The sequence below is a fragment of the Camelimonas fluminis genome, assembly GCF_014656355.1.
Classification (GTDB): domain Bacteria; phylum Pseudomonadota; class Alphaproteobacteria; order Rhizobiales; family Beijerinckiaceae; genus Camelimonas; species Camelimonas fluminis.
Map to the genome: position 1 here is coordinate 1 of NZ_BNCG01000001.1, position 55,141 is coordinate 55,141.

Here is a 55,141-nt window from a genome sequence, read left to right on the forward strand (position 1 = left end):
CGTGGAATCCATGCCCACGATCGCGTGGAATCGATGCCCATCATCCGTGGAATCCGCACTTGCCGACCACGAAGCCAATCAGCCCGAGGACGACTGCCTGTTGCAAGATCATGGCCGCGATGGTTCGATTGCGCGTGCCAATCAGCTTCAGCACCGCGATCTCGCGTATCTTATCCATTGTGAGCGTGTAGATGATGAAGGCGACGATGGCGGCGCTGACGATTGCCAGGATAGCGAGGAACATGCCGATCTGTTTCGCGGATGTCGCAATGAGTTTGCCGACTAGAATCTCTTCCATCTGGGGCCGCGTATATACCGTCAGCCGCTTCCACCTCGCTATATCAGTTGCAATGCGTTCCGGGTCATAGCCAGGTTTGATTCGGACCAAGACCGCGTTCACGTAAGGGTTGCTGTTTTGTAAGGCGATCACTGCATCCAGCAAACCAGGCACCCACGGCCGGTTAAACTCTGGATTTTCGCTGGTACGCCGACGCTGACGGACAATGGAGTCGTTGTCCTTGAGGAACTGTGCTTCCTGCGCGTCCTTCAGCGGGATGAAGACCATAGGATCGCCACCCGACGATACCGTCCGCCGAGTGAGGCCCACAACCGTATAGTGGTTTCGTCGGATAACGATCGTATCCCCCAGGGAAAATCCCGTAGCGACATCGGCCACCGCCTCATAGTGGCTGCGCGTGATCTGCCGCCCCGCGACAAGAAACGGTGGCCGACCGGGCGTCGCCATGTCTCCCGGCGCAGTCCCGACCACCATAGCCCGGACGTCTGCGTTTCCTTTTCGAACTTGCATCGTCAGATAGGTTACGTTGGCGACCCGCTCGACGCCGGGGATCGCGAGGATCACGCGATAGATGTCGTCATTGATGCTCGAGGATTCCGCGTACGGGCCAAGTGTGTTCTGTTGGACGACCCACATGTCGGCGCCGCTGTTGTCGAGCAGCACCTTGCCATCGTCGACCATTCCTCGATAGACGCCAGCCATGGTGAAGGTTACACCGATGAGCAGACCAAGCCCGACCCCCGTGAAGACGAACTTGCCCCATGAATGCAGAATATCACGTCCAGCGAGGCTGATCATTTGAGTAGCTCCGCAAGATTGTCGGCTACCCGAATGCGGCTCGTACTGGCTAATCTCGATGCGCTGTAAACAACAATCCGATCGCCGACCGTCAGGCCTTTTGTGATCTGCACGAGCCCTTCTAGGTCTGCGGCGCCGAGTTGGACGACAGTAAAACGGATTTTGCCGTCTTCGATTTTCCAGACACCCAATCTGCCGCCGACATTCTGGACCGCAGCGTTTGGGATTGCCGGCAACGGAGTTAGCTCAGGCAAGGCGACAGATACTTCGGCCAATTCTCCAATCGGAGGTAGCGGCTCGGGAAGCGTGTCGAACACCACCTTGGCCAGATTTTCTTCCGTTACAGCGTCAGCGAGGACTTCCACGCGGGCAATTCGTCCCGGTACGCCTTTGCCGGCGCGTGAACGCAATGCAATCGAGGCAGGCAGATCCTGCCGGAGGCCCGTTGCTGCAATTTGATCGAACCGAGCATTGATCCAGAGATTCGTCGGGTCGATCATTTCTATAACTGCCTGGCCAGCAACCATAGTCGTTCCCGGTTCTGCCTTGCGTGCTGCAATCATACCTTCGACCGGTGCAATCAGAACTAGATTCTCCCGCTGCTTAATCAGGCCGTCGCGATCAGCGCGATTGCGTTGAAGATCCTGTTGCGCTGCAAGGAGATTCGACCGAGCGGCCGAGAGAGCAGCATCAGCCACCTGGCTTTCCTGCCGCTTGGTTTCCACAGCGACCTGGCTGACGGCGCGGGTCTGCCAGAGTTCTTCATAGCGTCTCGCCTGGGCAAGCGCGTATTCCTTGCGCGCCAGTGCATCGTCCACCTGCGCTTCCGCGATCCTTACGGATGCTTCTGCACGGCCGATCGCCGCATCGAGTGCTGCAACGCGAGCATCGAGGTCCACCGGGTCCATTTCAGCCAGAACCTGACCGGCGCGCACCTGTTCGCCCACATCAACATTTATCCTGGCGACGCGGCCTGCGATTGTGGGGCCGATCTTGTACGAGAAACGGGCTTCAACCGTGCCGATACCGAATAATGCGGGCGAGATTGAGCGGGCCTCGACGGCAGCGGTCGCAACTGCGACAGGCGCCAACGGTCCAGAGCGCAACACCACGTAGCCGAACAAGACGACGGTCACAGCCCCAACGCCTATGAGCATCAGCGTGCGACGCTGTAACGAAGGCAATTTCACTGGTTTGCCTCCACATGTGCGAGATATGGTGCCTCGATCCTAAGCCTGCGCGCGGAATTGTTCGTCCTGTCGAGCGCACCGAGCGACATGCTTCGGATATTCGAATGACTCGGAGATGTGACGGCCGAGAAATAGGGATGATTCATCTCGCCGCCTCGACAGCGCGGCGGTACAATGCGAACGTTCCTGGTGCGCTGGCGCGGATGCGCTCGACGTCGCCGGCGATGAGGGACTGCATGACAAGGCCCTGAATTGTGCCGATGAAGAGTGTGACGGCGGCCTTGTCGTCCAGCGTCATAGCCAACTCGCCACGTTCCTTGCCCTCCTCAACGAGCCGTTCGAGGCGCTCGCCGTAACGCTGGATCAAGGTGTGCGCCATACGCTTGGCTACGGTCTGCTCGGCACGTTGCAGCTCTCCAAACAGCATCCGAGGCACGCCTGGGTGCTCGCAGATGAATTCGATATGCGCGGTAAATGCTGCCTCTAGCGCGTTAAGCGGAGATCCCGCCTCGGAGATCGCGTTCTCGATACGCATCAACAAGCGATCTGAGACCCATTCCATCACGGCCTGGAGAATGGCGTCCTTGGAGGGGAAATGCCTGAACAAGGCCCCTTGGGTCACCCCCATCCGCTTGGCGATCGCACCGGTCGTAATGTCTGCCGGGTTTTGCTCCGCAGCGAGATTGATGACGGTTTCAACCGTCACCTCACGTCGCTCATCCGCTGAAAGATAGGCTGGGCGTAAAGCCACCACACACCTCCAATAGATAGTAATCAATTACTATCTATCATCCGATGGTGCGCGGTTCAAGCGCCGGATGCGGGGTTCCGGCGCTATTACCTCAGTCGTCGTTCGATTGACGATCGTTGACGGGCTTCATCCGTGACTGCCGGGACCTGAAGTCCGTCATTGGCGGGAAGGCCGACGTTTTTGCCCCGCCCCGGCAAAGGTTCGTTACCAAACAGCAGGCCAACCGGCTGTGACCGCACCTCTTTTCCTTCGCGCAGGAGAAACAGCGCATCGAGGCGCAGACGCCGCGCAAGTACAAGTCCAGCTTCCGGACCAAGAACCATCAGCGCGGTCGCCCATGCGTCGGCCTCGGCGCAGGTGCGCGCTACGACGGTGACGGAGGCGGGAGACGAGACGAGCGGCGCGCCACGGCGCGGGTCCATCGTGTGCGAAAGGCGATGATTTCCGACGACCACCCAGTGCCGGTAGTCGCCCGACGTGGCCACCGCGGCGTCCTGCAAGGCGAGGATCGAATGCGGAGCGCGGCGAGCACGGTCAGGCTCCTCGACCGCTATGGTCCAGGGCTCGCCGTCGGGGCGCAGGCCAAGCGCCCGCATCTCGCCGTCGATACCGACCAGGCCGGAAGCGATGCCGAAGCCACGTAGCGTTTCGGCCAGCCGATCGACGCCGTAGCCTTTGGCGATGCCGTTGAGGTCGAGAACGACAGGAGCGCTCTTTCGGACCCTTTGGCCGTTGGGGTCCAGCTCAAGCACCTCGTGTGCAGGCCGGCGCGGAGCGGCGAGTGCCTCTTGGATGAGGCTCTGGTCGGCCGCCGCCGGGCCGAAACCCCAGGCATTCACCGCGTCGCCCACGCCGATGTCGAAGGCACCGCCGGAGGCGCGGCCGATGTCGAGCGACAGGCGCAGCACCTCCGTCAGCAGCTGCGGCACAGTCATCCATTCGCCGACCGGACATGCGTTGAGGCGCATCAAGTCGCTGTCCGGCTTCCATGTGGACATCTGCGCGTCCACCTCGTCCACCGCAGCCTGAAGCGCATCCCGAACCGGCCGAGGGTCGAAGGATCCGGACCTGTAGAACAGGGCCGACCAGCGCGTGCCCATGGTGGCCCCGTTCAGCGCATGCCGCCTGGGATCAATAGACATCTTCGACATAGCGCCCTTCCGCCTTGAGCAGCGCTGGCGACAGACCTGCGGGTGCCAGGATGTCCGCAAGCGCCTCCGAAACCCCCGCCGCCATGCCGCGTCCGCCGCAGACCATGATTTTCGCGCCTTTACAGACCAGCTTTGCGATTTCAGCGGCTTCCTCGCGCAAGGTGTCCTGCACATACCGGGGCATTCGTCCGCGAGAACAGGCTGTCGCAAGTAGCCGGAGACGGCCTTCTCGCTGCCAAGCCGCCAATTCCTCGGCGTAGAGAAAGTCGCTGTCGGGGTGACGCATGCCGAAAAACAGGTGGATCGGGCGATGCGGCGCATTGGAGCGCACGAAACCGGCCAATGGCCCGATCCCCGTCCCGGCACCGATCAGGACCAGCGGTGCGTGGCTGCGGCCGGCGTGGAAGCCGGGATTGGCGCGCAGAAAGCCGCTCACGGTGTCGCCGACTTCCAACCCGAGGAGTTGGCTGGAGCACAGACCGGCCGGATATTTCCTCACGACGATCTCGATGAAGCCATCGCACCGTCCCGAGGCCAGCGAATAGAATCTTGGCACGGCCGAACCGTCAGGCAGGATGCCGAGCAGATCTCCCGCCGAGAAGCCACCGAAGCCACGGCCGGTGAGCCGCTGCCATAGCGGAACCTTCGGCAACGCGAAACGCAGGATGGCGGTCGGGGCCTGCACCTCCGCTCCGTAATTGCGGCGGGAAACAAGCGTCAGGGGACGGACGGCAGGCAGAACCGTCTCATGGACGAGTTCCAGGTCGACGCCCATCGCCGCGCCGAGCACCCGCCCCCAGCGGGCGAAGTCCTGCGTCGACTGGCGGTCGATCGTGTCGAACGGCACCAGTATGCGCCAGCCCTTGGCCTCCGCCGTTTCGGCAACCGTCTGCGCGAAGGCGCAATAGGCGGGAAAGCTGCGGTCGCCAAAGCCGAGGACTGCCAGGGAGGCTGCGGGCGCAGCAGGCAGGGATTGCAATCGGTTGATGAATCCTTTTGCCGAAGCGGGTGCATCGCCGTCGCCATAGGTAGCGGCCAGAACCAAGATGCGTTGCGCCTGTGCGTAACGCGCGGGTTCGAAGGAGGACATCGCTGCGGCATGAACGGTCTGCCCCGCATTCGTCAGTGCGGCATGCAGCGTTGCGGCGAAGCTCCATGTGCTGCCGCCTTCGCTGCCCACCAGCAGGATCGTCTCGGCGTGCCCGGCGGTGGCGTTGCCGCGAATGCGTGGCCTTGCGCGCCAACCTGCAAACCAGAGGATGAAGCCCGTCACCGTCATGACCGGCACGCCAAGCGCCGTCAGCCCGAGAATGAGCCCGAGCCCGGCGGCGCCTTGTCCGGTGTGAAGCATGTAGATGGTTTCGGAGACACGTTGCCACCCGGTTAGATCGCTCCAGGTCAGCAGCGCGCCGGTGCCCTGATCGAGAGTGCCGGCGCCGCGGTCGGTCTTGATAGTGAAGACGTCGGCCATGTCGCCGGATGCGGGAAACGCCAGGCTGCGCAATTCAGCGACCGGCGTCTCCTTCAGAATATTTATCGCGGCGAGCGGTATGCCGACGCGGCCGCTCGGACTAGTTTGCATTGCCGATGATGTCGGCCCGTCCGGTAGCAGTTCAAAGGTCGAGGCGGTCATCCATAGGGCAGTCGCGGAGGATAGCAGCAGACCGGCAACGGCCACGCGGGCGATTTCGACATGCAGCCGTCCCGATAGCGGCCCGCGTAGCGGTGTGAACCAGAGCCGCCAGCCGCCAGCCCTGCGTGCGATAAGCGCGGCGCCAGACAAGGCGAGCACCAGCATGGCAGTGGCTCCCGCAGCCGCTGCGATGCGGCCGCCATCACCGAGAAAGAGCGATCGATGCAGGTTGGTCAGCCACCGTTCCAGCGGGTTCGGATCGGCGGAAGCGATACCCTTCCCGGTGACCGGATCGATGACCGCCGCCTGCGGCGTGCCGCCCTCGAACCAATAGGCGGTGATCTGGCCTGATGGTGCCCGCCGAATCTGCTCCACTTGGGGATGGGCGATCTGGACGCGCTCCGCCAGATCGGCAATGGAAAGCGAAGCTGTGGCCTGCGGTGAGGACAGGCGCTCGGCAGTTGGAAATATCGAGAGGGCTGCGCCACTCAGACTGAGCACAAGCAACACAAGCGCAGCCAGCAGGCCTGGCCAGCGGTGAAATCCGCGGATCATGACGCTCTCCGGCTACATCGAGTAGGCGAAGCTGGCGATGTATCGCCGTCCACGTACCGGGGTTTTTGCACCATTCGTCGTCAGCGGAACCGCGACCTCATTGGGGCTGTCGCGCATGTCCTCGACGGCAGCATCGATGTGCATTGTATAGCCAGCGTCAAACAAGGCATCGGCTAAGTCGAGTGTAATTTCCAGCGTCCGTCCCGCGCCGACGCTGGCGCCCGTAATGCCGTTGATCTCAGAAAGCCTGCCACCGGCCGCACGATACCAGCCCGTCAGATGCTCGTAATATTTCGATTTTCTGCCAGCCATCCACAGGCTGCCGACATACGCGCCCGTCGCATCAGTGACATAAAGCGCGAGGTAGGCGCCGTCGCCACCGTAATTGCTTAGCGTTGTGGTGAACGTAACAGGCCGCGCCACGGCGAGGCTCGGCAATGTGAGTGCCGTGGTCAAGGCAAGCGCTGTAAGGATGGTCTTCATGGTGGCCTCTGCCTGTTTAACTGTGGCCGCAAACGAAAATGTCGGGCCGATTTAACGAGGCCGGACCAGTTGGAGGACGCCGAACCAATCCGGTGAAAGCAACCTGAAGCAAGCAACTGAGCCTTTCCTGACGGCACGTTGTTTTCTGCTTCAGCTTGCTGTCAGGAAGACGTCGAGCAGATCATGGCGCTGCGCGATCACAAGTTGACCAAAAGGCTCGGCCCTGCGCCGCCTCGCATCGTTTCGATCCGGGACGGCGCAGGGCCGGACGAAAGAAGGTTATCGTTGCTCAGCGTAGGCTCATGCGCTGCAAGGTTCCGTCGCGTAGGACAAACTGGTGCCACACGGCCATCAGGGCATGCAGACCGGCAAGGATGAGGATGAAGGTTCCCGCATTCTCATGAAGCTCGGCGATCAAACCGGGACGACCCTGCACCTTCGACGCGATCGCCGGAAGCTCCACGCTGAGGAATGATACCGGCACGCCCATGCGTGATGCCGCATACCAGCCGGTGATCGGCAATCCTATCAGCAGCAGATAGAGCAAGCCGTGGCCAGCCTTTGCCCCGATTGCAAGCCATCCGTGCTGCGTATCGGTGGCGGGCGCTCCGTCGACCAGTCGCAGGATCAATCGCGGCACGATGAGCACTAGCACCGCCAACCCCAATGCGAAATGCAACAAGGGCGGATCCTGAACCACCTTGCGCCCCCCTTCAGCGGTTAACCAGGCGCCAACCACCAATAAGGCGGTCAGCCAGTGAATGATGATCATGGTTTTTGAATAGCGGGGGGAATTGCGGGACATCATCTGCTTCCTGCATGTGGGACGAAATGGGGGGATTCGCCGCGCGATCGGCTATTTCACAACAGTCTTTGGTAGCTCACCTGACTGGAACAGTTTGCTTGAGGGCAGAGCGCCGGAGGCGTCGATCATTTCCGATCCGGTCGATTGTCGTCTGCCGCTCGCATGGTCGTCATCATGCCGATCTGTGCGTTTCATCTTGACGATCGAGAGGGTCGCCGGGTCGATCTTGGCCTTGAACGGCCGCCCGTTTTCATCAATGCCTCTGATCTGATAGCAGCCGTCGTCAATCCTGATCCGGTTCACCTGCCATCCGCGTGCTTCTGCCATCTTTTGTACTGCCTCGCGCGGCTGCCACTGGCTCAGCGGAACATGGCAATCGTCGTCAGCTATCGCTGGACTGACACCGGTCAAGGCAAGAAGAAGAGAGATCATCGCAATGTGCTTCATCATGTCGTTTGTCCTGCATCAGCGTTCATTTGCAGGAAAGGTGGCACTCAATCCTGACGAATAGCTGACGCCGGCAAGGCCGGTCCGTCAGCCGGCTGACAGGTTTTGCAGATAATGATGCGGAACAAGCAGGACGATGCGCTCATGAGAATCCTTCTGGTCGAAGACGACACGATCCTCGGCGCGGCGGTGCGCGACCACATCATCGCCGACAACCATTCGGTTGACTGGGTGACCCGGCTCGACGCGGCCGGCGATCACCTTGACAGCGCCGCCTACGATCTCGTCCTTCTCGATCTCATGCTTCCCGACGGACAGGGCATAGCCTTCCTGCGCGAGCAGCGCCGCAGGGGCAGCGTCACGCCGGTCATCATCCTGACGGCGCTGGATCAGATCTCCGACCGGATTGCCGGGCTGAATGCAGGGGCCGACGATTATATGACCAAGCCCTTCGATCTTTCCGAATTGTCGGCGCGGCTCAGCGCAGTGGCGCGCCGCTACAGCGGCAACCCCAACCCGCTCATCACCATCGGCGATCTCCAAATCGATCTGGCTGCAAGAAGCGTCCTGTGCAATGGCCGGCCTGTCGATCTGACCGGACGCGAATGGGCATTGTTCGAGGCTTTCGTCCAGCATCCCGGCCAAGTTTTATCGAAGACGCAACTGGAGGAACGACTCTACGCCTTCGGCGCGGAAGTGGAGAGCAACGCGATCGAGGTCCATGTCAGCCGTCTGCGCAAAAAACTGGGGCATGCCGTCGTCGAGACGGTGCGCGGCATCGGCTATCGGCTCGGGGACGCGCGGTGATCGCGCCGCGAAGTCTGCAATGGCGGCTGTCGCTCTGGCTAGGGCTCGGCATCACCTTGCTCTGGGCATTCGCTGCGGTAGTCACCGCGCAAAAGCTGCGCCACGAGATGAACGAGGTGTTTGACAGCGCGCTTGAAGAAACTGGCCAGCGCCTGCTGCCGCTTGCTGTCCGCGATGTGGTCGGCCGCGACAGCGACGACGATGCCAACCAGAGCGTCGCGACGATGCGCGAGCATAACGAATATTTCACCTATGTGGTGCGGGACGGCGAAGGGCGGGTGCTGCTGCGCTCCCACAAGGCGGACCTGTCCGTCTTCCCGCCGTTCACCGGCATGGGTTTTGCGGATACTCCGACGCACCGCATCTATTCCGACGCCGCCCTTCAGGGCACGATCACCATTTCAGTCGCCGAACCACTTTCCCGCCGCCACGCGGTGGCGCGCGAGGCACTGCTCGGCCTGGCGCTACCGCTTGGCTTGATCGTCCCTGCCAGCCTGATAGGCGTGTGGGCGGTGGTGCGTCTGTCGATGGCGCCACTTCGGCGCTTCCGCTCGCAAATCGAAGCGCGGGGCGCAGGGGATTTGACACCCATTTCTGCGACAGACCTGCCTTCCGAGGTCCAGCCGAACGCGCAGGCGGTAAACCACTTACTGGAGCGTCTCAGGCGCACATTGGAAGCAGAACGCAGCTTTACCGCCAATTCCGCGCATGAACTGCGCACACCAGTGGCCGCCGCGCTCGCACAGACGCAAAGGCTGATCATCGAAACGTCGGACGAGGCTGCGCGTGAACGCGCACGGGATATCGAGACGGCGTTGCGACGGCTGTTCAGGCTCTCGGAAAAGCTCATGCAACTCGCAAGGGCTGAGGGCGGACGTCTGCAAGCGGCCGAGCCGACCGATGTCGCGACTATCCTACGTGTGCTCGTTGGCGAAATGACGGAAGGCGCCGATGCTGCCGGGCGGATCGAGCTGACACTCCCCGATGCCCCGGTGCTCTCGCACATCGATGCCGATGCCTTCGCCATCCTGGCGCGTAACCTGATCGAAAATGCGCTGAAGCATGGCGCCCGCCAGGAGCCGGTCCGCGTGGCGTTGTCGGCGGGCGGTGTGCTGCGCGTCGCCAATGCTGGACCCGCCGTGCCGCCCGATCTGCTCGCCCGCCTGTCCGAACCGTTCGAACGGGGACAGGCGCAGGCCAGCGGCACCGGCCTGGGTCTTGCCATCGCCAAGGCGATCGCCGCTGGCACGGGCGGTAGGATCGAGCTGCTATCGCCGCGGGAGGGGCGCGAAGACGGCTTCGAGGCGAGTTTCCGGATGAGCGGATCGGCCTAACGCGGGCAGCAATTGCTTGCGTAGCGGCCAACCATCGATCACAATTTAGAATTATTCTAATTCTAAATTGTATGACAGGAGCGGACCATCGGTCGCTTGCGGGAGAGCTATGTTGTCACGGTTTTCGTCGAATATTTCCATCGTCCTGACTACCGCGACAGTGACCGGGCTTCTGATCGCTTTGGCAGGCGCCTGGCTTCTCAATGGTCAGCTAGCCCTGCAAGTCACCTCGACGGGTACGGCGCTTGCCTATCTCGCCGGGGGCGTGCCGACCGGCTGGCGGGCGTTGAAGGTGCTGTGGAATGAGCACATCCCGGACATCGATCTGTTGATGATCGTTGCCGCGATCGCCGCAGCGATCGTCGGCGCGGCTATTGAAGGAGCTGTGCTGCTCACCCTGTTCAGCATGTCGACGACGCTCGAGGAAAGGGCAATGGGACGCGCGCGGCGCGCCATCGAGGCGCTGATGGCGTTGCGGCCGGAAACAGCGTTGCGCAAAGCGCCCGACGGTACGACCGAAGACGTGCCGGCCGCCGATCTTGGCATCGACGACGTGGTGGTCCTTCGCCCCGGCGCACGGGTTCCAGCCGATGGCGTAATCGTCGCTGGTCAGGGCTCGCTGGACGAGTCGACAATCACCGGTGAATCCATGCCGGTCCGCAAGGAACCTGGCCAGCAGGTTTTTGAGGCCACGGTGAACCTCAACGGCATCCTTGAGGTACGCGTCGCCAGAACTCTAGAGCAGAGCACGGTCGCTCGCATGATTGCGCTCGTCACCGAAGCTCAGTCAGCCAAGGCGCCTTCAGAGCGCTTCAGCGCATGGTTCGGGCAGCGTTACACTATCGCTGTCCTGTTAGGCTCCGCCCTCGCACTCGCTGTCTTCCTTTGGCTTGGAAACGGCTGGGAGACGGCTCTTTACCGGGCCGCGACCATTCTGGTGGCGGCAAGCCCCTGCGCCATCGTCATCTCAGTCCCGGCCGCAATCCTGTCAGCCCTTTCGGCAGCGGCACGCGGTGGCGTATTATTTAAGGGTGGCGCAGCACTGGAAACACTCGCGGATATCGAGGTTTTCGCCTTCGACAAGACAGGCACGCTGACGGCCGGGCGCGCTGCCGTGACGGGCGTCGTCGCTCTGGATGGAAACGAGGACGCCTTGCTGTCGACACTGGCCAGTTTGGAGGCGCACTCTGAGCATCATGTCGCTGACGCTTTGCGGCGTGAAGCCGCTCACCGCAGCCTGCCCACTCGTGAGATGCATAACGTCATGGCGTTACCCAGCGCTGGTATTGTCGGCGAAGACGATCTGGGAGCGATCTGGGCGGGAAATCGCCGGATGGCAGAGACCATGGGAGCATCGGTCGACCAGAGCGCGCTGCGGGACCTTCAGAATACCGAGGAGACGATCGTTTATCTGGGGCGCGCGGGTCGATTGCTCGGCGCGGCCACGATCGCCGACAGACCGCGCGAAACCTCCGCGGACGGACTTGCGGCCCTCCGAACAAGCGGCGTCACGACGATCGTCATGATGACGGGGGACCGGCATGCCGTCGCGCTGCGCATCGGACAAGAGCTTGGCCTGCAAAACGACGAAATCCATGCCGACATGCTGCCCGAGGACAAGGTGCGACTCGTGGCGGAAATCGCGGGAGGACGGAAAGTCGCGTTTGTCGGCGATGGGGTGAACGATGCCGCAGCTCTGGCGCGGGCCGATGTCGGCATCGCGATGGGAGCAGCAGGTTCGGAGGTCGCGCTTCAGGCGGCCGATGTCGCGCTGCTTGCGGAAGATATGGGGCGGCTGGCGGCCGCGCATCGCCTATCGAAGCGCACGGCGCAAATCATTCGTCAGAATCTGATATTCGCCATCGGCGCGATGCTGCTTCTTGTAACCGGTGCCGCCTTTTTCGATCTTCCTCTTCCTCTTGCAGTGCTCGGACATGAAGGCGGGACGGTTCTCGTCGTCCTTAACGGCTTGCGCCTGCTGAACGATCCAATTCGCAATGTATCAGGATCGTCATCACCCGAAGATGTGACCATTAGATCGGAAATCATCCACGCCAAAAAGCTCGCCAGATGCTGACGAAAACGCGTGTGAGCGCCATGAAATTTGATCTCCTCTCACAGCATTGATGATCTCGCGGCCAAGCTGACCATTGGTGACGGGCCGCTACGAGACAAGGATGCACTCGTAATCGTCATCGACAGAAGGGCTGTCATCCCGGTCGACCAGCACCGGTCGATCCTACACGAATGGGACGGTGGGCGCCTGTCCTCCCTTCACGGGAGAAGCCCGATACGTCATGAACTCAGCGGATTATAAGTGGAACTACGCCACCTCCGATATTTTGTTACCGCAGCGGAATATGGCAGTTTTCGCAAGGCTGCGTCGGCGCTTGGCATCCGAGAGTCAGCGGTCAGCCGTCGAATCCGCGATCTTGAGGATCACTTGGGCGCCTCGCTCTTTCAGCGGCACAATGGCGGTGTCATTCTGACGCTGGCCGGGCAGCGCTTCGTGCGGCACGCGCGAAAGGCGCTTCGGCAGATCGAGTATGGTGCAAGGGACGTCGCGACGATCGGACGCTCAGAAGACGGTCGGATCAAGATCGGGATATTCTCCTCGCTCGCCTCGGGCTTCCTGTCGGAGTTGCTGCGTGCTTATGACAAGGAGCACGCGCAGGTTCGAATCGAGCTGATAGACGGCGATCCAGCGGATCATGTTTCGGCGATTCGTCAGTTGCGACTTGACGTTGCGTTCATCACTGGTACGTCGCAGTGGCCCGATTGCGAAGTCGATCAGCTTTGGTGGGAGCGGGTATTTGTCGTCCTTCCCGCTAACCACTCGCTCTGCGGCAAGGCGGAACTCGACTGGCGCGACCTCGTCGGCGAGCGGTTCATTGTAAGCGATGGAGCGCCTGGACCGGAGATTCACGACTACTTAGTACAGCGCCTCGCTGATCTTGGACGGCATCCAGAAGTTGATACACAATATGTCGGGCGAGATAACCTTCTCTCGCTTGTAGCCGTCGGTCGAGGTCTAACGCTGACGAGCGAAGCAACCACGGTCGCACAGTTTCCAGGAATCATATATCGACCGATCGTGAACGAAGTGCTGCCCTTCAGCGCAGTGTGGTCGTCCCGGAATGATAATCCGGCTTGCCGTCGATTGCTCAGTCTCGCGCGCACGTTATCCCGATCAACAAGAGCAACAATCATTACTACGATGCCTTTGACTTCCTCGCTTTCACAAATCCCCGATCCGTGGCTATGAATCGCTCCAGCATAGGAACAATGAGACGGACCGGATCGGCCGATGCCTGTCCCGACTCGCGGCCGAGGATCTCGGCATAGGCCATCAGGTCGCGATGGAGCGCGGCAGGCAGCTCCAGCGCGACCTTGACGGGTTTATCGTCGGCGATGGGGCCGAGTTTCAGTTTGGTCATGGTCAGTTCCTGAAGGGTTCGAGGACAAGATCGCGCGTCACAACGATCCTGACCGGGAAGCCCGGCCGGATGGTCAGCGTTGGCGCAACATTGAGCTGGCGGCGAACGATCTGCTGTCCGGCGTCGTTGATCGTGTCCTGGCCGCCGTTGCGGATGGCGCGCAGGAGCCGGTCCTGATCGTCGACGGCAAGCTCGGCTCCAACCGAAAGCAGGGTCGAGAGCCCGGCAGCCTTGGCGAGATCCCACCAATGGTAATCGACGCCATCCTCCAGCCCGGCATAGCCCTGTGTGTCGGTCCCAGGCTGGCGCTCGAGAACGATCGAGCGACCGTTCGGCATGATGAGCCGGTTCCAGACGAGCAAGACCCTGCGCTGGCCGAACTGCACGTTGTTGTCGTACTGGCCGATGATCCGGGTCCCCTGGGGCACGAGCAGGATGCGCCCCGTGGGGCTGTCATAGATCGGCTCTGTGACCTGGGCGATGATCTGGCCGGGCAGATCGGAGCGGATGCCGGTGATGAGTGCGGCCGAAATGACCGCTCCGGCTTGGAGCACGAAGGGTGACGCCGGCGGCGTCACGCGATCTTGCGTGACGGTGCGCCGGTCGGCCGCCGCGTTGAGGAAGGCGAGCTGCTTGTCCTGGCTGGTGGCGACCTGTCCGCCCGCGCCGGAGAGATCGAGGCCGGCAAGACCGGGCATTGCGCCCGCCGTGCTGGCGACCGTCGATCCCTGCCGCGACTGGAAGAAGACGATGCTGAGGCGCGCGGCCTCTTCCTCGGCGCGGCGGCGCTGCTCGGCCTCGCTGACGCCAGGCGTCGGGACGGCGGGTGTAGCGACAGGCTGGCCGTTGTTCTGTGCGTCGAGGATCGGACGGCCGAGATCGCCGGGCATCGCCGGGCCGAGAACCGGGCCGGTATAGTCCTTCGGCAATCCGGCGAGACCGTCGGCGGTCTGGCGGTTGTTGGTGGAATAAAGCTCGGCGCCGCCATCGTCCGGCCCGCGCGTCTGGAGCGCGTAGATCAGCGATCCACCGATGCCGACCAGCGCGACGGCGGCGACGCTGGCGAGCATCTTGCGCGAGAGGCGTGTGACGCGCGGCGCTTCGGCGCGAAGCCGCATCGGCGCGACGGGGGTGCTGGTTGCGGTATTGCCTGCGGTATCGGTCATTATGACGGCCTCCCGTCGGTGCGGGTAATCCTGACGGTCTGCTGCTTGTCGCCCGCGCCAAGGCGCAGTTCGGCCGCGCCGAACAGGCGATCGACGATCAGGATGTGTTGATAGATGCGGCTGTTGGCGATCTGGGCTTCGCCTTCGGGGCCGATGACGAACAGCGGCGGCATCTCGCCCTGCACGATGCCGGCCGGGAACTCGACATAGACATGCCGGCCATCGTCATAGACGGTGATCGGCTTCCACGGCGGATTGCCAGTGGCGGTCAGGCTGTAGCGATAATTGCGGGCGGCGACAGCCGGAATGACCGGCGTAGCCTGCACGCTTTGGCGCTGGCTGGCCGGCGGTTGCGGATAGGCCCAGGCGACAGACGGCATGTAGGGCTTCTCGCCGGAGCGCAGCTCCAGCATGTAGGTGCGCCGGTCAGTCGTCACGATTAGGTTGGTGGTGATGTCGGGTCGGCTCGGCTTGACGAGGATGTGGACGCGGCGCGTGACGCCGGAGCCGCTCTCGGTATCGCCGATGATCCAGCGCGCCGTGTCGCCGGCCGCGATCGGTCCCGCGCCGGTCAGGCTTTCGCCCGGCTCCAGTGCGATGTCGGTGATCTGGCCCGGAACGGCATAGACCTGATAGAGCGCGCCTTCCGACCATGGGTAGATCTGGATGGCATTGTAATAGCCCTCGCGGCGCGGCTGCACGCGGGCGGCTGCATTGGCGTTCTCGACGCGGCCGGTCGGGGTGCCGGCGGTCTCGCCGCCGCGTGCGACCGTCCAGGCCGGCGGGATCAGCACCGGCTTCGGCCTATCGTCGGTGACGGCGGCGGGAATGGCTGGCAAAGGCGGCACGCTGGAGTCGTAGCTGATCGCGGGCGGGCGGTTGGTGGCGCAGCCCGCCAGCGCCGTCGCGGACAGGAGGACGATCGCGGCTGCGGATCTACGGATTGCCGGGTTCATTGGCCCATCTCCCGCGACCAGTTGATGGCGTTGACGTAGATGCCGAGCGGATTGGCCTTCAGGCGCTCGGCGTCGCGCGGCGGTTGAAGCGTGATCGTGAGGATCGCGGTCCATCGCTGGGTCGAGGCGAGCACGCCGTTCTCGAACTGACGCTCTGTCCAGGCGACGCGGAACGAATCCGGCGAGGCGCGGATGACGCTGGAGACGTCGACGGCGATCTGCTGCTTGCCGACCTTGGTGAAGGGATCGTTGGTGCGGGCATAGTCGTTGAGCGCGCCCGCGCCGCGATCGGTCGTCCACTCATAGGCGCGAAGCCAGTTCTGGCGGACGATGATCGGATCGGCCGGAATGCTTCTGACCTGCTCGATGAAGCGGGCCAGATGCCATGCGATCTGCGGATCGGTCGGGCGATAGTCGGCGGTGGCCGGCGCGATACTCTGCGCCTGGCCGAGCTTGTCGACCTGGACCACCCAGGGCACGACGGTTCCGCGCGCCGACTGGATGACCAGCGCGCCGGCGAAACCGGCCGAGAGGATCAGCGATCCGAAGGCCATGTATCGCCAGTTTTTCGCCTGCACGCGGGCCGAGCCGACGCGGTCGTCCCAGACCTGCGCGGCCTTCTGGTAAGGCGTCTCGGGTTCGGGCGTCTTGCCGTAGTGCACGGCGGGTCGCTTGAAGATGTTCATGAGCGGTCGCTTTCAGAGAGGTTGACGGAAGAACCGGAGCCGTGGCTGTCGCCAGAACGGACGGCATGGGCGGCGGCGCTGACGCCGTGAGAAAGATGCTGGCCGCGCTTCATGCGCTTGGCCCATTCCGGGGCGCCTCCTGCCGCGGCTGTCGGCGTGGACGCCGCCTCGGCGTCCTGCTGACCACCGCCGACCGTTCCCATGGTCGAGGAGCCGCCGGTCGCGCCGAAGCCGGCCTTGGCGCCGTCGGAGAAGCTGGACTTCATGCTTTCGGAGGCGCGCGCCACGGCGCGCTTCAGCGGCGAGACGGTTGCGGAGCCTGCGGCGCGGGCAACGCCGCCCATGCCGGAGGCAACTCCTGCCGCACCGGACTGCCCCACGGAGCCGAGCGAATAGGCGGCCGATGCCGCGCCTGCCGCCGTCGCGCCGCCGCGGGCAACGGCAGCGCCACCGGAGAGCGCCGCCGATCCGCCCTTGATGGCGAGACCCGCCGCACCGCCTGCCGCAAGGGCTGCGCCGCCGACGGCAAGGCCGGTCCCCACGGCAGCGCCCGCGCCGAGCTGCGGGCCGCCAGAGACGAGACCGTTGGCGATGCCGGGACCGAAGATGCCGAGGCCGAGCAACGAGAGAGCGGCGAGCACGATCGCCATGGCGTCGTCGACGGTCGGGGTCGTGCCGCCGAAGCCCTTGGTGAACTCGCCGAACAGCGTCGAGCCAATACCGATGATGACGGCAAGGACCAGAACCTTGATGCCGCTGGAAATGACGTTGCCAAGCACGCGCTCGGCCATGAAGGCGGTCTTGCCGAAGAGGCCGAACGGAATGAGGACGAAGCCTGCGAGCGTCGCCAGCTTGAACTCGATCAACGTCACGAAGAGCTGGATCGCCAGGATGAAGAAGGCGAGGATCACGAGCGCCCAGGCAAACAGCAGGCACACGATCTGGATCAGGTTCTCGAAGACCGAGATCCAACCCATCAGCGGCGAGATCGTCGTTCGTCGCGAAGCTGACCCTGACGTGGCAGTTGTCGAGAATGGAGTTGTTGGGGCCGTATGCCCTTTCGATCTGGTTCAGCGACTGCGCGATCAGGAATGCTTTGAGGCCGTAGCCCGCCATGAAGGCAAGCGCGCTCTCGAAGAAGTCGAGCCGCCCCAGCGCCGGAAACTCGTCGAGCATCAAGAGCAGCCGGTGACGGTCGCCCTTCGCCTGTAGATCCTCGGTCAGACGGCGGCCTATCTGGTTCAGCAGCAACCGGATCAGCGGCTTGGTGCGATTGATGTCGGACGGCGGCACGACGAGGTAGAGCGTCGTCGGCCGCTCGCCGCCCACGACATCGCTGATGCGCCAGTCGCAGCGCCGCGTCACCTCGGCGACGACGGGATCGCGGTAGAGGCCGAGGAACGACATGGCCGTGGACAGGACGCCGGAACGCTCATTGTCGGATTTGTTCAGCAGCTCGCGCGCCGCGCTGGCGACGACGGGATGCGGCCCGTCCTCGCCGAGATGGGCGGTCTTCATCATGGCGCGCAGCGTGGATTCGACCGGGCGCTTCGGATCGGAGAGGAAGTTGGCGACACCGGCGAGCGTCTTTTCCGGCTCGGCGTAGAGGACATGGAGGATCGCGCCGACCAGAAGCGAATGGCTGGTTTTTTCCCAATGGTTCCGCTTGTCCAGGCTGCCTTCGGGATCGACCAGAATATCGGCGATGTTCTGCACGTCGCGCACTTCCCACTCGCCGCGCCGCACCTCGAGCAAGGGATTGTAGGCCGAGGACTTTGGATTAGTCGGATCGAAGAGGAGCACGCGGCCGTGGTGCGAACGGAAACCGGATGTCAGCGTCCAGTTCTCGCCCTTGATGTCGTGGACGATCGCCGAGCCCGGCCAGGTCAGTAATGACGGCACGACAAGGCCGACGCCTTTGCCCGATCGCGTCGGCGCGAAGCACAGCACATGCTCCGGCCCGTCATGGCGCAGATAGTCGCGGTCGTAGCGGCCGAGCACGACCCCATCGGGATCGAGCAGCCCCGCGGCCTTCACCTCTTCCTTCTCGGCCCAGCGCGCCGAACCATAGGTCGCGACGTCCTTGGCTTCGCCCGCCCGCCAGACCGACATGCCGATGGCGACGGCGATGGCGATGAAGCCGCCCGATGCTGCGATGAACGCGCCCTGGGTGAAGATCTCCGGCGCATAGGCATCGTAGGAAAACCACCACCAGAAAAAGGCGGGCGGATGATAGAACGGCCAGCCGAACAGGACGAACCAGGGCGGCCCGAGCTGCGCCTGAAACCCGAGGCTCCAGGCGACATATTCTGTCGCGCCCCAGATGGTGGAGAGGACGATGAGGAAGACGATCAGGATCTGTCCCCAGAGGATTTTGGTCGCTGACATTGCGATGGTCCTTGTCTGTCGAGGTTAGAGGCCGAGCCCGCGCTTGCGCCCGAAATCCCAATCGACGCCGCCGCCGTCGCGGGCGACGCCGGAGACGTGGCGGCCGAGCTGCTTGTCGAGGGATGGCGACCAGGGCACGAGCTGGAAGCCGAGGCCGTCGTCGATCATGGCGAAGCGGCCGGAGGCGAGCGTCAGGCGCTGGCGATAGGTGCCGGCGACATATTCGCCGCTCTCGGCCGGCTTGAACGGCTGGCCGGTCTCCTTCGCCAGCCTGCCGGCCACGGCATCGACTTCGCGGCGGCGGAGCGTATCGATCAGGTTGCGGTTGAAGATGAGGCGGCGCCCCTGCCGTTCGGCGAGACCTTCACCGACCAGATGCTCCGCGCGCTGCCGCATCGCGTCGCGCACTTCGGCGCCGAAACCGCCGTCCGACATGGCGACGGGTTCGCGGGCGATGGATTGCCGGTCGAGCCAGGTCGCGCCGGTCGCGCTCACCTGATGTTGGAGATCAAGATCGGAGCGGACGGCGAGCGCGACGCGGCGATCGCGTTTCGCGTCCTCAAAGGCGCGCAGCTCGACGATCGATCCTGGCGGGCCGTCGCCGGTGGCGTCGAGGTGCGGCAGCCTGATGTGATGGGTGCGGCCGTCCACGCCGTCGACCACGGCGTAGGCCGTTCCCTTCAGTTCGTCGTCAAGGCCGCGTTCGACCAGGCGGCCGATGACGGGAACATCGAGGCTTTCGCCGGCGAGGACATAGCTGCCTGAACCGCGCTCGATGCCGCGTTCGGTGAGCGCCCGGTGCATCCGCTTGATGATGTCGCCGCGCTCGCCGAGTTCGCGCAGCGTGGATTCGGCCTCGGCCTTGATGAACCATTGCTGGTGTCCGACCTGTCCGGCGAGCCCCCGGATTTCGAGGGTGCGCAGCCTGCCGACCTTGAGCGCGTGAAACTCGTCCGGCTGCTGGCCGGGCTGCGGCGCGAGGTCGATGATGCCCGACTTGCAGGCGTCGCGGACAAGCTGCCTGTCGAGCTGTGTCCAGCGTTCGGCCTCGACCTGCCGCTCCAGATTGCGGTTGATCTCCAGATCGGTGCGCTGGCCAAGCTCCTGCGTGACGATATCCTGTGCGCGGGCGCGCATTCCCTCCTTGATGTAGTCGCGGGAGATCACAAGGTCCTGGCCGTCGTCGGTGCGGCCGCGCAGGATGATATGGATGTGGGGATTGTCGGTGTTCCAGTGATCGACGCCGACCCAATCGAGCTTCGTGCCGAGATCCTTTTCCATCTGCCCCATCAGCTCGCGGGCATGGTCCTTGAGGTCGGCCATATCCACGGCGTCCTCGGGCGAGACGATGAAGCGGAAATGGTGCCGGTCGTCCTCGCAGCGCGCCGCGAAGTAACGGGCGTCCACGTTGTCGGCTTCAGGGCCGAACAGCCGCGCCCTCTCCCCGTCACGGGTCACGCCGTCGCGGCGCAGATAAGTGAGGTGCGCGGCAAGCGGCGCGGCGCGTGCGCTATGGCGCACCACGCGGGTCTTGATGACGACGATGCGCGTGCGGCTGGTCAGGAGGCGATTGGCCTGGATGCTGGCGCGCTGGCCGCGCCCGAAGCGCGAGCGGTTGCCCGTCGTGATCTTGCCGGAACGGGAGACGCGGCCCCCGGCCTTCTGCGCGGCGGCGAGCGCCTGCGCGATGAAAGGCCGGGCCTGCTGTGCGCGGGTCGAGCGGATGCGCCCAGGCCGGATGCGGATTTCGCTATCATCGGCCATGGCAGAGCCCCGCACGGTGCAAAAGGCGCAGGAAAATCAGGAAGATGGGCGCGGAGCGCGCGGTGCGCGAAAGCGCGGCACGGTGCGGAACGCGCCGAAAACCCAAGCAAAAACAACCGACCGACCGAAGCGCACCGTGCGCCTTTTTATCTCGCCATCGTCCGGTTGTTCTGCCTGCCTCTGCCCCTTGCGCCCTCCATGACACGCCGGAATACGATTGCCTGCGAAGGACGGCCCGCACGCTCATGGGCGCTCTCCTGGACTGGAGCGTGCGACGACAAGGGGCGAATCCGATGTCGCGGCCGGATCGGATGGCCTTGCCGTGACGGAGGATCGGCCGTCGCCCGAACGCTCGCCGGCCGAGCGTGACGCAGCGGGGCGAGCGTCGGCGGAACGCACGACGAAGATCGCCGCCTCGCGCCAGTCGGGCGGCGGATCGGCTCGCCGGACGGACGTTTCCGGTGCGGCCGCGCCGCCGAGAACCGGCGCGAGCGCGGCGACATAGGCCCGCGTTTCGGCCGGCAATGCACGGCCGGTCGAGCGATGGTCGTCATAGCGGCCGGGACCGGCGTTGTAGGCCGCGAGCATCGCGCCGACATCGCCGTAGCGGTCCCACATTTCGCGCAGATAGGCCGCGCCCGCCATAATGTTGACGTGCGGGTCATAAGGGTCGCGGCCGAGACGGTAGCGGGCGCGCAAGGCGGCCCATGTGTCGGGCATGACCTGCATCAGTCCGAGCGCGCCCGCCGAGGAGATGGCGCGCACGTCGCCCGCGCTCTCGGCGCGCAGCACGGCGCGAATCCAGCGTTCCGGGATGCCGAACCGCTGCGCCGCCTCGGTGATGTGGGTGGCATAGGGATCGCGCGGCGACGGTCGCGCGATCGGTGTCTCCTGCGCCATCGTGATCGCCGGCATGGCGCTCGCGATGGAGAGGCCGGAAAGGAGAAGGAGAGCCATGCGCCGGGCGGCGTGATGCCGCCCATGCGCACTCCGATGGCTCGTCGATGGACTGCGAGCGGGCATCGGTCAGCTCCGATCTTCGCGCTGTCGAGGACGCTTCCATGCGAGCCGGAAGGTCCGTCCGTCGTCGTCGGCCTGGAACAGCGCCGGACGAAACACGGTCAGAAAGAGCGGGCTGTCGATCTCCAGGGCGATGTAGTCACCGGCGCGTTCGCCGACACGTTTCCAGGCCGCGCCGATCTCGGGGCCGTTCTCGTCGTCGAGGTGAATGCGATAGTCCGGCGCGTTCTCGGCGTCGCTCGGATCGGTGGCGACGAGCACGATCGCCTCGTCGATGTCGAACAGCCGGACGCGGCCGACATAGCCGTTGGCCGTCGGTTCAAAGATGGGATTGGGCATGGTCAGTCTCCTTCTGGTTGGTGGGCTGGTTGATCGGGGAAATGCGGCGCGTGCGCCCGGTCAGCGCGTCGGCGCGCCACTCGAAGCGGCCGTTGCTGTCTTCGTCGGTCCACAGCGGGACCGCGTGGCCGATGATCCGGTCGGTTGAGGTCAGGCCGAAGTAGCGGCCGTCGAGGCTGTCGCGGACCTGCCAGTTCATGAGGAAGACTTCGCCGGTCTGGATGCGGCGGCAGCCCTGCCAGGCCGGCAGATCGCGCCCAACGCGGTCGCGCTCCAGCGCCTTGCCGACCTCCACGCCGTCAACGGCGATGGTGAGGTTCGAGCGGCAGACGGTCTGCCCGGAAACGCCGAGGACGCGCTTGAGCAGCGGCACGCCCCTGGGCAGATAGCCGCGCTCGGCCATGAAGGCGGAGAGCGGTTCGGGTGCGTCGACCGCGACGAGATCGGTGGCGTCGAACGGCCCGTCGACGTCGATCGTGTAGAGGCCGATGGGCGCGCTGGCCGAGGCGTTCCATAGGAGCTTGATCGGCATCGGCGTGACCGCCGGATAGCCGATGCCCATCGTGGCGAGCACCATGACGAGGATGAGGCCGGCGCGCGTCATGGCTGGACCTTCCTGCGCAGGAGGAAGGCGCGATGCTGGTCGAGCGTGTAGGCGCGTGGGCGCTGAGCGGCGGCCATCCGGTTGTGGACATGCCGCCAGTGTTCCGGCGAAACGGCGTCTGCATCGATGCCGAGCGCCTCGATCGCATCGACGTGGCGCAGCACGTCCTCGACCTTCGGCCAGCCCTCGATCTTCAGAAGGATTTCGCCGCCCGGCCGCACGAAGGGCAGCGTCTGGTATGCCTCGCCCGGTTCGACCGCGCGCACGATATCGATGCGCGAGATGATCGTGCCGAAGTTGTTCGCCGCCCATCGGACGAAGGCGAAGACGGTGTTCGGCCGGAAAGAGAGAATGCGCTGGCGGCGGTCGATGATCTGTTCGTTCGCCGCCTGGCCGAACCTGATCCAGTATTCGATCTTCTTCTCGATCCACGTCAGTTCGACGCGGGTCATGCGATCATGGGTGAGCGCGGACGGCATCGGGCCGCCGCGCGCGCGGGGGACCGCAGTGCCGGTCATATGGGGTCTCCTGAGGTCGGGGGAAATTCGCGCGAGAGCAGCTCGCGCAGCATGTCGGCGACGGTTACGCCGCGCCCGAAGGCCGCGATCTTGATCCGGCCGCGCAGCGCGGGCGTCACGTCGATGGTGAGCCGCGCCGTGTAGGCGGTGGGCTCAGATGCGCGTGGCGGGATCTCGGCCGTCCTGATCCATTGCTCGGGATCGGCGGGGCACCTGGCGAAGCCGCGCTTTTCGACGCGGGCCGTCATGACACGCCTCCATCGTTGAAGGGCAAGAGCGAGGCGAGCCGTGAGCGGGCGCGCTCGGCCATGTCGGGATCGATCTCGCAGCCGATATAGCGGCGACCGGACAGCCGGCAGGCTTCGCCGGCCGCGCCGGACCCTGCGAACCAGTCGCCGAGCAACCCGCCTTGCGGGCAGCTCGTGCGGATCAGGATTTCGAGCAGCACCGACGGCTTTTCGGTCGGATGGATCGCGCGGCCGTGGCAATTGCGCAGGTAGATGACCGAACGCATGATGCGCGGCCCGCCGTCGTGGCTGACGTAGTGGCCGGCATCGATCTGGCCGGTATGGGGAGGACGCTGCTTGCGGCGGACGGTGCGCGCCGTCGCATCGGGCGTGGTCTGGACGTCGTTGTAGATGTCGCGCCAGGCCGTCTCGGCCGGGTAAAACTGCACGGCCAACTCATGCACGTGCTTGAAGCGGTCGGCATGAAAGCTGGAGCCGTTCTTTTTCTCCCAGACGATCTCCTGTGCGATGCGCAGGCGCGCGTCCGCGAAACGGTCGGCGGTCGCCATGGAGCTGCGTAGCGAGCCGAAGACCCAGATCGAGCCGGTCGGCTTGAGCGCGGCGCGCGCCAGTGCCAGCCAGCCCTCGACGCGCCGATCCCAGGCAAGCGAGGTGTCGCCATAGGGCGGATCGGCGAGGATCATGTCGAACGGGCCGCACGGCGGCATGAGTTCGCGGCAGTCACCGGCAAGGACGATCATGAACCGTCCCTCCCGATGCGCAGCCGCGCGACCTCGGATGCGAGCGCGGCGATTTCGCGTGCGGCGGGCGATCGGCTGTCGATCTCCGAGGCGAGCCGCCCGGACTGCGCGGCGTCGGCGAAGACGATGCGCTGGCCGATGGTCGCGGCGAGCACCGGCGGATCGTGATCGGCCAGCGTTTCGGCGGTCTCGCGAGCGATGACGGTGCGCGCGGCGCAGCGGTTGAGAACGAAGCGGGCAACGAGCTGCGGCCGGTAGATCCGCGCTTCCGACAGGAGCGAGAGCATTTCGGCCGAGGCCCAGCCATCGAGCGGCGACGGCTGCACCGGGATCAGCACGAGGTCGGCGGCGAGCAAGGCCGAGCGCATGAGGCCGGCGACGCGCGGCGGGCCGTCGATGACGATGTGATCGGCATCGCGTGCCAGCTCGGGAGCTTCGCGGTGGAGCGTATCGCGCGCCAGGCCCACGACGCCAAACGCGCGTGGCAGGCCCTCACGGCTGCGCTGCTCGGACCAGTCGAGCGCCGACCCTTGAGGGTCCGCGTCGATCAGCGTGACGCGCCTGCCGTGCCCAGCGAGTTCACCGGCGAGATGCAGCGCGAGCGTCGTCTTCCCGACGCCGCCTTTCTGATTGAGGAGCGCGACGATCATCGGCGTCCCCCCGATGGGTCGAGGGGAAGCTGGGGCGCTTCGGGATCGCCGCCCTGGGACGGGAGGATGTTGCCGGAAGCCGTTCGGGGGCCGGATCGTTCGGTCGGGACGCTTTTTTTCGCGGCTACACTGAGGCTTCTGGCGGTGTCGCGGATGAGGTTCTCCACATCGCGCGCGCGCTCTTCAAAGTTAGATTCTTGGTTAGACTCTAAGTTAAGGGCGCGAATCCGCCTGCGATTTCCAGACGTTAAGGCCGGTTTGGGTTCCTGATAGCACGAGCCTCGGGTTCCCGATGGCACGATAGTCCGGGTTCCCGATAGCACGAGGCCGTCCACAGGCTTTCCACAGGCCGGGAGCGGCTCGAAAGCGAGCAGCGTGCGCCCGCCGATCTCCGCCTCCAGCGACAGGACGTAGCCGGGCAGCGGCTGGCGCCGCACGATGTCGCGCAGCTCGAACGCGAAGCGTTTGAACGGTGACAGACTGCCGGATTTGACGTGGAGGTGGCGCAGATCGAAACGCCAGCCGTCGCGCTGGCGGCCGCCATGCTTGCGCACGATGCGGTAGAGCCAGCGGTCGAGGCCGCCGGTGAGATCGAAATAGGCCGGGTCGATGGTGAGGATGAGCGCGTCATCGAGGACGGCTTTGTAGAACCAGTCGGGGACGATCAGTTCGATGCCGTCCGGCCGCCCATGGCTGTCGGTGCGCTCCTGCCATTCGTTGATCCATGAGAAACGATGGCGGCGGCCCTCAGTGGGCTGGCGGATCGACGTCGAAATGGTGGTCGATTGCAGCCGGTCCAGCGCCGCCTTGAGGCGCTGGTAGTCGCGCAGCGATGTGCCGCGTCCGACATAGGTGAGGATTTCATAGGGCGTCGCGGCCATCAGCCTGGAGGTACGGAGCCCGTTGTCGCGGGCTTCGACGATCTGGCTGGCGGCCCAGATCAGGATGTCGGCGTCCCAGATCGTGGCCATGCCATGATCGGGGACGGCCTCGACGCGGATCGTGATGTCGCCGGCCGCAAAGTCGATCGGGGCGACGCGATGGGATTTGGAGAGGGAGAAGAATGGATAGGCCATGAGATCCTGCGCATCTCGTGGCGCGAAGTCGCCGGGGAGCGCGCGGAACAAATCAAGCTGCCCACGCTCCGAAGGGTCACGACGCCGCACCACCATGAATGGGACCGGCCACGATCAGCGTGCGTATCGGCCGGCGCTCTGGCCGGTCGGCAGCGTCTGGCGCTTTGCGGGAAGCACGGATCCACGCGGATCGGAGGTCGAGGTGACGGCGCCGCGCTCGGCCCAGGTTTCCAGATCTTCGACGGCATAGACGACGCGGCCGCCGAGCTTGCGGTAGGCCGGGCCGGTCCCGTAGGTCCGGTGTTTTTCGAGAGTGCGGGCGGATAGGCTGAGAAATTCAGCGGCTTCCTTGGTCCGCAGGTAGCGTGGCGGGAGCGCGGCGGTATCGGGTCGCATGGGGCGAGCCTCCGTGGGGTTGCTGGGGGCCGCTGGCGATCAGCGGCTGACAGCGACCACGGTGGCGGAGAACCGTCGGCGGGATGGATGGGGGACTTGAGGCGGCTAAAATCTCCACCCCGGATGCCATGGAGGCGCGGCGACTAGGAGCGGCGGCGATGGCGAAGGAGTTGCAGATAGCCGCCGTCAATGAGGGCAAGGCCGCCTTCGACGAAGGCGATGACGGCATCGCGCAGCGGCGATGTCCTCCAGGGCTCGGTGTCGACGCGCGCCGCGCCGTAGATCGCGATGGCGATCTCGCGATAGGTCGCGCCGTTCATATGGCCGTCGGCGGCGCGGAGCTTGAGCCGGAAGCGCCGCCGTTGCTCGGTGGTCATGCGGGTATCGCGCGATGGCGGGCGGCCGAGCCGGATGCGCGCCATGCGCGTCAGGGCGTCGATGCGGTCGAAGACGTCGGCATCGAACGGAACGACCGCCGCGAGCTCGTCGTCTGGAACGGTGCCGGAAAGGAAAAGGACCCGGATGTCGTGCTCGGAGAAGGACGCATAGGCCCCTTCGGGGGCGTCACGCCCTATGGCAAACGGGTCGGCAGATACCACGGAGGCGGGAGGCAGAAACTCCGGGCGGCGCATCAGCAGAAGAACGGCGCTATCACAGGAGGGCGACCACACGACGTCCTGGTCAAGCGCGGACATTCCCGGCCTGGCGGCGAAATCGCAGCCCCCAGAGTTGTTCTGCATCTTTCGGAAGCGGTGCGGCCTCAGTGGCGGCGTTCACAAGCCCGCTGTAGAGTTCCTGATAAGGAACGAATCGGCGAAGACATTCCCAGGCGAGACCTTCGACCGGCAAGCTATCGAAATAGTCGTAACGGCTGTCCTCCCGCCAGTCTCTCGTATCTGGCCTCATAGCGTCAACTCCTCGCAGATTACGCGCGCAAGTCGAACGCTCAGTTTCCTGTTTCATCATAGGTGATGGAAGGTCAGGAGAGGACATTGCGTGATGCCGAAAAGGCATCACGCGAACATCGGCGGATCAGCGGTGGGGCTGGTGCAGAAGGTGCCGATAGCCGGTGTGCGTCATCCAGCGGGCGCGAGCGAGATGGCTGTCGTGGATGCGTCGACAGCGTTCGGGGTTGTGCGCCGGATCGAGACCGAACAGAATCTGCACCGCCTCTGTCCAATCGGCGCCATCGGCATCTGCGTCAAGCAAGCGCGCGTAAAGCTTGACGTGCGCCTTGTCGTAGGCGGTGAGTTCCTGCCCTGCCGGTGCGGTATCTTCGAATGTCTCGATCATGGTGCAGGCTCGGTTACTGAGCGGCTGCTGCATCTTAACCAAGTTTGATCCAAAATGGAGCGATGGCAAGCGTCGGCGGGATTTGCTCGCCGATCAGCGCGCGGCGTTGGATGGATTGGGCTTACTTCCGCGTTCATCGACCAGCAACACTCCTTGCCCTTTATCGGTGGACAGGAAGACGATGCCGGCAGCTTCCAAAGCTCTGCGCACCTGATCGCGCGTTGTCTCGTACACATCGAGTCCGCTTTCGGATTCGAGGCGTTTGAGCGCGGTCAGCGATATGCGGGCCTTGTCAGCGAGCGTCTCCTGTGTCCAACCCAGCAACGCGCGTGCGGCCCGTGATTGTCGGGCGGTGATCATACATGATCACCTCCCATTGAGACCTATGCGCACTCCAGAACTACGTCTATTTTAGTCGTTCTCGCTTGTTTTGCCAGCCCCAAAGACGCTGCGAGGAACCCGCGATGACGCGGTTCCGATGCAGCGATTCGCAGGGCCATGTGGCATTGAGAAACCTGAGAGGCGGCCCCAGCCTCGCCGCGCGCCGACGACCGCATTAGGCGGGCGGCGTCTGAAAAAGGTGGGGCGGATGATCCGCCCCGCTTCACGCGAAGGGATCAATCTCGGAGACGATGGTGTCGTCGTCACCGTCATATTCGGTGGCGGGCATCACGCTCATGGTGCCGTCGCCGGCGCGGAAGATGATGATGGCGACCATCAGCGTGGAGGCGAGACTGGCGGCGTAGGCGTTGGCAGTTGCGAGGGTCATTGTCCGGCTCCCGATTTTGGCGGGGACTATTCCCCGCTCGACGGGCGCCCGAAGTGTTTCGGGCTCGGCCGGGGTCATCGCGCAGGCGAAGACGAAGCGACCGCACGCTTTGCGTAGGGGACCCCATGAGGGTTGACCCTGGAAGGCCGGGACCGGAACCAAGGTTAAGCCACAAGAGCGGGGTGTTTTCCGCCTGCCGGGGCCGGTTATCCCTGCATTGCCATTGCCGGTGCTGCCCTGGCGCGCCGCCTGACGGTCGCGATCGTCCCCCGCCGTCCGTGGTCTGCGTGATGCCCGCCGCCGAATATGCGCTTGGCGCACGCCGGTCTGTTCGATCCCTTCGCGTGAAACGGCGTGCAGCGCCCAAGGCCGTGGAGCAACGGTCACGGCGATCCTGCGCGAACATGAGAAATCCCGGCGGCTTTCGCCGCCGGGTCTCCGGCCGTCCGGTCAGAACGGGATGTCGTCATCCATGTCGCCCTGGTTGCCGCTGCCGTTCTCGGTCTGCTTGGCCCGGCTCAGGAAATCGACGGTCTCGGCGATAATCTCGCATCCGTAGCGGTCGTTGCCCTGCTGGTCGGTCCATTTGGTGTAGTGGATGCGGCCGCGAACCAGAACCTTCATGCCCTTCTCGCAATGCTCCTCGATCGTCTTGCCGAGGCCGTTGAAGGCGGTGATCCGGTGCCATTCGGTGTCCTGCACCCGGTAGCCCCTGTCGTCGCGGACCACCTTGCCTTCCGAGTAGCGGGGGCGCGAGGTCGCGAGGGTGAAGTGGGTGATCCTGGTGCCGCCCTGGGTGGTGCGGGTCTCCGGGTCCTGGCCGATGTTGCCAGCGAGGATGACGATGTTCTGCATTGTAGGTCTCCGTTGCTTCTCGGAGGAACCATTCCCTCCGACGAGACCCGGCCAAGGCCGTCTGGAGACTCCTGCATCGCCGCCCTCGGCGTCGGCTTGACCCCCAAGGTCCGGGTGGAGCGGGCAGCCGCGCTTGCGCGGCAACACGGCCGGAAACCGCGGGGGTTGCCGGAAGGAAACAGAACGGACTTAGGGGATCAGTCAGTCGGAGGGATAGGTGCTTCCGTAAGCCCGATGGAGACCGGAGCCGGAACAGCATCCTTGCTGGTGGCAGATGATGACAGGGCCAGACGCACCGCCCCGGCGGCACATCGGCCACGCGCTCGTTCACCTGCCGATCCGCGCCCTTGCTTCGCAGGTAAGCGAGGACTTCCGCGAGAGTGAGACGCCTGCCGGGTCATCCGCACCGATGGCCGGATCAACCGTTCCACGGTATGAGGTTCGATCCAGTGCATTGCAGGAAGGGCATGAAGGTGTTCGCGGCGTGGCTCGTCGCATCACCCCATGGGCCGATCAGCAGGGCATCGACCGCCGCGCTCGGAGACCACCCGATGCCGACGCACCGGGCCGGACGGGGCGATCGACACGGCGATGGCGTCGTTCAGCGACGGCGATGACACTCTGTTCTGATTGGATGGCGGTAGGCTTGGCGGCGAAAGCTGCCGGGATGGACATGGGAGTGATGGATCGCCGCCGCCCCGTGTCAGCGATTGAAGCCGAATGGCGGAAACGCGCCGCAGGCGTGGTTCCGGCGCAGCCGAAAGTGCGGCCCGAAGGGCGACACCCATCCTTTCAGGCCCATACCGCCAGTGTCGTCGGAGCAGGAGAATATCAGCGTGAAAGCGCAGCCGTTCCGACCGCGTTGAGGTTCAGCACCGCCGCGATGCCGATGACGATACCGCCGATCCCGCCGAGGATATTGATGGCGATGGCCGAGTCGATCATGTGCTTGGTCACGCCATGAACCAGCGCGAAACCGGCGATGACGGCCGGAATGGCGAAGATGGCGAGCGCGATCAGGCGCAAGGCCGGGTTCTTGGCGAAGCCGAGCACGCCGATGACGAGCACGATGGAGCCGATGGCCGCACCGATGGCTGCAAGGGCGGAAAGCCAGAAACCCGAGCCGGTCGCATAGACATACTGGAACGCGGTGATGCCCGTCATCACCGGCAGCGCATAGATGGCGAGGTGCCAGGCGATCACGCAGAAGGTGATGGTGAGCGAGATGGCGAGAAGGATCAGCGTCATGGGAACCTCCCAATGAACGGTTGAGGATCACGACAGGCTGCCGGGAGATACGCTCCGTCTGCGACTATTTTGCTTCGCCGGTTCTGCAAGGAAGCATCATCAAAGCCCTTTGTCTGCTGTGTCGTCAAGTATTGGCGGTTGAAACAACCGCCGGGCGGCGGCGCTTTACGCGCCGCCGTGCTTCATGACCGGGATGCCGAGCTTGCGGGCCTTGTCCGCGAGGTTGTCCTGAATCCCGGTTCCGGGGAAGTGGATGACCCCGATCGGCATGGTGTCGAGCATCGCATCGTTGCGCTTGAACGGCGCTGCCTTGGCGTGCTTCGTCCAGTCGGGCTTGAAGGGGATTTGCGTGACCTTGCGGTTGCTGGCCCATTTCGCGGCGATGAGTTCGGCGCCCTTCGGGCTCCCACCGTGCAGCAGCACCATGTCGGGATGCTTGGCGTGAACCTGATCGAGCTTGGCCCAGATCAGGCGATGGTCGTTGTAGTCGAGACCGCCGGTGAAGGCCACTTTCGGGCCGGGCGGAAGGAGCACCTCGTTCTCGGCGTGCTTCTTCGCGGCGAGGAAGTCGCGGCTGTCGATCATCGCGGCGGTCAGGTTGCGATGGTTGACCATGGAGCCGGTGCGCGGCCGCCAGATCGAGTGGGTGTGGCGCTCGAAGTGATCGGCGGCCTGGTCGCGCATCAGCTCGAAGGCGTCGCGCCGTTCGAGAAGGGTCTGACCCTCTGCCGTCAGGCGCTCCAGTTCGACGGACTTCACCTCGGAGCCGTCCTGTTCCCGCTGAAGGCGGCGCTGCGCGACTTCGTTATCGTCCAGCTCGCGTTCGATCCGGTCGCCGGCGCGCTGGAAGAGGTTGACCGTGCCCCAGAGCAGTTCTTCGAGGTCGGGTTCGAGGCGGGTGTCCGAGAGCGCCACCACCAGGGCATCGAAGATGTCGGCGATGCTGCCGGCCACGACATTGCCCTCGGGGAGCGGCCGCGGGTCGGGTTCGTCCTCGAAGGGACGGTAGCCGTAGAGCGCCAGTTCCTGAAGGACGTGATCGGTCGGGGAGGATGCGTGGTGCGGCTCGTAGTCGGTGTCGTGGTGTTCGGTCATGGTGGTCTGCCTTCGGCTGGAAGCCGCGCCCATCGCGGCCTTCGTGGCGACGAAAGGCGGCGGGCGGGACGGACCTGCACCGGACGCGCAGCGGGAGGCCGGAACGCAGAGGAGGATGACGGGGGCCGGCGATTTTGCTTCGCGATGCAAAGCGCCCCTTGGGGCGCGGCGGAAAATCGTTGGCAACCGGCATTGCCTGTCCGGCACGGCTGACGCCCCGATCGCCCTCTTAGAAGGCCGTGGGTGTGGCCTCTCCCCGCCGGAGGTAGATCGCCATGGCTGAACCGGCTCCGCGATACGGCGCTGCCGCTACCACCTGATCGTGACCGATCAGGCCGCCAGCAGCATGAAGCGGGCGACGTCCTGCGAGACGATCTGGTCCCGCAACCGTGCCGCCAATGCGTAGTGGCCGAGGAGCCTGAGATCTTCGTTGAAGTCACCGAGCCGTGGCGTGAGCACGACCGTCTCGATGCCGACCGCGCTCGCACGCTCTGTCAGGGTCGCCATCGCACCGTCGCCGGCCGGATCGTTGTCGCGGGCGATATAGAGCCGTCGCAGCGTCGTCGGGAACAGGATGGCGCTGAGATGGGCCGCCGAGAGCGCCGCCTGTGCCGGCATCATGGGCAGAACCGAGCGGACGGACAGCACCGTTTCGATGCCTTCGCCGGCCGTCATCACCTCGCTGCCTATACCGAACCGGACGGCGTTCCCAAGGAGATCACCCATCGCACGCCGGGGCGTCTCGATCGGCGCACGGCCAAGACGCGCCTCGCTGAAGCCGTCGGGATCGAGCCAGGTGCGGTGCGCGCCCGTAATGGTGCCGGCGGGGTCGGTGACGGCGGCGACCATCGCCGGCCATGTCTCGGTCGGAGCGTTCTCGTCGGCCCGATAATAGCAGCGGGGGTGGAAGCGCAGCGCGCCGGTTTCGTGCAAAGCCGTAATGGCGCGACCCCGCAAATACGTTTCCACGAGCGTCCGCCCGATGGGCTTCGCCATGGCAAGGAGTCGCCGTGAGGCTTCGGGCGATCCTGTCGGTGCCGATGCCGGTCGTCCGTCACGATCACCGGATTCGGGTTCGGGATGCGGCAAGGACAGGAAAGACCGGGCCTCGTCGGCAATGTCCTTGAAGTCGATCAGCCCGCAGCTTTCGCGGATGACGTCGAGAAGATCGCCATGCTCGCCCGTGGCGGAATCGGTCCATTTCCCGGCTGCGCCCTTGCCGGTTTCCGGCCCGGTCAACCGGACGAACATCGACCGGCCAGGCGTGTTGCGGACGTCGCCGACCTGCCAGTATCGCCCGGCGCGATGGCCGGACGACAGATAATGACGGCAAACCGCCTCGGCCTTCCGGCCGAGACGGATCGCAAGTTCGCCGGCGTCGAGACGGGCCATCTACGCCGCCTCCTTTTCGCCGATGCGTTCGACCGGCCAGCGTTCGAGCAGCTTTGCGAGCACGACCGGCCCGTTGGCGTCGGCCGGCACGAACATCCTGAGCTTCCACGAGATGATTTCGTGGAACAGGCCATAGGCCGAGAGGCGCTCGCGCATGGTGTCGGTAAAGCCGGAGAGTTCGATGCGGTTCGCACCCATGACGCGCGCGCGCCGTAGCTGAAGGCCCTCGGCAAGATCGAGAATGGTGCGGCCGTCCATCAGCGCCATGAAGGCGTCATCGGGCGTGAGCGCGGTCGTGCCGGTCGTGGCCGCGTTGGCGGCCCAGGCCGGAGAGACCTTGCGGCCGATGATGCGCTCGCCGTCATCGGTCTGGAGGCGATACACCCGCGTCGATTCATTCGGCAGGCGCTTCCAGATGGGGAGCAGCAGGCCGGTGACGATATGGATCGTGCTGTCGGCAAACTCCGGCACCTCCGCGATCTCGGCATTCCAGGCGGCGGCGAAAGCATCCTGATCGGCCTCGATCCAGTGTGTTTCGCCCATGGCCTTGAGGGGAATGTTATGTCCCTCCATCGGGCGCAACAGACGCACGCGGCGCTCGATCTCGCCATCGTCGAGCATGATGCTCGTGGTCGGCACCTGCACGGCGGCGCGGCCGGAACGCTCGTTGACGAGCAGCTTCGCGCGCCGGTCATCGAGATGACCGAGAGCGGCGGCGAGCGTCAGCGGACGATTGCGCTCGCGCTGCGTGATGGTGAGCAACCGCGTCTCGGCGCCGGTGCCGGGATGGACATAGATGGTCTTGCGATCGGTGACGATGAACCGCTCGGCGGTCAGCGTCTCCAGCCCAGCGTCATAGGTGCCGCTGGCGATGGCGCCCTCGATGCGCGCCGTCAGCAATTGCTCGAAGGCCGTGAAGAGGACGCCCTGAAGCTCGATGGTGAGCGCCAGCAGCCGATTCAGGAAAGTCGTGATCGGCGGCAGCTCGTCCTTGATGCCGGTCGAATCCATCAGCTTGAGGCCGGTGGCGGACTCGAAGCGGTCGAGCGAGCAGCCTTCGACCTTGCCGCGCAAGCGGAGCCTTGGCCGCCGAGGTGCCCCAGGGCTGGACCCACGGCACGCGGCCGGCCTCCAGCTCGGCGATGATCTTGTCGGTGATTTCGTCATAGAGGTTCGCACGGTCGGAGCCGGCGCGAACGCGGCGATCGTTTCTGGACATCGCGGTTCTCCGCGACGGGCGCTGGAAGCCTCTCCTCTAGCTATCTACCCGTCACGGCAAAACCCGTCCGCACTCTCACTCTGAAACGGGGCGCGGCAGATGAGCTTGGCTTATGTCGCGGCCGACAGGTTCATCCGTCGCATGAGGGCCTCGGCGCTTTCCTTGCGTTCGGAGTAGCGGTCGGTGAGGTAAGCCGAGACATCGCGCGTGAGCAGCGTGAACTTGACCAGCTCCTCCATCACGTCGACCACGCGGTCGTAATAGGAGGACGGCTTCATGCGGCCGGCTTCGTCGAACTCCTGATATGCCTTGGCGACGGATGACTGGTTCGGGATCGTCGCCATCCGCATCCAGCGCCCCAGCACGCGCATCTGGTTGACGGCGTTGAAGCTCTGCGAGCCGCCAGAAACCTGCATGACCGCGAGCGTGCGGCCCTGCGTGGGCCGAACGGCCCCGACCGAAAGCGGAATCCAGTCGATTTGCGCCTTCATCACCGCGCTCATCGCGCCGTGGCGTTCCGGGCTGCTCCACACCTGACCTTCCGACCAGAGCGACAGTTCGCGCAGCTCCTGCACTTTCGGGTGGTTGACCTCGGCGCCGTCCGGCAGCGGCAGGCCCGTCGGATCGAAGATGCGCGTTTCCGCTCCGAAGTGTTTCAGCAGCCGCTCGGCTTCGAGCGTCAGAAACCGGCTGTAGGAACGTTCGCGCAGCGAGCCGTAAAGCAGCAGGATACGCGGTGGATGGGCTGAAGGTGTTGCGCGCAGCCGGTCAATTGTGGGCACGTCGACGCAATCGGCGTGGAGGTTGGGCAGATCACGCAGCATCAGCGATTGACCTCCACGACGATCGCCGGCTTGCCGCGCTCATACCAGCCCTTCGAGCGGTTCACGATCCAGACGACCGAGAGCATGACCGGCACCTCGATCAGCACGCCGACTACTGTGGCCAGCGCTGCGCCGGAGTGGAAGCCGAACAGGCTGATGGCGGCGGCAACGGCCAACTCGAAGAAGTTGGATGCGCCGATCAGCGCCGAGGGTCCGGCAACGCAATGCTGTTCGCCCGAGATGCGATTGAGCAGGTAGGCCAGCCCCGAGTTGAAATAAACCTGGATCAGGATCGGCACGGCCAGCAGCGCGATCACCATCGGCTGCGCGATGATCTGCTCGCCCTGGAAGCCGAACAGCAGCACCAGCGTCGCGAGCAAGGCGACGAGCGAAATCAGCCCGAGCTGGGCGAGCAGTCGATCCAGCGCAGCTTGCCCGCCGGTCGCCAGCAATTGCCGCCGCACGATCTGTGCGATGATGACCGGGATGACGATGTAGAGCACTACCGACAGGGCGAGCGTGCCCCATGGCACGGTGATCGCGGACAGGCCGAGCAGCAGGCCGACGATCGGCGCGAAGGCGACCACCATGATCGCATCGTTGAGCGCGACCTGGCTCAGCGTGAAATGCGGTTCGCCCTTGGTGAGATTGGACCAGACGAACACCATCGCCGTGCAAGGAGCCGCGGCGAGGATGATGAGGCCGGCGATATAGCTGTCGATCTGGGCCGGCGGTAGCATCGGACGGAAGAGCCCGCCGATGAACAGCCAACCGAGCAGCGCCATGGAAAAGGGCTTCACGGCCCAATTGACGAACAGCGTCACGCCGATACCGCGCCAGTGGCGGCCAACCTCACCGAGCGCGGCGAAGTCGATCTTGAGCAGCATGGGGATGACCATCAACCAGATCAGCAGGGCCACCGGCAGGTTGACCTTCGCGATCTCGGCGGCGCCGATCATCTGAAAGAGGCCCGGCATGAGATGGCCGAGCGCGATGCCGACGACGATGCAGAGCGCGACCCAGAGGGTCAGATAGCGTTCAAAGGTAGACATAGCCGGTCCTCATGCCGTCGCGACACGGCGGCCGTGCTCGTCGATGACACGTTCGCCGTCTTCCTTGACGAACTCGCCCTGTTGCGGCGGCAGTAGGTCGAGAACGTCTTCCGACGGTCGGCAGAGCCTCACGCCCTTCGGGCTGACGACGATCGGCCGGTTGATGAGAATCGGATGCGCCATCATGGCGTCCATAAGGGCGTCGTCGCTGAGCTCCGGATCGCCGAGGCCGAGATCCGTATAGGGCGTGCCTTTCTCGCGCAGCAGGGCACGGGTGGCGATGTCCATGCGCGCGATGAGCTGCGTGAGCATGGCCCGGCTAGGTGGCGTCTTCAGATATTCGATGACGTGGGGCTCGACCCCGGCATTGCGGATCATCGCCAGTGTGTTGCGCGACGTGCCGCAATCGGGGTTATGATAGATGACGACGTCCATGGGGACGCGCGCGGATTGGCTTGTATCAGCCATGGGCGGTGCCTTTCGTCGGTTCGCAGCAGGAAGACAGCGCGGCCATGGCCGGGTTGCACACCTCGGGGTGGCCCTGGCAGCAGTCGCGCATGAGAAATTCGATAAGGCCGGCGAGCGTCGACAAGGCCGCGCTGTAGATGATCGAGCGACCCTCGCGCCGGGATTCGACAAGCCCGGCCTGTTCGAGATGGCCCAGATGGAAGGACATGCGTGACGAGGACGCGCTGTCCATTGCCTCGCCGATTGTGCCGGCAGACAGGCCCTCGGGGCCAGCGGTCACAAGCAGGCGCACGATGCGCAACCGGGTTTCCTGCGACAGCGCCGCGAAGGCGTCGAGGGCTCGATTTTCGTTCATAATCTCAATATCTCAAGAATCGTTGAGATATTGGATACACCAAGCCCGAATGTCATTCCAGCCCACTTTGCCCTTGGCGAGCCGCCAGGTCCGCGCCGTTACGAGTGTGACGCGGGCGGTGCGATAGCCGGGAACGGCGAGAGGGATGGCATCGCCCTCGGGCGTGCCGCTCCGCGATCACGGTGAAGCCATCTCCAAACTCGACCAGGCAGTCGGGCGCGGCCTTGCCGTCATCGTCGATGGTGACGCGGCCTTTCCGAAAGGCATGGCTATGGGGAAACAGGAATCGTATTCGGGCGCCTTCTCCTTCTCGGGCATCTCGCCCCTTGAAGATCGCGCCGGATGATGGCCCGACAAGGGGGCGTTGCGGGGTCTCCCCGCAGAAGGGGGTGTGCCGGCGACCTCGGCGCAGGCCAGGGGGAAGGCTTTCCCCCTTCACCTCAAGCTGCTCACCTTGTTCCGGCCTGCTTCCGACGACGGGCCACAGTGCGAACCTCTGTTCCGATGCCCATGGTCATGTCACCCAGGCTATGGAGATGAAACGCCGGATGCGATGGCAGCTTCACCGTGAGTTCGAGCTTGCCGCCGATGGCTTCGACATAGCTGCGCAGCGTCGAGAGATACATATCCGCCTGCTTCTCGATCTTGGACACCGACGGCTGCTTGATGTTGAGGGCCGATGCGATGTCCTCCTGCGCCTTGCCGGCGATCTGGCGCAGCTCGCGCAGACCTTCGACCTCCTGCCGTAGATCCTGATAGCGCGCCTCGACGGCCGCCTGCTCGTCCGCCGGAAGCGCGGCGATGATTTCATTCAGGCTCCGTGCCATCTCAACGTCCCTTCTTTGCGGGTTTCAGGCTTTCCACATGCTCGGAAAACCGGAGATCCGCTTTTGCGATGAGCTGCCGGTAGAACCGCTTCTGGCTTCCACCGGACTTATCGCCCGCCACGAGCATGATCGCCCGCCGTTCCGGGTCGAAGGCGAAGGCTGCGCGCCATTCGCCGTCGGCCGCTTCAAACCGTAGCTCCTTCATATTGGCGTGTTTCGAGCCTTTGAGCGTGTCGGCATGAGGCCGACCAAGCTGGGGGCCGTAGTCTTGAAGCAGCCTCGCGGCTGCGATCAGGGCGACCCGGACATCGATCTCAAAGGCCAAAACCTCCGCCTCGAAGGCAGCGTGGAATTGAACTTCCCACATTATATAGCCTCCGAGCTATGCGGGTCAATGGATCGGAGGGGTGGCGTTTTGGGAGCGGCTCCCGGCGTTCGCCGGCAGCTTTCGGCCCAAGCGTCGAGATCGGCCACCGCGTAGCGGACATAGCGCCCGAACTTGTAGAAGGCCGGTCCGATGTCGAGGGACCGATAACATTCGAGCGAATGGGCATCGAGGGCGAGGTGTCGGGCCGCAGCCGCGGTATCGACGAAGCGGATTGGGCCAGCATCATAGACAAATTTTGCCCGTTGCAATATTTCCGGCGGAGGCCAGCGCGTTTCACGGCGGGTCTGTTTAGGCATGACTGGCCTCCTCCGTCTGGGCGTGCTTCGTGCCGGGAGGCGTGGAACGGTTTTCGCCCGAGCGGTGGCGATAAGGGCGATAATTTCCCACGCGCGTCCGCGACGTGTAGCTGCCATCCTCGAAACCAAGCGGCTTCCCGTCGGGCGACAGTTGCGGAGCAGCCGCTGCTTCGACCGTAGGCGTGACGACGATATCCGCAGCCGAGGGCAGAGTTGGCGCCGGCTGTGCTGGTGGCACAGGCGTTCCGGTAACGACCGACTGCCGCCGCTGCGCCACCGCCTCCGCCGCCGCGCGCACCGGATCGTCTTCGGTGTGGACGTAGCGCATGAACATCGTCACCGTCTTGTGCGCGGTGAGCGCCATGCCGACCTTCACCGGAATGCCGGAGTTGGCGATGTCGGTCGCCGCACGATGGCGAATGCCGTGCGTTCCGATGTGCGGCACCCCGGCTCGATCAAGAATGCGCCGCCAGCCCTGGTAATAGGTGTGCTTGGACATCGGAAGCTCCGGGTCGAAGATCGACGGGCAGACAAATGGTGAGTCTTCCAGTCGTGGCGCCGTCTCGAAGAGGCGATGGGCCTCGGCGCTCATGGGCTTGGACATTTCGCCGGTTTTGCTGTCCGGCCACACGACACGGCGGTTGTCGAAATCCACCCAATCCCACCGCATGTCGAGGATCTCCGACATCCGCGCCGCGAATTCGAATTGCAGACGAACGGCAAGGAGGATGAACGGGTGCTCAAGGCCCTCGGCTTCCGCGCGGTCGAGATATTCGTAGAGCTTCCGCAATTCGCCGTCAGCGATAAGGCGCGTCTTGCCGCGCTCGGGGAATTTGGGGATGTGGCGGCAAGGATTGGAACCGTCAGGTCGCAATCCCCACACCTCGGCCATGTTGAACATCTTCCGCACGGCCGCGAGCACGCGGTTGGCGTTGGTGGGGCTCTTCGACATCTTCTTCATCAGATGGGAGATGTCAGCGCGCGTCACATCGGGCACTTTGAGCTGCCCAAGGATCGGGATGATGTAGCGCTTTCCGTAGCCGCGATTCGACTTCACGGTCGAAGGCTTGTTCCGATCTTCGGAGTAGTCCGTGATGAACCGATCAAACAGCTCCTTCACGGTCAGCGCCTTGCGGGCGGCGTCGCGCTCAGCACTTGGATCGACACCTCGGCGGACTTCTGCCAACCAATCTTGTGCGATGTTCCGTGCTTGGTCGACGGTGAGTTCGCCGTAGCGCCCGATCGCTGGCTTTCGCCGCTGGCCGTTGTTCGCGACGTAGGCCAGCATGAACGTCTTGCGGCCGGTCGGCGTAACCTTTACGAGGAAGCCAGGGACCATCGTGTCCCGGAGTTCGTAATCGCGCTCCTGGGCAGTTGCGGCGTCGACAGCGGTCTTTGTGAGTTTGATTTTGGGCATTTCCTAACCTCCGTGGAGGCTGGAATTCAGGTGCAAAGTAGGAGCACCTAGAAAACCAACCGTAGCGTATGTCCGGTTAGGTAAGGATGTGCCGATAGCCGATAAAAGCTAGTGCTTACAATCGGTTATCGGGAAATCGGATACCCCCGGATACACAAAGGATAGGGGATATTCGGTCTCTCAAAATCGAGTTCCGAAAGGAGTGCTGGTTCGAGGCCGGCCAGGGGCACCAATTATTCCGCGCCCGACGCATTTGCGTCGGGCGTTTTTTTGTGGGCTGTGATCGCCGCCGCCGGGCCCGGGTGTCTGGGGCCGGATTGCGCGCCCTGCTGATGCATCTGGCGCGTTGACGCGGCTGCAGTTCAGGCGAAGCCCCGCGCCCATTTCAGGTCCATGAGCCCCGGGCCTGGCGCACGACGTCACAAATTGGGCGTTTGCCACCGCGCCATATGCGTATATCTGGCGCATCTGATCGCGCCGGAGGTTGATTCCGGCCCGGGGGCTGGTGCATGGCGGTGTGGCCCTGACCGGCTGCCGTCTGTTTTTGCAAGCGCAGCAACGAGCTGCAGGGAGTTGGGCATGACCATTCGCCGCATCGAGAACGGCCCGCGCATGAGCCAGGCCGTGGTTCACAACCAGACCGTCTACCTCGCAGGCCAGGTTGCTGGCGGCGCTTCCGTCGCCGAGCAGACCCGCACGATCCTCGGTCAGATCGACGCGCTGCTCGCCGCCGCCGGTTCCGACAAGACGAAGATCCTCACGGCTACGATCTATCTCACCGACATCGCCACGTTCGGCGAGATGAACCAGGAGTGGGAAAAGTGGGTTGTGCCCGGTGAAACCCCGGCCCGCGCCACCGTTGAAGCCGGCCTCGCCGCGCCGGAATACAAGGTCGAGATCGCCGTCATCGCCGCGATCTGAGACATTCGGGTCTGATGGTTGCCGATGCGCGGGGGGCTGCTCCCGCGCATTTTTTTGCCCGGCCAGCTCCGGCGTCTGCCAGAGGGCCGGTCGGGCGTCCTCAGTTGGCCAGCACAAGCGCCCAATAGGAGCCGTAGCCCTTGCCGGGCGAGGTGGCTTTCGCGAGGCCGATGCGGCGCATGTCCGGCAGCAGCATGTTGCGGTTGTGGCCAGAGGAACGCTTCCAGCGGTTGATGACGTCAGCCACGTCGGACGAGCCGGCGCTGAGATTTTCAGCAGCGGCGCCGGGCGCGCCATAGCGCTCCATGCGCGCGCTGAAGTTGCCATGGGTCAGCTTGCCGTACTGGGCGACGGCGACGGCCTGTTCGGTGGCAGGGGCGTTCAGCGCCGTATCAAGGCGCACCGGCGACAGGCCGTTTGAGACGCGCCAGGCGCTGATGAGGCTGGCGGCGCGGGCGGCGTCAGCGGTCGAGACGGAAATTTCCTCGCGGGCCACGCGTTTTTCCGGCTGCAGGGCGCAGGCAGCGAGAGCAGCGGCGAGGGCAGTGACGGCGCAGGCCGCCCGGATTGGGGAGAGGTTTGTCATGGCCATCTGCCATGCCGCTGAAATCAGGCGACAATTCAGCAGGACGGCGGAAATTTTCACGGGTCGCCAGGCCGCCCGTTGTGCGGGCGGCGCGATCTGCCGTCTGGCGACGGCCGCCCGGTTCATACGAGCAGGCTGGGGGGGGCTGGCGTGGAAGCAGGCAGGGAGCGAACGCAAACAGGGAGCCTGGGCTCCGAACCCAACGCCTGACATATCCGGGGTCGCCTTGCCGGAAAACGCCTCGGGCGCGCCCGTGAGCGGGCCCATTTCCATCGTTACGGCCGGGGCCGTTCCCGCCATTTATCGAGGCATTCGAGTGAGCGCCGCGAGCCTTTGGGGCCATGACGCATCACCTCTGGCGTGGCGCAGGCGACGCGGATGTCCGCACCTGTGCGCGGACATGACGCGCCGGGGCGCGCGGGCCTGGCGGCCCCGCCGTTTGCGTCACACGTCGAGGTTGGAGACGGTGAGCGCGTTGTCCTGAATGAAGGCGCGGCGCGGCTCCACCACGTCGCCCATCAGTTTCACCAGCAGATCGTCGGCGTCCTGGACGTCCTTGACCTTCACCTGAAGCAGCGAGCGGTTGTCGCGATCCAGCGTCGTTTCCCAGAGCTGGTCCGGGTTCATCTCGCCGAGGCCCTTGTAGCGCTGCAACGAGAGGCCCTTGCGACCCGAGGCGGTCACCGCCTCGAACAGCTCGTTGGGGCTGTGAATCGGCGTGATCTCCGCCCTGCGCAGCAGGGTGGCGGGCGCGGCGTAGACGTCGTGCAACTGGGCCTGGCGTTCTGACAGGCGCAGCGCCTCGCCTGAAGCCAGCAGGCCGGCGTCGAGATCGACTGATTGCTTCACGCCGCGCACCATGCGGGTGAAATGATAGCCGCCATTGGCGATTTCGCCCGTCCAGCCGCGTTCCGTCTCTTCCGAGATCACGTCGAGCCGCGCGGCGATGGCGGCGGCGATCTGGGCGGCGGCCTCGGGTTCATTGTCGACAATGCCGGCGCGCAGACCACCGGCGATGGCGGCCTGCTCCACCACGGTGCGATTGTAGCGGGTGTGCAGCGACGACAGCAGCGTGCGGACGTTGCGGGCTTCTTCCACCAGGGCGCGCAGGTCGAGACCGCCGCGCTCTTCGCCGTTGGCGAGGCGCATGGTGGCGCCGTCGAGGCCGGCGTCGATCAGGTAATCGTCCAGGGCGCGCTCGTCCTTGAGGTACTGCTGGGACTTGCCCTTGGTGACCTTGTAGAGCGGCGGCTGGGCGATATAGACGTGGCCGCGGTCGATGATCTCGCGCATCTGGCGGAAGAAGAACGTCAGCAGCAGCGTGCGGATGTGCGAGCCGTCGACGTCGGCGTCCGTCATGATGATGATCTTGTGGTAACGCAGCTTGTCCGCGTTGAAATCCTCGCGGCCGATGCCCGTGCCCAGGGCCAGGATCAGGGTGCCGATTGTCTCCGACGACAGCATCTTGTCGAAGCGGGCGCGCTCGACGTTGAGGATCTTGCCGCGCAGCGGCAGCACCGCCTGATACTCGCGGGCGCGGCCCTGCTTGGCGGAGCCGCCAGCCGAGTCGCCCTCGACGATGAACAGTTCGGACAGGGCGGGATCGCGCTCCTGGCAGTCCGCCAGCTTGCCGGGCAGCGAGGCGATGTCGAGCGCCCCCTTGCGTCGCGACAGCTCGCGGGCGCGGCGCGCCGCTTCACGGGCCGAGGAGGCTTCCACCACCTTGCCGACGATCACCTTCGCTTCGGTGGGGTTTTCCTCAAGCCACTGGCTGAGCGCCTCGTTCAGCGCGCCTTCCACGGCGGGGCGCACCTCGGAGGACACCAGCTTGTCCTTGGTCTGGGAGGAGAACTTCGGGTCCGGCGCCTTCACCGACAGCACGCAGGTCAGGCCCTCGCGGCAGTCGTCGCCGGTGAGCGAGACCTTCTCCTTCTTGCTCAGGCCACTGGCGTCGGCATAGCCGGTAATCTGGCGCGTCAGCGCGGCGCGGAAGCCGGCGAGGTGGGTGCCGCCGTCGCGCTGGGGAATGTTGTTGGTGAAGGCCAGCACGTTCTCATGATAGGTGTCGTTCCACCACAGGGCGGCCTCGACATCGATGCCGTCGCGGGTGGCGCGCACGACGATCGGCTTGCTGACCAGCGGGGTCTTGGTGCGATCGAGATAGCGCACGAAGGCTTCAACGCCGCCTTCGTACACCAGCTCCTCGCGCTTGTGCTCGGCGCCGCGGGCGTCGGTCAGGATGATGCGCACGCCAGAGTTCAGGAACGCCAGCTCGCGCAGGCGGTGCTCCAGGGTGGCGTAATCGAACGTGACCTGACTGAAAATTTCGGGCGACGGCAGGAACGACACTTTGGTGCCGCGATTGCCATTGGACGGGCCGGTGATCGCCAGGGCCTCCACCGCGTCGCCGCCGCGAAACTCCATGGCGTGCTCCTGGCCGTTGCGCCAGATGGTCAGGCGCAGCCAGGTGGAGAGGGCGTTGACCACGGAGACGCCGACGCCGTGCAGGCCGCCGGACACCTTGTAGGAGTTCTGGTCGAACTTACCGCCAGCGTGGAGCTGGGTCATGATGACCTCGGCCGCCGAGACGCCCTCTTCCGGGTGCAGGTCGGTGGGGATGCCGCGGCCGTTGTCGGTGACGGTGCAGGAGCCGTCCGGATTCAGGGTGACGGTGACTTCGGTGGCGTGGCCGGCAAGGGCCTCGTCGATGGCGTTGTCCACGACCTCGTACACCATGTGGTGGAGGCCCGATCCATCGTCCGTGTCGCCGATATACATGCCCGGGCGCTTGCGGACCGCGTCCAGACCTTTCAGGACGCGGATCGAATCGGCGCCGTAGCTTTCGGCATCGGCGTTACGGGCTGCTTCTGACATCTGTTTCCCTGAATTGCTGACGGGCTTCCATACGCCTGACGGCGGGAGCGTGCGCCGCGCGCCAGGCCGGCGACCGCCGGCCCATGCTACCGGGGAGCGCGCGCGCGCGCGTACATTACGAATCCCGACCCCACCTATATAGGCTTTTCACGGCCGGCGCGCCAGTCGCGGCTGGCGCCGTCAGTCAGGCGCGCGATGACAGCGCCGTCTGGCGGACGCGACAGGAAAATTCGCTGTCATGGAGGGTTGGCGGCGGGCTTCAGACCGGCGCCATGAACGGCGCCGCGGCGCCTGGCGTCACCCGCAACAGTTGCGAGCCGGCGGGCAATTCCCCGAACAGGGCTGGATCGGCGCCGGTCATCCACACCTGGGCGCCAAGCTCCGCCAGCTCCAGATACAGCGCCCGCCGCCGACCAGGATCGAGATGGGCGGCGATTTCGTCCAGCAAAACCAGCGGCGCCATGCCGCTCATGGCGGCGACCAGCCGGGCGTGGGCCAGCGCCAGGCCAATCAGCAGCGCCTTCTGCTCGCCGGTGGAGCACAGTTCGGCCGGCATGTCGCGCGGGCCATGGCGCACCGCCAGGTTGGTGGCCTGGGGGCCTGAGAGGGTGCGCCCGGCGGCGCGATCGCGGGCGCGGCCGTCGCGCAGCAGACGCCGGTAGTGATCCTCCACGTCGAGGGCGGGGGCGCCGGCCACCATGTCCTCGATGGCGCCATCGAGGCGCAGGCCCGCCCATGGGAAGGCCGAGGGCGCGTCGCGGCGCGTGGCGGCAAGGGCGGCGAGGCGGTCGGCGGTCTCGCGGCGGGCCGAGGCGACGGCGACGCCCAGTTCCGCCACCTCGCGCTCCACCGCGTCGAGCCAGGCGGCGTCGGCGCGCGGATCTTCCAGCAGGCGGTTGCGCGAGCGCAGCGCGCGCTCGAAGGCGTTGACGCGCGCGCCATGGCTGGCGTCCACCGCCAGCACCAGCCGGTCGAGAAAGCGGCGACGGTCGCCGGGCGGGCCGGCGAACAGGCCGTCCAGCGCGGGGGTCAGCCAGACAATGCGCACATACTCAGCGAAAGCGGCGGGAGAGGACACGGCCTCGCCGTCGATGCGGCTGCGTCGGGACAGCGCGCCGGCCCGCTCCTCAAGCGCGGCGCCGAGCCGGGCGCCGCCGCTTGCCTCATCCAGGGTGATGGAGACGGCAAAGCTCGCGGCGTCACCCGGCCCCTCGCCAGCCGGCGCGCCGCCCTGGGCCATATGACGCATGTCGCGCAGCTCGGCCCGCCGCAGGCCGCGGCCGGGGGAGAACAGCGAGATGGCTTCAAGAATATTGGTCTTGCCGGCGCCATTGTCGCCGACGAGGGCGACCAGCGCGGCGTCGGCGCGCAGATCCAGCGCGCGGTAGCTGCGAAAATCGCGCAACATCAGGCGCGTGATGCGCGGCCGTAAGGTCATGGCGATGTTCCGGGGCCTGGCGGCCAGGCTCCCGGCTTTCCCGAAATCAGACGCGCATCGGCATCAGGACGTAGAGGGCGGGCGCGCCTTCGCGATCCTGGACGATGGTGGGCGAGCCGGCGTCCGCCAGCTTGAAGAAGGCGGTGTCGCCGTCGAGCTGGGCGGCGATGTCGAGCAGGTAACGGGCGTTGAAGCCGACGTCGAGCGGCTCGCCTTCATAGTCGACGCTGATTTCTTCCACTGCCGAGCCGGAGTCCGGGTTGGTCACCGACAGGGTCAGCTTGCCTTCCTGCAGCGACAGCTTCACGGCGCGGCCCCGCTCGGACGAAATGGTCGAGACGCGGTCCACGGCGGGCGTGAACTCGCCCAGTTCCACGACCATGACCTTGTCGTTGCCGGCGGGAATGACGCGCTGGTAGTCGGGAAAGGCGCCGTCGATCAGCTTGGAGGTGAGCACCACCGGGCCGATGGACAGGCGGATCTTGCTGGCGGAAAGCTCGATGGCCGCCTCGCCGTCGACGCCGTCGAGCAGCTTCTGGATTTCGGCGACGGCCTTGCGCGGCACGATCACGCCCGGCATGCCCTCACAGCCAGCCGGCGCCGCCACGTCGACCCGGGCGAGCCGGTGGCCGTCGGTCGCCACCGCGCGCAGGGTGGTTTCGCCATTGCCGGCGGCGGCGTGCAGATAGATGCCGTTCAGATAATAGCGCGTCTCCTCCGTGGAGATCGCGAATTGCGTCTTGTCGATCAGGCGCTTGATGTCGGCTGCCGGCGCGGTGAAGCGGTGCGGCAGGTCGCCGGCGGCGATATCCGGGAAGTCGCTTTCCGGCAGGGCCTGCAGGGTGAAGCGCGAGCGGCCGGCGCGGATGAGCATCTGCGCGCCGTCGCCAGCGCTTTCCAGCGACACCTGCGAACCGTCCGGCAGTTTGCGGACGATGTCATACAGCACATAGGCCGGCACCGTGGTGGCGCCCGCCTGGCTGGTTTCGGCCGCGACGGCTTCGGTGACCTCAAGATCGAGGTCGGTCGCCTTCAGGTTCAGCGCGCCGTCGGCCGCCCGCAGCAGCAGGTTCGACAGGATCGGAATGGTGTTGCGCCGCTCGACAACGCGATGGACATGGCCGAGCGCCCGGAGCAGAGCAGTTCTCTCGACAGTGACTTTCATGGCCTGACCCGTTGACGTTGTGGAGGGACCGTGGCGGCGGCGAACCCGACGCCAAAAGAAGCGCCCGGCGAGCCCGGTATGGACCCGCGCAGGGCTGGAGACAATGCAATCTTGCCGCCCCTGGCGCAAGTCCGGAAGCGGAAACGCCCGCCGCGCCAGCCCCCGTCCACAGCCGGCGACGGGCATCTGGCAGGACTTTCCCCTCCCGGCAGGCTCGACAGGGACACTTTATCCGCCGCATCATGAGCATCAATGCGGCGGCGGCGGGCCCGGTCAGGCGTATGCGCGTCGCCTTTCATGCCAGGCGCACGGGTTGCAGCCATCCTGCTGCGCCCGCCATTGCCCTGGCGACTGGGGAGAACCGGCCAGATGGGCGTGCAACAAGGCGTGCTTGAGAGCATTACGGCGTTCCAGGATGAACTGGTCGCCTGGCGGCATGACATTCATGCCTGGCCGGAGATCGGCTTTGAGGAAACCCGCACCGCCGCGCTGGTCGCGGACAAACTGGAAAGCTGGGGGTATGAGGTGCATCGCGGCGTCGGGCGCACCGGCGTCGTCGGCGTGCTGCGCGGCCGGACTGGCGGCGACAGGCAAGGCGCGGGCGGCAACGTGCGACGCGTCGGTCTGCGCGCCGACATGGACGCCCTGCCGATGGAGGAGGCGACCGGCCTGCCGTTCGCTTCGCGCAATCCGGGCCGCTTCCATGGCTGCGGCCATGACGGCCACACCGCCATGCTGCTGGGCGCGGCGCGCTACCTGGCCGAAACCCGCAATTTCGATGGCGTGGTCAATCTGATCTTCCAGCCGGCCGAGGAAGGGCTGGGCGGCGCCCGCGCCATGCTGGCGGACGGTCTGTTCGAGCGCTTTCCCTGCGATGAAATTTACGCCCTGCACAACGCTCCCGTCGGTCCCAGCGGTCATATCGGCATCTGCCGGGGGGCGGCCATGGCCGGCGCGGATTTCTTCGACATCGAGATTACCGGCAAGGGCTCGCACGGAGCCATGCCGAATGTCGGCGTGGACCCGGTGATGGTGGCGACGGCGCTGGCCCAGGCCATGCAGACCATCGTCAGCCGCAACATTGATCCGCACCAGCCGGCGGTGGTCTCGGTCACGCGCATACACGCCGGCTCGGCCTATAATGTGATCCCGGAAAAGGCGACGCTGGCGGGCACCGTTCGCGCGTTCGACGACCGGGTTCTCAAGAAGATTCGCGAGCGCATCGAAACGCTGGCGCAAGGCGTCGCAGCCGCTTATGGCGCCACGGCCCGGGTGGAGATCCGCAACATCTTCAATGTGCTCAGCAATCACGACGCCCAGTGCGACGTGGCGGCGGAGGCGGCGACCGAACTGCTGGGCGCCGACCGGGTGCATCTGGACGAGACGCCGAAAATGGGCAGCGAGGATTTCGCCGACATGTTGCAGCAGGCGCCTGGCGCCTATGTGTGGCTGACCGGCGACGTCTCCGCGCCGCTGCACAATCCGGCGTTCGTGTTCGACGACAAGATCCTGCCAGTCGGCGCCGCCCTGCTGGCGCGCATCGCCGAGAAGCGGGCGACGGCCGCCTGACCAGCAGGCGGAAGGCTCCGCCTTGCGACGGCGCGCGCCGCCAGGAATTGAGGCGGCGGCGTCATTGTTCATGACAAATCAAAGTGGCGGCGCGCTTTCACAAGTAAAAAAGCGCTCGGTCGCGCCGCCGTCAGGTATTCGACGCCCGTCATGGCTGCGCGCCGCCGTTTTGCCTCGCGGGCAGGTCGGACCATGACGCGATGACCGGCGACGGGCGGAGCAGACGGGCGGAACAGAAAAGCCTCCGCTGTCGCCAGCGGAGGCCTGATCCGGACCGGTGAAAGCGTTGCGGCCAATATCCCGGCGCGAAGATGCTGACGCATCCACGCCTTGCAGGCCCAGACGCGGCCCTGCTTTGATCAGGGAGCGATGAGCCATGCTCATCGCGTCTGACGTCAGTCGAGCAGCATGCGCTTCAGCAATTCCACTTCTTCCGACAGCGAGCGGTCCTCGCCGACCTGCTTCTCGATCTTGCGCACCGCGTGCAGCACGGTGGTGTGATCGCGGCCGCCGAAGCGACGGCCGATTTCCGGCAGGGAGCGCAGGGTCAACTGCTTCGACAGATACATGGCGATCTGGCGCGGCTTGACCACCGCCGCCGTGCGACGCTCGGACAGGATGTCGGCGCGCGACACGTTGTAGCGCGTGGCGACAAGCTTCTGGATGTCCTCGATCTTGACGCGCTTCGGCTCGCGGGTGCGCACCAGGTCGCGGATGGCGTTCTCGGCGGTTTCCACCGTGATCTCGCCGCCCGACAGGGTGGTGTGGGCCAGCAGGCGGTTGACGGCGCCGTCGAGATCGCGGCCGTTGGTGGTGATCACCGAGGCCACATAGGTCACGACTTCCGGGCCGACCTGGAAGGCCGGGTGCTTGACCTGCATCGCGGCGATGCGCGCTTCCAGGATGCGCATGCGCAGGGCGTCGTCGAGCGGACCCATTTCAACCACGAGGCCGCCGGCGAGACGCGAGCGGACGCGTTCGTCGAGTGTCTCCAGCTCGGCCGGCGGCCGGTCAGCGGCGACAACGATCTGGCGACCGGCGTCGATGAGCGCGTTTACCGTATGGCCAAACTCCTGCTGGATCGACTTGCCCTGGATGAACTGCACGTCGTCCAGCACCAGGAGGTCGATGGCGCGCAGCTTCTCCTTGAAGGCGAGGGCGGTCTGCGACTTCAGGGCGTTGACGAAGCCATACATGAAGCGGTCGGCGGTCAGATAGATGACCCGGCGGCCGCGTCGCTCCATCTCCTGGGAGACGGCCTGCAGCAGGTGGGTCTTGCCGAGGCCGACGCCAGCGTGAAGAAAGAACGGGCTGTAAAGCGGGGCGCCGCCGTCATGGCTGGAGATGCGCTCGGCGGCGGCGTGGGCCAGGGCGTTGGAGCGGCCCACGACAAAATTCTCGAAGCACAGGCGCGCATCAAGCGAGTTGCCGACGATGTCGGACTCGGCGCTGGCGAGCGCAGCCGGCGCGGCCTGAGCCGCCGCAGCGGGGGCAGGGGCGCTGGCCGGCGCGGCGTTGCGCGCCGGCGCAGCAAGCGCCTGGGTCTGGGCCTGCGGCGCCGGGCGCGGCGCTTCGTCGGGCATGCGCGAGGAGATCACGGCGCCGCCAGCCGAACGCACGCCAATGATCAGCCGGGACACGCCAGGAAAGCCGGTGCGGAAAATGCTGAGCACGCGATCAAGGTAATTGGCCTCGATCCAGCTCTTGAGAAAGCGGGTGGGAACCGTGAGGCGGGCCGTTTCGCCCGAAATGGCGTCCAGCTCCAGCCGGCCAAACCAGCTCGAAAATACGTCCTCGCCCAGCTCGGCCCGCAGGCGACGTCGCACGCCGTTCCAGGCGTCGGCGCGGTCTTCCGGCGACATGTCGCCGAGGCTCCCAAGGGCGTGATCTGCTGCGGCGGCGTCCCGGAGGTCGTGACCATTCCCAACGGCGCTGATCTCACCCTTAAGCATACCTACGCACTCCGTGTCGGTTTTTGGCGCGTGATCGGTCCGTTCCCGGTCGCGATCATGCGCGGTTTCAGTTGGCTGGGGCCGGGCATATGACGTTCGTTACGGGGCCGGACTTCCGTCCCGTGCGAACGCAACATGCTCAAGGCAAACGCCACCCCGTTCAGCAGGCGCTGGGCGCCACGCTGACGCTCACAAGTATTTCCACGCTCAAATCAACGCAAAGCACAATGGCTTTGGCCGGTGGCCGGCGCGTGTTCTCACAAGGTGGAAGAAACAGGTCTCCTCCCCCTTGTTCAAGGGTGGAACTACATAAAACATCTTGAGGAAAACCCGGGGTGACCCGAGTGAGGTGACCTTACATGCGGGGGGCGGCCCCCGCAACTCGCTTGTTGGAAACTTTCATCCGGTGAGCTGGCGCCGGAGCGCGGCGAGCCGAAGTCGTCCTTCCGGAGCATTTTGCAAGCCATTGGGAGTACGTCGGTTTCCGGGGAGAAAAGCCGGGTGTGGCGGCCGCGTGACATTCATATGATTGCGATACGAATGTCCTGTCACAATCGGCCGGGAAGCGCATGATTCGATTGGATTGGAATGTCTTGCGGCATAACACACTGATATATTTACAGATTTCATGACCGCCTGCGGGTCGCCCGGCCTGTCGTGGGGCTGTAATATCAGTGGAAGTGAGTCAATCCGTCCGACGGAAGAAAATGCACCCGGCGCGATGTCGTGAAGGCAATAAAAAAGGCGCAGCGACAGGGCGCTGCGCCTTTCAATACCTGTGCTGCGGATGTCAGGCGCTGAGCGCCTTCACCCGGCTGGCCAGACGCGACACCTTGCGCGAAGCCGTATTCTTGTGCAGCACGCCCTTCTGGGCGGCGCGCATCAGCTCCGGCTGCGCGGCGCGCAGCGCTGCGGCTGCGGTGGCCTGGTCGCCGCCAGCGATCGCCTCTTCAACCTTGCGGAGGAAGGTGCGCATACGGCTCTTGCGGCTCTTGTTCACAGCCGCGCGCGCCAGGATCTTTCGGGTCGCCTTTTTGGCCGACGATGTGTTGGCCATCGCGCCGTCCTTGTGTTGTGCGGATCGCCGCCTGCCGGGGCAGGGGCAACGTCCGGAGAGTGAAAACAAAGCGGACGGCGCCGGGCCGTCCTGTTGGTGTGGCTTATAGGATCAGGCGCGCCCGGCGTCAACGCGCGGCGACTGAAAATCGGAAGATTTCCGGCGCGGACGGATTCCGGCTGAAAACTCAGTGCAGCAGTGACCGCCACGGGCCGGCAGGGTCCAGAAACAGCCGCAGCGCCATGGCGCAACAGGCAATGACCAGCAGGGGGCGGATCAGTTTCGCGCCATTGCGGATGGCCAGATGGGCGCCGATTCTGGCGCCGCTCCAGGCGCAAACGCCCATGAGCAGGCCAAGCGGCCAGGCGATCGCCTGGGTGAGGGCGAGAATCGCCAGCGCGCCGGCGTTGCTGGCGAAGTTCAGCGCCTTGGCCCGCCCGGTGGCGCGGACCACGCCAAGGCCCAGCAGGCCAACGAACGCCATCATCAGCAGCGAGCCCGTGCCAGGCCCGAACACGCCGTCATAGAAGCCGATCGCCGGCGCAACCACGCCGGCGAAAACCGCCGGCGAGATGCGATGTTCGCGATCGTCGTCGCTAGGGCGGCCGGCAAAGCCCATGTACAGGGCGATGGCCACCAGCATCGGCGGCATCAGCAGACGCAGGAAGCCCGTGGGCAGCACGCTGACCAGCAGGGCGCCCGCCACCGCGCCGGCCGCGGCCAACGCGAACATCGGGGCCGTGGCGCGCCAGTCGATGAGCCGGGCCCGGGTGAAGGCGAAGGTTGCGGAGCCGGAGCCGAAGGCCGCCTGCAATTTGTTGACCGCGAGCGCGCTGGCGGGCTGGAACCCGGCGAGCAGCAATGCTGGCAGCACCAGCAGGCCGCCGCCGCCGGCGATGGCGTCAATCAGTCCAGCGACGAAGGCGACCAGCAGGAGGGCCAGGACAAGGCCGACGTTCAGGCTGGCGCCAGGCGTCAGCGCGCCGCCCCAGTCCAGCGGCGTTGCGAGCAGGGCGTGGAGGGTGGCGGTGAAATCGGGCATGGCGCGGGCGTCTGGAGCAAGGCCTGTTCAGGCTGAAACGGACGCTTGCTCCATCTCTTTGATTTATAAGCGTTGATGAAATGGCGACGCCCCGGCGCAGGGGGCGCCGGGGCGTCGTGTTCTTAGGGCAAAACGCCGTTTTGCAGAACCGGAATTTTGCTCCCGCCCTGAACTGGCGCGCCTTCCGGCGCTCGTGCGGGCGCTCGCCTGGAGACTGCGAAAGCCTCAGGAATTGGTGAAATTCGGCGGCCGCTTGGCGACGAAGGCGGACATGCCTTCCTTCTGGTCGGCGGTGGCGAACAGCGCGTGGAACACCCGGCGCTCGAAGCGCACGCCTTCGGACAGGGTGGTCTCGAAGGCGCGGTTGACGGTTTCCTTGGCCAGCATCACCGACGGCAGCGAGAATGAGGCGATGGTTTCGGCCGCCTTGAAGGCTTCCTCAAGCAGCTTGTCCGCCGGCACGATGCGGGCGACGAGGCCGGAGCGTTCGGCTTCCTCAGCGTCCATCATGCGTCCGGTCAGGCACAGGTCCATGGCCTTGGCCTTGCCGACGGCGCGGGTGAGGCGCTGGGTGCCGCCGATGCCTGGAATGACGCCGAGCTTGATTTCTGGCTGGCCGAACCTGGCGTTGTCGGCGGCGATGATGATGTCGCAGATCATCGCCAGTTCGCAGCCGCCGCCGAGGGCGAAGCCGGCGACCGCCGCGACCATCGGCTTGCGGCGGGCGGCGATGCGGTCGCCGGTGACGAAGAAGTCCTCCAGATAGGTGGCCGGATAGGTCTTCTCCTCCATTTCCTTGATGTCGGCGCCGGCGGCGAAGGCGCGCTCGGAGCCGGTGAGCAGGATGCAGCCGATATTGGCGTCCGACTCGAAGGCGTCGAGGGCGAGGTTCAGCTCGTCCATGAGCTGGGCGTTCAGGGCGTTCAGCGCCTTGGGACGGTTCAGGGTGATGACGCCGACCTTGCCGCGGGTCTCGGCGATGATGGTTTCATAGCTCATGTGCAACTCCCTGCCCTGAAACGCCGGACGGCGGGCATCGCCCACGCGCGGCGTGTGTCGATTTGCGCCTGCCCCGTCACGGCTGACGGGCGCGCTGCAATCCTGCTCTAGCCTGGCTGGCCCGCCGGCGTCCATGGGCGCCTCGCGGTTCGGGCGCCTCGCGGTTCGGGGCGCCTCGCGGTGGCTGGCGATTCGGGATGTGCGCAAACGCCCTGGCGCATGATCCGTTGAGGCGCAGCCGGGTCCTGCTACTGCTCCAGCTTTGCGGGTTTGGGTGGATTCTGCCCGATCAGGCGGTTCCGCCTGGTTGGAAGGCGCTTCAACGCTGACAGCTCTCGCACCAGAACGTGGAGCGGCCGGACTGGACGGCGCGCGTGATGACGCCGTTGCAGCCGGGCGTGGGGCAGGGGCTGCCGGCCCGGTCGTAAACCCTGAACGCGTGCTGGAAATAGCCGAGGGCGCCGTCAGCGTGGTGAAAATCTTTCAGGGTGGAGCCGCCGGCCGCCACCGCCTCGGTCAGTACGTCGCGGATAACGCCGGCGAGGCGCCCGGCTTCGACCTCGTCGAGCGTTCCCGCCTTGCGGTATGGCGATAGGCCAGCCCGGTGCAGCGCCTCGCTGACATAGATATTGCCGAGGCCGGCGATGAGGCGCTGGTCGAGCAGCGCGGCCTTCAGCGGCGCGGCCTTGCCGGCGATCAGCTGGCGCAACAGGCCGCCGCTCAGGGCGTTGCCCAGCGGCTCAACGCCGATGTTGCGAAACAGCGGGTGGGAATCAAGCGCCGCGCGGGCGACCAGCTCCATGAAACCGAAGCGGCGGGCGTCGTTATAGACAATGGTGGCGCCGCTCCCCAGGTGCAGCAGCACGTGGTCGTGCGGCGATGGGGCGCCGGCGCCCTGCGGGGTGATGACATTATTATAATAGAAAGCGCCCGGGGAACTGACGGTTTCCTGAGCCTCCGCGGGTCCCCCGTCGGGCGCGTGAATGGTGAAACGGCCGGTCATGCCCAGATGCATGGCCAGAACCTCGCCGGACGACAGGTCGGCCAGCAGGTATTTGGCCCGGCGCCCCAGGGAGATCACGGTCTGGCCTGTCAGCCGGTTTGCGAAGCTGTCGGGAAACGGAAACCGCAGGTTGGGCCGGTTGATCTCGACCCGGGCGATGGTCGCGCCAGTGAGCACGGGGGCAAGCCCGAGACGGACGGTTTCGACTTCGGGCAATTCGGGCATGCTGGCTCCTGAAGCTCGCTCTATATATGGCCCGTCACAAGGTCGCAGCAAGGCGGACGTCAGGGAAACCACCGGCGGAAACCGCGTCGGCAGACATGGCGGCGGGGGCCAAGTTTCGCTATGTTGCCGGCTGCGAAAGGATGACTCCATGACAGCCCCGACACATGACGCGACCGGCGGCGAGGCGAAGGCGCGGACGCACTTCGGCTTCTCCACCGTGGATCTCGACAGCAAGCAGGGTCTTGTCGACGACGTGTTCCACAAGGTGGCGAAGCGTTACGACGTCATGAACGACCTGATGTCGGGTGGGCTGCACCGGGCATGGAAAGCCGACATGGTGGCGGCGCTCAATCCCTCGCCGGCCCGGGCGCTGAAGGTGCTGGACGTGGCCGGCGGCACCGGCGACGTGGCCTTTCGCACCCTGAAGGCCGGCGGCGAGAGCACCGAAGTCACCGTGCTGGACATCAATCGCGAGATGCTGGCGGTGGGTCGCGACCGGGCCGGCGACCGTTTCGGCGACCGCATCGAATTCGTTCAGGGCAACGCGGAGGCGTTGCCATTCCCGGACAATT

The 55,141-nt window shown here is 65.3% G+C and carries 56 protein-coding genes and 4 pseudogenes (1 of these 60 cut by a window edge); 8 read left to right on the forward strand and 52 right to left on the reverse strand.

From position 1 onward, the window contains the following. Positions 1–40: 40 nt before the first annotated feature. The 8 genes and pseudogenes from IE243_RS00005 to IE243_RS00040 all read right to left on the reverse strand — a co-directional run bounded on the left by IE243_RS00005 (position 41) and on the right by IE243_RS00040 (position 8,114). Entirely contained in the window at positions 41–1,096 is a 1,056-nt protein-coding gene (locus IE243_RS00005) for an ABC transporter permease (protein WP_244642539.1), read from the reverse strand. Next, on the reverse strand, positions 1,093–2,286 hold the full coding sequence (locus IE243_RS00010; RefSeq protein ID WP_244642542.1) for an efflux RND transporter periplasmic adaptor subunit: 1,194 nt from the start codon (positions 2,284–2,286) through the stop codon (positions 1,093–1,095). Before IE243_RS00010 ends, IE243_RS00005 begins: the two co-directional genes overlap by 4 nt. Before the next feature lie 142 nt (positions 2,287–2,428). Continuing rightward, positions 2,429–2,992, reverse strand: coding sequence for a TetR/AcrR family transcriptional regulator (locus IE243_RS00015; RefSeq protein ID WP_444542211.1), 564 nt, complete (start codon positions 2,990–2,992; stop codon positions 2,429–2,431). Between the two features lie 236 nt (positions 2,993–3,228). Then, positions 3,229–4,188: pseudogene (locus tag IE243_RS00020) on the reverse strand (FAD:protein FMN transferase); the annotation flags it as partial. Next, complete coding sequence (locus IE243_RS00025) at positions 4,169–6,376, reverse strand: PepSY domain-containing protein (RefSeq protein ID WP_191317319.1); 2,208 nt, start codon at positions 6,374–6,376, stop codon at positions 4,169–4,171. The pseudogene IE243_RS00020 and the gene IE243_RS00025, both read right to left, overlap by 20 nt. A 12-nt stretch (positions 6,377–6,388) precedes the next feature. Beyond that, positions 6,389–6,859 carry a DUF2271 domain-containing protein gene (locus IE243_RS00030; RefSeq protein WP_191317320.1) on the reverse strand — a complete coding sequence of 157 codons (471 nt, stop codon included), beginning with the start codon at positions 6,857–6,859 and terminating at the stop codon, positions 6,389–6,391. A 289-nt stretch (positions 6,860–7,148) separates the two neighbouring features. Next, entirely contained in the window at positions 7,149–7,664 is a 516-nt protein-coding gene (locus tag IE243_RS00035; protein ID WP_191317321.1) for a cytochrome b, read from the reverse strand. Between the two features lie 51 nt (positions 7,665–7,715). Then, complete coding sequence (locus tag IE243_RS00040; protein ID WP_191317322.1) at positions 7,716–8,114, reverse strand: PepSY domain-containing protein; 399 nt, start codon at positions 8,112–8,114, stop codon at positions 7,716–7,718. Between the two features lie 141 nt (positions 8,115–8,255). Between IE243_RS00040 and IE243_RS00045 the strand changes: the two genes are divergently transcribed. The 4 genes from IE243_RS00045 to IE243_RS00060 all read left to right on the forward strand — a co-directional run bounded on the left by IE243_RS00045 (position 8,256) and on the right by IE243_RS00060 (position 13,517). After that, entirely contained in the window at positions 8,256–8,918 is a 663-nt protein-coding gene (locus IE243_RS00045; RefSeq protein ID WP_191317864.1) for a response regulator transcription factor, read from the forward strand. Then, a complete protein-coding gene (locus tag IE243_RS00050; protein ID WP_191317323.1) occupies positions 8,915–10,252 on the forward strand; it encodes an ATP-binding protein in 1,338 nt (445 codons plus the stop codon). Before IE243_RS00045 ends, IE243_RS00050 begins: the two co-directional genes overlap by 4 nt. Positions 10,253–10,361: 109 nt before the next feature. Then, positions 10,362–12,329 (forward strand): heavy metal translocating P-type ATPase, encoded by a 1,968-nt coding sequence (locus IE243_RS00055; RefSeq protein WP_191317324.1) that lies wholly within the window; start codon positions 10,362–10,364, stop codon positions 12,327–12,329. Between the two features lie 240 nt (positions 12,330–12,569). Next, positions 12,570–13,517: a LysR family transcriptional regulator gene (locus tag IE243_RS00060; protein WP_191317325.1), complete on the forward strand. Its 948-nt coding sequence runs from the start codon at positions 12,570–12,572 to the stop codon at positions 13,515–13,517. Here the strand turns inward: IE243_RS00060 and IE243_RS00065 are convergent. The 31 genes and pseudogenes from IE243_RS00065 to IE243_RS00215 all read right to left on the reverse strand — a co-directional run bounded on the left by IE243_RS00065 (position 13,465) and on the right by IE243_RS00215 (position 36,810). Beyond that, complete coding sequence (locus IE243_RS00065; protein WP_191317326.1) at positions 13,465–13,689, reverse strand: DUF2274 domain-containing protein; 225 nt, start codon at positions 13,687–13,689, stop codon at positions 13,465–13,467. The two genes, IE243_RS00060 and IE243_RS00065, sit on opposite strands and share 53 nt — an antisense overlap. A 2-nt stretch (positions 13,690–13,691) precedes the next feature. Continuing rightward, on the reverse strand, positions 13,692–14,855 hold the full coding sequence (locus tag IE243_RS00070) for a TraB/TrbI/VirB10 family type IV secretion system protein (RefSeq protein WP_191317327.1): 1,164 nt from the start codon (positions 14,853–14,855) through the stop codon (positions 13,692–13,694). Next, entirely contained in the window at positions 14,855–15,811 is a 957-nt protein-coding gene (trbG, locus tag IE243_RS00075) for a P-type conjugative transfer protein TrbG (RefSeq protein WP_191317328.1), read from the reverse strand. The genes IE243_RS00070 and trbG overlap by 1 nt, the downstream gene beginning before the upstream one ends. Further along, a complete protein-coding gene (gene trbF, locus IE243_RS00080; protein ID WP_191317329.1) occupies positions 15,808–16,497 on the reverse strand; it encodes a conjugal transfer protein TrbF in 690 nt (229 codons plus the stop codon). The genes trbG and trbF overlap by 4 nt, the downstream gene beginning before the upstream one ends. Further along, complete coding sequence (locus IE243_RS00085) at positions 16,494–17,474, reverse strand: type IV secretion system protein (protein WP_244642698.1); 981 nt, start codon at positions 17,472–17,474, stop codon at positions 16,494–16,496. Before IE243_RS00085 ends, trbF begins: the two co-directional genes overlap by 4 nt. 1 nt (position 17,475) lies before the next feature. Continuing rightward, positions 17,476–18,885, reverse strand: a pseudogene (locus IE243_RS00090) (conjugal transfer protein TraG); the annotation flags it as partial. 24 nt (positions 18,886–18,909) lie between these two features. Continuing rightward, a complete protein-coding gene (locus tag IE243_RS00095; RefSeq protein ID WP_191317330.1) occupies positions 18,910–20,649 on the reverse strand; it encodes a relaxase/mobilization nuclease domain-containing protein in 1,740 nt (579 codons plus the stop codon). Between the two features lie 243 nt (positions 20,650–20,892). Then, positions 20,893–21,564, reverse strand: a complete 672-nt coding sequence (locus tag IE243_RS00100; protein WP_373301518.1) for a lytic transglycosylase domain-containing protein — start codon at positions 21,562–21,564, stop codon at positions 20,893–20,895. 111 nt (positions 21,565–21,675) lie between these two features. Next, positions 21,676–22,008, reverse strand: coding sequence for a DUF736 domain-containing protein (locus IE243_RS00105; protein ID WP_191317332.1), 333 nt, complete (start codon positions 22,006–22,008; stop codon positions 21,676–21,678). Continuing rightward, entirely contained in the window at positions 21,989–22,612 is a 624-nt protein-coding gene (locus IE243_RS00110; protein ID WP_191317333.1) for a S26 family signal peptidase, read from the reverse strand. The genes IE243_RS00105 and IE243_RS00110 overlap by 20 nt, the downstream gene beginning before the upstream one ends. After that, positions 22,609–23,130, reverse strand: coding sequence for a DUF2840 domain-containing protein (locus tag IE243_RS00115; RefSeq protein ID WP_191317334.1), 522 nt, complete (start codon positions 23,128–23,130; stop codon positions 22,609–22,611). Before IE243_RS00115 ends, IE243_RS00110 begins: the two co-directional genes overlap by 4 nt. Continuing rightward, positions 23,127–23,378, reverse strand: coding sequence for a hypothetical protein (locus tag IE243_RS00120; protein ID WP_191317335.1), 252 nt, complete (start codon positions 23,376–23,378; stop codon positions 23,127–23,129). The genes IE243_RS00115 and IE243_RS00120 overlap by 4 nt, the downstream gene beginning before the upstream one ends. Further along, a complete protein-coding gene (locus IE243_RS00125; RefSeq protein ID WP_191317336.1) occupies positions 23,375–24,118 on the reverse strand; it encodes a DNA-methyltransferase in 744 nt (247 codons plus the stop codon). The genes IE243_RS00120 and IE243_RS00125 overlap by 4 nt, the downstream gene beginning before the upstream one ends. Next, positions 24,115–24,768, reverse strand: a complete 654-nt coding sequence (parA, locus tag IE243_RS00130) for a ParA family partition ATPase (protein WP_191317337.1) — start codon at positions 24,766–24,768, stop codon at positions 24,115–24,117. Before parA ends, IE243_RS00125 begins: the two co-directional genes overlap by 4 nt. Further along, entirely contained in the window at positions 24,765–25,940 is a 1,176-nt protein-coding gene (locus tag IE243_RS00135; RefSeq protein ID WP_191317338.1) for a replication initiator protein A, read from the reverse strand. The genes parA and IE243_RS00135 overlap by 4 nt, the downstream gene beginning before the upstream one ends. Positions 25,941–25,958: 18 nt before the next feature. Next, a complete protein-coding gene (locus IE243_RS00140; protein WP_191317339.1) occupies positions 25,959–26,240 on the reverse strand; it encodes a helix-turn-helix transcriptional regulator in 282 nt (93 codons plus the stop codon). Positions 26,241–26,383: 143 nt separating this feature from the next. Next, entirely contained in the window at positions 26,384–26,935 is a 552-nt protein-coding gene (locus tag IE243_RS00145) for a DUF2285 domain-containing protein (RefSeq protein WP_244642544.1), read from the reverse strand. After that, positions 26,922–27,146, reverse strand: coding sequence for a transcriptional regulator domain-containing protein (locus IE243_RS00150; protein ID WP_191317341.1), 225 nt, complete (start codon positions 27,144–27,146; stop codon positions 26,922–26,924). Before IE243_RS00150 ends, IE243_RS00145 begins: the two co-directional genes overlap by 14 nt. Before the next feature lie 126 nt (positions 27,147–27,272). Beyond that, positions 27,273–27,533, reverse strand: coding sequence for a DUF2285 domain-containing protein (locus tag IE243_RS00155; RefSeq protein ID WP_191317342.1), 261 nt, complete (start codon positions 27,531–27,533; stop codon positions 27,273–27,275). Positions 27,534–27,626: 93 nt separating this feature from the next. Continuing rightward, on the reverse strand, positions 27,627–27,893 hold the full coding sequence (locus tag IE243_RS00160; RefSeq protein WP_191317343.1) for a helix-turn-helix domain-containing protein: 267 nt from the start codon (positions 27,891–27,893) through the stop codon (positions 27,627–27,629). Positions 27,894–28,137: 244 nt separating this feature from the next. Then, on the reverse strand, positions 28,138–28,302 hold the full coding sequence (locus IE243_RS00165) for a hypothetical protein (protein ID WP_169516635.1): 165 nt from the start codon (positions 28,300–28,302) through the stop codon (positions 28,138–28,140). 450 nt (positions 28,303–28,752) lie between these two features. Then, entirely contained in the window at positions 28,753–29,157 is a 405-nt protein-coding gene (locus IE243_RS00170; protein WP_191317344.1) for a single-stranded DNA-binding protein, read from the reverse strand. 831 nt (positions 29,158–29,988) lie between these two features. Further along, positions 29,989–30,405, reverse strand: a complete 417-nt coding sequence (locus IE243_RS00175; protein ID WP_191317345.1) for a hypothetical protein — start codon at positions 30,403–30,405, stop codon at positions 29,989–29,991. Positions 30,406–30,570: 165 nt separating this feature from the next. Continuing rightward, positions 30,571–31,500 (reverse strand): DUF2493 domain-containing protein, encoded by a 930-nt coding sequence (locus tag IE243_RS00180; protein WP_191317346.1) that lies wholly within the window; start codon positions 31,498–31,500, stop codon positions 30,571–30,573. A 330-nt stretch (positions 31,501–31,830) separates the two neighbouring features. Further along, positions 31,831–32,892, reverse strand: coding sequence for a DUF7146 domain-containing protein (locus tag IE243_RS00185; protein ID WP_191317347.1), 1,062 nt, complete (start codon positions 32,890–32,892; stop codon positions 31,831–31,833). Beyond that, a pseudogene (locus tag IE243_RS00190) lies at positions 32,893–33,972 on the reverse strand (strawberry notch C-terminal domain-containing protein); the annotation flags it as partial. Then, a pseudogene (locus IE243_RS00195) lies at positions 33,962–34,111 on the reverse strand (ArdC-like ssDNA-binding domain-containing protein); the annotation flags it as partial. The pseudogenes IE243_RS00190 and IE243_RS00195, both read right to left, overlap by 11 nt. A 110-nt stretch (positions 34,112–34,221) precedes the next feature. Then, entirely contained in the window at positions 34,222–34,935 is a 714-nt protein-coding gene (gene arsH / locus IE243_RS00200; RefSeq protein ID WP_191317348.1) for an arsenical resistance protein ArsH, read from the reverse strand. After that, positions 34,935–35,987, reverse strand: coding sequence for an ACR3 family arsenite efflux transporter (gene arsB, locus IE243_RS00205; RefSeq protein WP_191317349.1), 1,053 nt, complete (start codon positions 35,985–35,987; stop codon positions 34,935–34,937). The genes arsH and arsB overlap by 1 nt, the downstream gene beginning before the upstream one ends. A gap of 9 nt (positions 35,988–35,996) precedes the next feature. Then, on the reverse strand, positions 35,997–36,422 hold the full coding sequence (arsC, locus tag IE243_RS00210) for an arsenate reductase (glutaredoxin) (protein WP_191317865.1): 426 nt from the start codon (positions 36,420–36,422) through the stop codon (positions 35,997–35,999). 25 nt (positions 36,423–36,447) lie between these two features. After that, positions 36,448–36,810, reverse strand: a complete 363-nt coding sequence (locus IE243_RS00215) for an ArsR/SmtB family transcription factor (RefSeq protein ID WP_191317350.1) — start codon at positions 36,808–36,810, stop codon at positions 36,448–36,450. Positions 36,811–36,955: 145 nt separating this feature from the next. Between IE243_RS00215 and IE243_RS00220 the strand changes: the two genes are divergently transcribed. Next, entirely contained in the window at positions 36,956–37,156 is a 201-nt protein-coding gene (locus tag IE243_RS00220; RefSeq protein WP_191317351.1) for a hypothetical protein, read from the forward strand. A gap of 103 nt (positions 37,157–37,259) precedes the next feature. Here the strand turns inward: IE243_RS00220 and IE243_RS00225 are convergent, their stop codons facing one another. Genes IE243_RS00225 through IE243_RS00240 form a run of 4 tightly spaced genes read right to left on the reverse strand, consistent with a single transcriptional unit; the run spans position 37,260 to position 39,738 of the window. Continuing rightward, positions 37,260–37,637, reverse strand: coding sequence for an XRE family transcriptional regulator (locus IE243_RS00225; protein WP_191317352.1), 378 nt, complete (start codon positions 37,635–37,637; stop codon positions 37,260–37,262). 1 nt (position 37,638) lies between these two features. After that, complete coding sequence (locus IE243_RS00230; RefSeq protein WP_191317866.1) at positions 37,639–38,007, reverse strand: type II toxin-antitoxin system RelE/ParE family toxin; 369 nt, start codon at positions 38,005–38,007, stop codon at positions 37,639–37,641. Then, positions 38,004–38,321 carry a DNA-binding protein gene (locus IE243_RS00235; protein WP_244642546.1) on the reverse strand — a complete coding sequence of 106 codons (318 nt, stop codon included), beginning with the start codon at positions 38,319–38,321 and terminating at the stop codon, positions 38,004–38,006. The genes IE243_RS00230 and IE243_RS00235 overlap by 4 nt, the downstream gene beginning before the upstream one ends. Beyond that, positions 38,314–39,738: a tyrosine-type recombinase/integrase gene (locus tag IE243_RS00240; RefSeq protein ID WP_191317353.1), complete on the reverse strand. Its 1,425-nt coding sequence runs from the start codon at positions 39,736–39,738 to the stop codon at positions 38,314–38,316. Before IE243_RS00240 ends, IE243_RS00235 begins: the two co-directional genes overlap by 8 nt. A 579-nt stretch (positions 39,739–40,317) precedes the next feature. Between IE243_RS00240 and IE243_RS00245 the strand changes: the two genes are divergently transcribed. After that, entirely contained in the window at positions 40,318–40,659 is a 342-nt protein-coding gene (locus IE243_RS00245) for a RidA family protein (protein WP_191317354.1), read from the forward strand. 100 nt (positions 40,660–40,759) lie between these two features. On the opposite strand, the gene IE243_RS00250 is transcribed toward IE243_RS00245, so the two are convergent. The 4 genes from IE243_RS00250 to dnaN all read right to left on the reverse strand — a co-directional run bounded on the left by IE243_RS00250 (position 40,760) and on the right by dnaN (position 46,722). Then, the gene (locus IE243_RS00250; RefSeq protein ID WP_191317355.1) at positions 40,760–41,245 is read right to left on the reverse strand and encodes a CAP domain-containing protein; all 486 of its coding nucleotides are present in this window, start codon (positions 41,243–41,245) and stop codon (positions 40,760–40,762) included. 444 nt (positions 41,246–41,689) lie between these two features. Further along, positions 41,690–44,119 (reverse strand): DNA topoisomerase (ATP-hydrolyzing) subunit B, encoded by a 2,430-nt coding sequence (gene gyrB, locus IE243_RS00255; protein ID WP_191317356.1) that lies wholly within the window; start codon positions 44,117–44,119, stop codon positions 41,690–41,692. Positions 44,120–44,378: 259 nt separating this feature from the next. Continuing rightward, on the reverse strand, positions 44,379–45,557 hold the full coding sequence (gene recF / locus IE243_RS00260) for a DNA replication/repair protein RecF (RefSeq protein ID WP_191317357.1): 1,179 nt from the start codon (positions 45,555–45,557) through the stop codon (positions 44,379–44,381). Between the two features lie 46 nt (positions 45,558–45,603). Further along, positions 45,604–46,722: a DNA polymerase III subunit beta gene (dnaN, locus tag IE243_RS00265; protein WP_191317358.1), complete on the reverse strand. Its 1,119-nt coding sequence runs from the start codon at positions 46,720–46,722 to the stop codon at positions 45,604–45,606. Positions 46,723–47,091: 369 nt separating this feature from the next. Here dnaN and IE243_RS00270 point away from each other — a divergent pair, with 369 nt between their 5' ends. Then, entirely contained in the window at positions 47,092–48,291 is a 1,200-nt protein-coding gene (locus IE243_RS00270; protein WP_191317359.1) for a M20 aminoacylase family protein, read from the forward strand. Positions 48,292–48,686: 395 nt separating this feature from the next. Here the strand turns inward: IE243_RS00270 and dnaA are convergent, their stop codons facing one another. The 5 genes from dnaA to mutM form a co-directional block, all read right to left on the reverse strand. Further along, positions 48,687–50,153: a chromosomal replication initiator protein DnaA gene (gene dnaA, locus IE243_RS00275; RefSeq protein ID WP_191317867.1), complete on the reverse strand. Its 1,467-nt coding sequence runs from the start codon at positions 50,151–50,153 to the stop codon at positions 48,687–48,689. Positions 50,154–51,033: 880 nt separating this feature from the next. Beyond that, positions 51,034–51,300 (reverse strand): 30S ribosomal protein S20, encoded by a 267-nt coding sequence (gene rpsT / locus IE243_RS00280; RefSeq protein ID WP_191317360.1) that lies wholly within the window; start codon positions 51,298–51,300, stop codon positions 51,034–51,036. Positions 51,301–51,487: 187 nt separating this feature from the next. Next, complete coding sequence (locus IE243_RS00285; RefSeq protein WP_191317361.1) at positions 51,488–52,342, reverse strand: TSUP family transporter; 855 nt, start codon at positions 52,340–52,342, stop codon at positions 51,488–51,490. Positions 52,343–52,567: 225 nt separating this feature from the next. Beyond that, positions 52,568–53,341, reverse strand: a complete 774-nt coding sequence (locus IE243_RS00290; RefSeq protein WP_191317362.1) for an enoyl-CoA hydratase — start codon at positions 53,339–53,341, stop codon at positions 52,568–52,570. Positions 53,342–53,660: 319 nt separating this feature from the next. Then, positions 53,661–54,569, reverse strand: coding sequence for a bifunctional DNA-formamidopyrimidine glycosylase/DNA-(apurinic or apyrimidinic site) lyase (gene mutM, locus IE243_RS00295; protein WP_191317363.1), 909 nt, complete (start codon positions 54,567–54,569; stop codon positions 53,661–53,663). Between the two features lie 148 nt (positions 54,570–54,717). On the opposite strand from mutM, the gene ubiE reads away from it, so the two are divergent. Beyond that, on the forward strand, positions 54,718–55,141 hold the 5' portion of the coding sequence (gene ubiE, locus IE243_RS00300; protein WP_191317364.1) for a bifunctional demethylmenaquinone methyltransferase/2-methoxy-6-polyprenyl-1,4-benzoquinol methylase UbiE. It continues 359 nt past the right edge of the window; 424 of the gene's 783 nt are visible here — the first part of the coding sequence; it begins with the start codon at positions 54,718–54,720; the stop codon falls past the right edge of the window.

What these genes read in the sequence shown, in the direction of transcription:
- IE243_RS00005 (WP_244642539.1), bottom strand. Translation starts at nt 1,096, where the DNA reads ATGATCAGCCTCGCTGGACGTGATATTCTGCATTCATGGGGCAAGTTC.
- IE243_RS00055 (WP_191317324.1), top strand. Translation starts at nt 10,362, where the DNA reads ATGTTGTCACGGTTTTCGTCGAATATTTCCATCGTCCTGACTACCGCG.
- IE243_RS00150 (WP_191317341.1), bottom strand. Translation starts at nt 27,146, where the DNA reads ATGAGGCCAGATACGAGAGACTGGCGGGAGGACAGCCGTTACGACTAT.
- IE243_RS00170 (WP_191317344.1), bottom strand. Translation starts at nt 29,157, where the DNA reads ATGCAGAACATCGTCATCCTCGCTGGCAACATCGGCCAGGACCCGGAG.
- IE243_RS00070 (WP_191317327.1), bottom strand. Translation starts at nt 14,855, where the DNA reads ATGACCGATACCGCAGGCAATACCGCAACCAGCACCCCCGTCGCGCCG.
- recF (WP_191317357.1), bottom strand. Translation starts at nt 45,557, where the DNA reads ATGACCTTACGGCCGCGCATCACGCGCCTGATGTTGCGCGATTTTCGC.
- IE243_RS00035 (WP_191317321.1), bottom strand. Translation starts at nt 7,664, where the DNA reads ATGTCCCGCAATTCCCCCCGCTATTCAAAAACCATGATCATCATTCAC.
- IE243_RS00115 (WP_191317334.1), bottom strand. Translation starts at nt 23,130, where the DNA reads ATGACCGGCACTGCGGTCCCCCGCGCGCGCGGCGGCCCGATGCCGTCC.
- IE243_RS00125 (WP_191317336.1), bottom strand. Translation starts at nt 24,118, where the DNA reads ATGATCGTCCTTGCCGGTGACTGCCGCGAACTCATGCCGCCGTGCGGC.
- parA (WP_191317337.1), bottom strand. Translation starts at nt 24,768, where the DNA reads ATGATCGTCGCGCTCCTCAATCAGAAAGGCGGCGTCGGGAAGACGACG.
- IE243_RS00175 (WP_191317345.1), bottom strand. Translation starts at nt 30,405, where the DNA reads ATGACGCTGATCCTTCTCGCCATCTCGCTCACCATCACCTTCTGCGTG.
- arsH (WP_191317348.1), bottom strand. Translation starts at nt 34,935, where the DNA reads ATGCTGCGTGATCTGCCCAACCTCCACGCCGATTGCGTCGACGTGCCC.
- IE243_RS00215 (WP_191317350.1), bottom strand. Translation starts at nt 36,810, where the DNA reads ATGAACGAAAATCGAGCCCTCGACGCCTTCGCGGCGCTGTCGCAGGAA.
- IE243_RS00250 (WP_191317355.1), bottom strand. Translation starts at nt 41,245, where the DNA reads ATGACAAACCTCTCCCCAATCCGGGCGGCCTGCGCCGTCACTGCCCTC.
- IE243_RS00110 (WP_191317333.1), bottom strand. Translation starts at nt 22,612, where the DNA reads ATGACGCGCGCCGGCCTCATCCTCGTCATGGTGCTCGCCACGATGGGC.
- mutM (WP_191317363.1), bottom strand. Translation starts at nt 54,569, where the DNA reads ATGCCCGAATTGCCCGAAGTCGAAACCGTCCGTCTCGGGCTTGCCCCC.
- IE243_RS00105 (WP_191317332.1), bottom strand. Translation starts at nt 22,008, where the DNA reads ATGCCCAATCCCATCTTTGAACCGACGGCCAACGGCTATGTCGGCCGC.
- dnaA (WP_191317867.1), bottom strand. Translation starts at nt 50,153, where the DNA reads ATGTCGCCGGAAGACCGCGCCGACGCCTGGAACGGCGTGCGACGTCGC.
- IE243_RS00185 (WP_191317347.1), bottom strand. Translation starts at nt 32,892, where the DNA reads ATGGCCCGTCTCGACGCCGGCGAACTTGCGATCCGTCTCGGCCGGAAG.
- IE243_RS00165 (WP_169516635.1), bottom strand. Translation starts at nt 28,302, where the DNA reads ATGACCCTCGCAACTGCCAACGCCTACGCCGCCAGTCTCGCCTCCACG.
- IE243_RS00160 (WP_191317343.1), bottom strand. Translation starts at nt 27,893, where the DNA reads ATGATCACCGCCCGACAATCACGGGCCGCACGCGCGTTGCTGGGTTGG.
- trbG (WP_191317328.1), bottom strand. Translation starts at nt 15,811, where the DNA reads ATGAACCCGGCAATCCGTAGATCCGCAGCCGCGATCGTCCTCCTGTCC.
- IE243_RS00095 (WP_191317330.1), bottom strand. Translation starts at nt 20,649, where the DNA reads ATGGCCGATGATAGCGAAATCCGCATCCGGCCTGGGCGCATCCGCTCG.
- IE243_RS00120 (WP_191317335.1), bottom strand. Translation starts at nt 23,378, where the DNA reads ATGACGGCCCGCGTCGAAAAGCGCGGCTTCGCCAGGTGCCCCGCCGAT.
- IE243_RS00180 (WP_191317346.1), bottom strand. Translation starts at nt 31,500, where the DNA reads ATGACCGAACACCACGACACCGACTACGAGCCGCACCACGCATCCTCC.
- IE243_RS00045 (WP_191317864.1), top strand. Translation starts at nt 8,256, where the DNA reads ATGAGAATCCTTCTGGTCGAAGACGACACGATCCTCGGCGCGGCGGTG.
- IE243_RS00225 (WP_191317352.1), bottom strand. Translation starts at nt 37,637, where the DNA reads ATGGCACGGAGCCTGAATGAAATCATCGCCGCGCTTCCGGCGGACGAG.
- IE243_RS00155 (WP_191317342.1), bottom strand. Translation starts at nt 27,533, where the DNA reads ATGATCGAGACATTCGAAGATACCGCACCGGCAGGGCAGGAACTCACC.
- IE243_RS00145 (WP_244642544.1), bottom strand. Translation starts at nt 26,935, where the DNA reads ATGTCCGCGCTTGACCAGGACGTCGTGTGGTCGCCCTCCTGTGATAGC.
- IE243_RS00135 (WP_191317338.1), bottom strand. Translation starts at nt 25,940, where the DNA reads ATGGTGGTGCGGCGTCGTGACCCTTCGGAGCGTGGGCAGCTTGATTTG.
- IE243_RS00025 (WP_191317319.1), bottom strand. Translation starts at nt 6,376, where the DNA reads ATGATCCGCGGATTTCACCGCTGGCCAGGCCTGCTGGCTGCGCTTGTG.
- IE243_RS00245 (WP_191317354.1), top strand. Translation starts at nt 40,318, where the DNA reads ATGACCATTCGCCGCATCGAGAACGGCCCGCGCATGAGCCAGGCCGTG.
- rpsT (WP_191317360.1), bottom strand. Translation starts at nt 51,300, where the DNA reads ATGGCCAACACATCGTCGGCCAAAAAGGCGACCCGAAAGATCCTGGCG.
- IE243_RS00270 (WP_191317359.1), top strand. Translation starts at nt 47,092, where the DNA reads ATGGGCGTGCAACAAGGCGTGCTTGAGAGCATTACGGCGTTCCAGGAT.
- IE243_RS00140 (WP_191317339.1), bottom strand. Translation starts at nt 26,240, where the DNA reads ATGCGACCCGATACCGCCGCGCTCCCGCCACGCTACCTGCGGACCAAG.
- IE243_RS00085 (WP_244642698.1), bottom strand. Translation starts at nt 17,474, where the DNA reads ATGGGTTGGATCTCGGTCTTCGAGAACCTGATCCAGATCGTGTGCCTG.
- IE243_RS00240 (WP_191317353.1), bottom strand. Translation starts at nt 39,738, where the DNA reads ATGCCCAAAATCAAACTCACAAAGACCGCTGTCGACGCCGCAACTGCC.
- IE243_RS00030 (WP_191317320.1), bottom strand. Translation starts at nt 6,859, where the DNA reads ATGAAGACCATCCTTACAGCGCTTGCCTTGACCACGGCACTCACATTG.
- IE243_RS00285 (WP_191317361.1), bottom strand. Translation starts at nt 52,342, where the DNA reads ATGCCCGATTTCACCGCCACCCTCCACGCCCTGCTCGCAACGCCGCTG.
- dnaN (WP_191317358.1), bottom strand. Translation starts at nt 46,722, where the DNA reads ATGAAAGTCACTGTCGAGAGAACTGCTCTGCTCCGGGCGCTCGGCCAT.
- arsB (WP_191317349.1), bottom strand. Translation starts at nt 35,987, where the DNA reads ATGTCTACCTTTGAACGCTATCTGACCCTCTGGGTCGCGCTCTGCATC.
- IE243_RS00065 (WP_191317326.1), bottom strand. Translation starts at nt 13,689, where the DNA reads ATGACCAAACTGAAACTCGGCCCCATCGCCGACGATAAACCCGTCAAG.
- trbF (WP_191317329.1), bottom strand. Translation starts at nt 16,497, where the DNA reads ATGAACATCTTCAAGCGACCCGCCGTGCACTACGGCAAGACGCCCGAA.
- IE243_RS00040 (WP_191317322.1), bottom strand. Translation starts at nt 8,114, where the DNA reads ATGATGAAGCACATTGCGATGATCTCTCTTCTTCTTGCCTTGACCGGT.
- IE243_RS00290 (WP_191317362.1), bottom strand. Translation starts at nt 53,341, where the DNA reads ATGAGCTATGAAACCATCATCGCCGAGACCCGCGGCAAGGTCGGCGTC.
- IE243_RS00220 (WP_191317351.1), top strand. Translation starts at nt 36,956, where the DNA reads ATGGCATCGCCCTCGGGCGTGCCGCTCCGCGATCACGGTGAAGCCATC.
- IE243_RS00100 (WP_373301518.1), bottom strand. Translation starts at nt 21,564, where the DNA reads ATGCCGGCGATCACGATGGCGCAGGAGACACCGATCGCGCGACCGTCG.
- arsC (WP_191317865.1), bottom strand. Translation starts at nt 36,422, where the DNA reads ATGGACGTCGTCATCTATCATAACCCCGATTGCGGCACGTCGCGCAAC.
- IE243_RS00235 (WP_244642546.1), bottom strand. Translation starts at nt 38,321, where the DNA reads ATGCCTAAACAGACCCGCCGTGAAACGCGCTGGCCTCCGCCGGAAATA.
- gyrB (WP_191317356.1), bottom strand. Translation starts at nt 44,119, where the DNA reads ATGTCAGAAGCAGCCCGTAACGCCGATGCCGAAAGCTACGGCGCCGAT.